Source organism: Streptomyces sp. NPDC028305, assembly GCF_055569495.1.
The window spans coordinates 112,446-167,245 of record NZ_JBVHTN010000001.1 but is presented as its reverse complement, the minus strand read 5'-3'; the positions used below and the strand labels follow the sequence as shown (position 1 = coordinate 167,245).

54 protein-coding genes (2 of these 54 cut by a window edge) are annotated in these 54,800 nt (G+C 70.5%); 36 read left to right on the top strand and 18 right to left on the bottom strand.

What is annotated here, in order from left to right:
• The 5 genes from sufU to dapD form a co-directional block, all read left to right on the top strand.
• Positions 1-213 carry the 3' end of a Fe-S cluster assembly sulfur transfer protein SufU gene (gene sufU / locus ACZ4WQ_RS00775; RefSeq protein WP_311724917.1) on the top strand. It extends 252 nt beyond the left edge of the window, so 213 of the gene's 465 nt are visible here — the last part of the coding sequence; its start codon lies beyond the left edge, outside the window; it ends in the stop codon at positions 211-213.
• Positions 210-548: a metal-sulfur cluster assembly factor gene (locus tag ACZ4WQ_RS00770; RefSeq protein WP_311724918.1), complete on the top strand. Its 339-nt coding sequence runs from the start codon at positions 210-212 to the stop codon at positions 546-548. Before sufU ends, ACZ4WQ_RS00770 begins: the two co-directional genes overlap by 4 nt.
• A 117-nt stretch (positions 549-665) precedes the next feature.
• On the top strand, positions 666-986 hold the full coding sequence (locus tag ACZ4WQ_RS00765; RefSeq protein WP_311724919.1) for a DMT family transporter: 321 nt from the start codon (positions 666-668) through the stop codon (positions 984-986).
• Positions 986-1,561: a TetR/AcrR family transcriptional regulator gene (locus tag ACZ4WQ_RS00760; protein ID WP_398370292.1), complete on the top strand. Its 576-nt coding sequence runs from the start codon at positions 986-988 to the stop codon at positions 1,559-1,561. The genes ACZ4WQ_RS00765 and ACZ4WQ_RS00760 overlap by 1 nt, the downstream gene beginning before the upstream one ends.
• Positions 1,562-1,605: 44 nt before the next feature.
• Positions 1,606-2,604, top strand: a complete 999-nt coding sequence (dapD, locus tag ACZ4WQ_RS00755; RefSeq protein WP_398370294.1) for a 2,3,4,5-tetrahydropyridine-2,6-dicarboxylate N-succinyltransferase — start codon at positions 1,606-1,608, stop codon at positions 2,602-2,604.
• A gap of 23 nt (positions 2,605-2,627) precedes the next feature.
• Here the strand turns inward: dapD and dapA are convergent, their stop codons facing one another.
• Entirely contained in the window at positions 2,628-3,521 is an 894-nt protein-coding gene (gene dapA, locus ACZ4WQ_RS00750) for a 4-hydroxy-tetrahydrodipicolinate synthase (RefSeq protein WP_398370296.1), read from the bottom strand.
• Positions 3,522-3,628: 107 nt separating this feature from the next.
• Positions 3,629-5,473 carry an endonuclease/exonuclease/phosphatase family protein gene (locus ACZ4WQ_RS00745; protein WP_398370298.1) on the bottom strand — a complete coding sequence of 615 codons (1,845 nt, stop codon included), beginning with the start codon at positions 5,471-5,473 and terminating at the stop codon, positions 3,629-3,631.
• A gap of 404 nt (positions 5,474-5,877) precedes the next feature.
• Between ACZ4WQ_RS00745 and ACZ4WQ_RS00740 the strand changes: the two genes are divergently transcribed.
• The 3 genes from ACZ4WQ_RS00740 (at position 5,878) to ACZ4WQ_RS00730 (ending at position 10,551) form a co-directional block, all read left to right on the top strand.
• Complete coding sequence (locus ACZ4WQ_RS00740) at positions 5,878-7,386, top strand: hypothetical protein (RefSeq protein WP_311724924.1); 1,509 nt, start codon at positions 5,878-5,880, stop codon at positions 7,384-7,386.
• 189 nt (positions 7,387-7,575) lie between these two features.
• Positions 7,576-9,054: an alkaline phosphatase PhoX gene (locus ACZ4WQ_RS00735; RefSeq protein ID WP_385339515.1), complete on the top strand. Its 1,479-nt coding sequence runs from the start codon at positions 7,576-7,578 to the stop codon at positions 9,052-9,054.
• Between the two features lie 201 nt (positions 9,055-9,255).
• The gene (locus ACZ4WQ_RS00730; RefSeq protein WP_385339518.1) at positions 9,256-10,551 is read left to right on the top strand and encodes an MFS transporter; all 1,296 of its coding nucleotides are present in this window, start codon (positions 9,256-9,258) and stop codon (positions 10,549-10,551) included.
• 49 nt (positions 10,552-10,600) lie between these two features.
• On the opposite strand, the gene ACZ4WQ_RS00725 is transcribed toward ACZ4WQ_RS00730, so the two are convergent.
• The 3 genes from ACZ4WQ_RS00725 to ACZ4WQ_RS00715 all read right to left on the bottom strand — a co-directional run bounded on the left by ACZ4WQ_RS00725 (position 10,601) and on the right by ACZ4WQ_RS00715 (position 12,957).
• Positions 10,601-11,827: a TerD family protein gene (locus ACZ4WQ_RS00725; protein ID WP_311724927.1), complete on the bottom strand. Its 1,227-nt coding sequence runs from the start codon at positions 11,825-11,827 to the stop codon at positions 10,601-10,603.
• A 25-nt stretch (positions 11,828-11,852) separates the two neighbouring features.
• A complete protein-coding gene (locus tag ACZ4WQ_RS00720) occupies positions 11,853-12,428 on the bottom strand; it encodes a SigE family RNA polymerase sigma factor (RefSeq protein WP_398370301.1) in 576 nt (191 codons plus the stop codon).
• Positions 12,429-12,513: 85 nt separating this feature from the next.
• Positions 12,514-12,957: a hypothetical protein gene (locus tag ACZ4WQ_RS00715; protein ID WP_398370303.1), complete on the bottom strand. Its 444-nt coding sequence runs from the start codon at positions 12,955-12,957 to the stop codon at positions 12,514-12,516.
• A 232-nt stretch (positions 12,958-13,189) separates the two neighbouring features.
• Between ACZ4WQ_RS00715 and ACZ4WQ_RS00710 the strand changes: the two genes are divergently transcribed.
• Positions 13,190-14,020 carry a YwqG family protein gene (locus ACZ4WQ_RS00710; protein WP_398370305.1) on the top strand — a complete coding sequence of 277 codons (831 nt, stop codon included), beginning with the start codon at positions 13,190-13,192 and terminating at the stop codon, positions 14,018-14,020.
• 59 nt (positions 14,021-14,079) lie between these two features.
• On the top strand, positions 14,080-15,570 hold the full coding sequence (locus tag ACZ4WQ_RS00705) for an endonuclease/exonuclease/phosphatase family protein (RefSeq protein WP_398370307.1): 1,491 nt from the start codon (positions 14,080-14,082) through the stop codon (positions 15,568-15,570).
• On the opposite strand, the gene ACZ4WQ_RS00700 is transcribed toward ACZ4WQ_RS00705, so the two are convergent.
• Positions 15,567-16,010: a hypothetical protein gene (locus ACZ4WQ_RS00700; protein WP_311724932.1), complete on the bottom strand. Its 444-nt coding sequence runs from the start codon at positions 16,008-16,010 to the stop codon at positions 15,567-15,569. The two genes, ACZ4WQ_RS00705 and ACZ4WQ_RS00700, sit on opposite strands and share 4 nt — an antisense overlap.
• A gap of 120 nt (positions 16,011-16,130) precedes the next feature.
• Positions 16,131-17,165, bottom strand: a complete 1,035-nt coding sequence (locus tag ACZ4WQ_RS00695) for an aldo/keto reductase (RefSeq protein ID WP_311724933.1) — start codon at positions 17,163-17,165, stop codon at positions 16,131-16,133.
• An 89-nt stretch (positions 17,166-17,254) separates the two neighbouring features.
• On the opposite strand from ACZ4WQ_RS00695, the gene ACZ4WQ_RS00690 reads away from it, so the two are divergent.
• From ACZ4WQ_RS00690 to ACZ4WQ_RS00675, 4 genes are all read left to right on the top strand, one after another.
• On the top strand, positions 17,255-18,130 hold the full coding sequence (locus ACZ4WQ_RS00690) for an AraC family transcriptional regulator (RefSeq protein WP_398370310.1): 876 nt from the start codon (positions 17,255-17,257) through the stop codon (positions 18,128-18,130).
• Between the two features lie 26 nt (positions 18,131-18,156).
• On the top strand, positions 18,157-19,029 hold the full coding sequence (locus ACZ4WQ_RS00685) for a hypothetical protein (RefSeq protein ID WP_398370314.1): 873 nt from the start codon (positions 18,157-18,159) through the stop codon (positions 19,027-19,029).
• Positions 19,030-19,124: 95 nt separating this feature from the next.
• Complete coding sequence (locus ACZ4WQ_RS00680; RefSeq protein WP_398370550.1) at positions 19,125-19,790, top strand: ArsR/SmtB family transcription factor; 666 nt, start codon at positions 19,125-19,127, stop codon at positions 19,788-19,790.
• Between the two features lie 68 nt (positions 19,791-19,858).
• Positions 19,859-20,818: a DMT family transporter gene (locus tag ACZ4WQ_RS00675; protein ID WP_398370316.1), complete on the top strand. Its 960-nt coding sequence runs from the start codon at positions 19,859-19,861 to the stop codon at positions 20,816-20,818.
• A 76-nt stretch (positions 20,819-20,894) separates the two neighbouring features.
• On the opposite strand, the gene ACZ4WQ_RS00670 is transcribed toward ACZ4WQ_RS00675, so the two are convergent.
• Positions 20,895-21,314, bottom strand: a complete 420-nt coding sequence (locus ACZ4WQ_RS00670) for an ATP-binding protein (RefSeq protein WP_361183648.1) — start codon at positions 21,312-21,314, stop codon at positions 20,895-20,897.
• Positions 21,315-21,486: 172 nt separating this feature from the next.
• On the opposite strand from ACZ4WQ_RS00670, the gene ACZ4WQ_RS00665 reads away from it, so the two are divergent.
• Positions 21,487-22,296 (top strand): helix-turn-helix domain-containing protein, encoded by an 810-nt coding sequence (locus ACZ4WQ_RS00665; protein ID WP_385339537.1) that lies wholly within the window; start codon positions 21,487-21,489, stop codon positions 22,294-22,296.
• The gene (locus ACZ4WQ_RS00660) at positions 22,293-22,484 is read left to right on the top strand and encodes a DUF397 domain-containing protein (protein ID WP_385339540.1); all 192 of its coding nucleotides are present in this window, start codon (positions 22,293-22,295) and stop codon (positions 22,482-22,484) included. Before ACZ4WQ_RS00665 ends, ACZ4WQ_RS00660 begins: the two co-directional genes overlap by 4 nt.
• 75 nt (positions 22,485-22,559) lie before the next feature.
• Here the strand turns inward: ACZ4WQ_RS00660 and ACZ4WQ_RS00655 are convergent, their stop codons facing one another.
• Complete coding sequence (locus tag ACZ4WQ_RS00655) at positions 22,560-23,219, bottom strand: hypothetical protein (RefSeq protein WP_398370319.1); 660 nt, start codon at positions 23,217-23,219, stop codon at positions 22,560-22,562.
• A 465-nt stretch (positions 23,220-23,684) separates the two neighbouring features.
• Between ACZ4WQ_RS00655 and ACZ4WQ_RS00650 the strand changes: the two genes are divergently transcribed.
• A complete protein-coding gene (locus ACZ4WQ_RS00650) occupies positions 23,685-27,287 on the top strand; it encodes a CHAT domain-containing protein (protein WP_398370321.1) in 3,603 nt (1,200 codons plus the stop codon).
• A 60-nt stretch (positions 27,288-27,347) separates the two neighbouring features.
• Here the strand turns inward: ACZ4WQ_RS00650 and ACZ4WQ_RS00645 are convergent, their stop codons facing one another.
• On the bottom strand, positions 27,348-28,031 hold the full coding sequence (locus ACZ4WQ_RS00645; RefSeq protein ID WP_398370323.1) for a maleylpyruvate isomerase N-terminal domain-containing protein: 684 nt from the start codon (positions 28,029-28,031) through the stop codon (positions 27,348-27,350).
• A 151-nt stretch (positions 28,032-28,182) separates the two neighbouring features.
• Here ACZ4WQ_RS00645 and rox point away from each other — a divergent pair, with 151 nt between their 5' ends.
• The 4 genes from rox (at position 28,183) to ACZ4WQ_RS00625 (ending at position 32,148) form a co-directional block, all read left to right on the top strand.
• Entirely contained in the window at positions 28,183-29,616 is a 1,434-nt protein-coding gene (gene rox, locus ACZ4WQ_RS00640; protein WP_398370325.1) for a rifampin monooxygenase, read from the top strand.
• Between the two features lie 68 nt (positions 29,617-29,684).
• Positions 29,685-30,134 carry a MarR family winged helix-turn-helix transcriptional regulator gene (locus ACZ4WQ_RS00635; RefSeq protein WP_398370327.1) on the top strand — a complete coding sequence of 150 codons (450 nt, stop codon included), beginning with the start codon at positions 29,685-29,687 and terminating at the stop codon, positions 30,132-30,134.
• Positions 30,131-31,561, top strand: coding sequence for an MFS transporter (locus ACZ4WQ_RS00630; RefSeq protein WP_398370329.1), 1,431 nt, complete (start codon positions 30,131-30,133; stop codon positions 31,559-31,561). The genes ACZ4WQ_RS00635 and ACZ4WQ_RS00630 overlap by 4 nt, the downstream gene beginning before the upstream one ends.
• A 23-nt stretch (positions 31,562-31,584) precedes the next feature.
• Positions 31,585-32,148, top strand: coding sequence for a cysteine hydrolase family protein (locus ACZ4WQ_RS00625; RefSeq protein WP_311725058.1), 564 nt, complete (start codon positions 31,585-31,587; stop codon positions 32,146-32,148).
• 16 nt (positions 32,149-32,164) lie between these two features.
• Here ACZ4WQ_RS00625 and ACZ4WQ_RS00620 read toward each other — a convergent pair whose 3' ends face one another.
• The 4 genes from ACZ4WQ_RS00620 to ACZ4WQ_RS00605 all read right to left on the bottom strand — a co-directional run bounded on the left by ACZ4WQ_RS00620 (position 32,165) and on the right by ACZ4WQ_RS00605 (position 35,098).
• Positions 32,165-32,557 carry a hypothetical protein gene (locus ACZ4WQ_RS00620; RefSeq protein WP_311724948.1) on the bottom strand — a complete coding sequence of 131 codons (393 nt, stop codon included), beginning with the start codon at positions 32,555-32,557 and terminating at the stop codon, positions 32,165-32,167.
• Between the two features lie 58 nt (positions 32,558-32,615).
• A complete protein-coding gene (locus tag ACZ4WQ_RS00615) occupies positions 32,616-33,611 on the bottom strand; it encodes an alpha/beta hydrolase family protein (protein WP_398370331.1) in 996 nt (331 codons plus the stop codon).
• The gene (locus ACZ4WQ_RS00610; RefSeq protein WP_398370333.1) at positions 33,608-34,543 is read right to left on the bottom strand and encodes a zinc-binding dehydrogenase; all 936 of its coding nucleotides are present in this window, start codon (positions 34,541-34,543) and stop codon (positions 33,608-33,610) included. Before ACZ4WQ_RS00610 ends, ACZ4WQ_RS00615 begins: the two co-directional genes overlap by 4 nt.
• A 114-nt stretch (positions 34,544-34,657) precedes the next feature.
• Positions 34,658-35,098, bottom strand: a complete 441-nt coding sequence (locus ACZ4WQ_RS00605; RefSeq protein ID WP_385339561.1) for a MarR family winged helix-turn-helix transcriptional regulator — start codon at positions 35,096-35,098, stop codon at positions 34,658-34,660.
• Between the two features lie 133 nt (positions 35,099-35,231).
• Here ACZ4WQ_RS00605 and ACZ4WQ_RS00600 point away from each other — a divergent pair, with 133 nt between their 5' ends.
• Positions 35,232-35,888: an NAD(P)-dependent oxidoreductase gene (locus ACZ4WQ_RS00600; protein WP_398370336.1), complete on the top strand. Its 657-nt coding sequence runs from the start codon at positions 35,232-35,234 to the stop codon at positions 35,886-35,888.
• A gap of 7 nt (positions 35,889-35,895) precedes the next feature.
• The gene (locus ACZ4WQ_RS00595; protein WP_398370338.1) at positions 35,896-36,705 is read left to right on the top strand and encodes an SDR family NAD(P)-dependent oxidoreductase; all 810 of its coding nucleotides are present in this window, start codon (positions 35,896-35,898) and stop codon (positions 36,703-36,705) included.
• A gap of 61 nt (positions 36,706-36,766) precedes the next feature.
• Here ACZ4WQ_RS00595 and ACZ4WQ_RS00590 read toward each other — a convergent pair whose 3' ends face one another.
• Complete coding sequence (locus tag ACZ4WQ_RS00590) at positions 36,767-37,729, bottom strand: alpha/beta hydrolase (RefSeq protein ID WP_398370340.1); 963 nt, start codon at positions 37,727-37,729, stop codon at positions 36,767-36,769.
• Positions 37,730-37,855: 126 nt separating this feature from the next.
• Between ACZ4WQ_RS00590 and ACZ4WQ_RS00585 the strand changes: the two genes are divergently transcribed.
• The 3 genes from ACZ4WQ_RS00585 (at position 37,856) to ACZ4WQ_RS00575 (ending at position 40,717) form a co-directional block, all read left to right on the top strand.
• Positions 37,856-38,923 (top strand): alpha/beta hydrolase, encoded by a 1,068-nt coding sequence (locus ACZ4WQ_RS00585; RefSeq protein WP_398370342.1) that lies wholly within the window; start codon positions 37,856-37,858, stop codon positions 38,921-38,923.
• Between the two features lie 74 nt (positions 38,924-38,997).
• Positions 38,998-39,648 carry a DJ-1/PfpI family protein gene (locus tag ACZ4WQ_RS00580; protein WP_361183676.1) on the top strand — a complete coding sequence of 217 codons (651 nt, stop codon included), beginning with the start codon at positions 38,998-39,000 and terminating at the stop codon, positions 39,646-39,648.
• 79 nt (positions 39,649-39,727) lie between these two features.
• Positions 39,728-40,717: a threonine/serine dehydratase gene (locus tag ACZ4WQ_RS00575; RefSeq protein WP_398370344.1), complete on the top strand. Its 990-nt coding sequence runs from the start codon at positions 39,728-39,730 to the stop codon at positions 40,715-40,717.
• 102 nt (positions 40,718-40,819) lie between these two features.
• Here the strand turns inward: ACZ4WQ_RS00575 and ACZ4WQ_RS00570 are convergent, their stop codons facing one another.
• Positions 40,820-41,596: an SDR family NAD(P)-dependent oxidoreductase gene (locus ACZ4WQ_RS00570; RefSeq protein ID WP_398370346.1), complete on the bottom strand. Its 777-nt coding sequence runs from the start codon at positions 41,594-41,596 to the stop codon at positions 40,820-40,822.
• A gap of 182 nt (positions 41,597-41,778) precedes the next feature.
• On the opposite strand from ACZ4WQ_RS00570, the gene ACZ4WQ_RS00565 reads away from it, so the two are divergent.
• Both ACZ4WQ_RS00565 and ACZ4WQ_RS00560 read left to right on the top strand, forming a co-directional pair.
• Positions 41,779-42,726: a LysR family transcriptional regulator gene (locus ACZ4WQ_RS00565; protein ID WP_468021894.1), complete on the top strand. Its 948-nt coding sequence runs from the start codon at positions 41,779-41,781 to the stop codon at positions 42,724-42,726.
• A 174-nt stretch (positions 42,727-42,900) separates the two neighbouring features.
• Positions 42,901-44,139, top strand: a complete 1,239-nt coding sequence (locus ACZ4WQ_RS00560; protein ID WP_468022089.1) for an MFS transporter — start codon at positions 42,901-42,903, stop codon at positions 44,137-44,139.
• A gap of 29 nt (positions 44,140-44,168) precedes the next feature.
• On the opposite strand, the gene ACZ4WQ_RS00555 is transcribed toward ACZ4WQ_RS00560, so the two are convergent.
• Together ACZ4WQ_RS00555 and ACZ4WQ_RS00550 are read right to left on the bottom strand one after the other, a co-directional pair.
• A complete protein-coding gene (locus tag ACZ4WQ_RS00555) occupies positions 44,169-44,390 on the bottom strand; it encodes a hypothetical protein (RefSeq protein ID WP_311724960.1) in 222 nt (73 codons plus the stop codon).
• Between the two features lie 351 nt (positions 44,391-44,741).
• Positions 44,742-45,566, bottom strand: coding sequence for an NAD-dependent epimerase/dehydratase family protein (locus tag ACZ4WQ_RS00550; RefSeq protein WP_311724962.1), 825 nt, complete (start codon positions 45,564-45,566; stop codon positions 44,742-44,744).
• A 234-nt stretch (positions 45,567-45,800) separates the two neighbouring features.
• Here ACZ4WQ_RS00550 and ACZ4WQ_RS00545 point away from each other — a divergent pair, with 234 nt between their 5' ends.
• The 8 genes from ACZ4WQ_RS00545 to ACZ4WQ_RS00510 form a co-directional block, all read left to right on the top strand.
• The gene (locus ACZ4WQ_RS00545; protein WP_468021893.1) at positions 45,801-46,802 is read left to right on the top strand and encodes a 5-dehydro-4-deoxyglucarate dehydratase; all 1,002 of its coding nucleotides are present in this window, start codon (positions 45,801-45,803) and stop codon (positions 46,800-46,802) included.
• Between the two features lie 22 nt (positions 46,803-46,824).
• Positions 46,825-48,093, top strand: a complete 1,269-nt coding sequence (locus ACZ4WQ_RS00540) for a hypothetical protein (protein ID WP_385339619.1) — start codon at positions 46,825-46,827, stop codon at positions 48,091-48,093.
• A gap of 135 nt (positions 48,094-48,228) precedes the next feature.
• Complete coding sequence (locus ACZ4WQ_RS00535; protein WP_468021892.1) at positions 48,229-48,960, top strand: GntR family transcriptional regulator; 732 nt, start codon at positions 48,229-48,231, stop codon at positions 48,958-48,960.
• A 145-nt stretch (positions 48,961-49,105) separates the two neighbouring features.
• The gene (locus ACZ4WQ_RS00530) at positions 49,106-50,008 is read left to right on the top strand and encodes a dihydrodipicolinate synthase family protein (protein WP_468021891.1); all 903 of its coding nucleotides are present in this window, start codon (positions 49,106-49,108) and stop codon (positions 50,006-50,008) included.
• Entirely contained in the window at positions 50,005-51,810 is a 1,806-nt protein-coding gene (araD, locus tag ACZ4WQ_RS00525) for an L-arabinonate dehydratase (protein WP_468021890.1), read from the top strand. Before ACZ4WQ_RS00530 ends, araD begins: the two co-directional genes overlap by 4 nt.
• 101 nt (positions 51,811-51,911) lie before the next feature.
• Positions 51,912-52,838 carry a carbohydrate ABC transporter permease gene (locus ACZ4WQ_RS00520; protein ID WP_468021889.1) on the top strand — a complete coding sequence of 309 codons (927 nt, stop codon included), beginning with the start codon at positions 51,912-51,914 and terminating at the stop codon, positions 52,836-52,838.
• Positions 52,835-53,734, top strand: a complete 900-nt coding sequence (locus tag ACZ4WQ_RS00515) for a carbohydrate ABC transporter permease (RefSeq protein ID WP_385339630.1) — start codon at positions 52,835-52,837, stop codon at positions 53,732-53,734. Before ACZ4WQ_RS00520 ends, ACZ4WQ_RS00515 begins: the two co-directional genes overlap by 4 nt.
• Positions 53,735-53,805: 71 nt before the next feature.
• Positions 53,806-54,800: the 5' portion of a pectate lyase family protein gene (locus ACZ4WQ_RS00510; RefSeq protein WP_385339633.1), read on the top strand. 391 nt of this gene lie beyond the right edge of the window; only the first 995 of its 1,386 coding nucleotides appear in the window; the start codon lies at positions 53,806-53,808; its stop codon lies beyond the right edge, outside the window.

Sequence of the window (54,800 nt, the reverse complement as noted above, 5' to 3'; positions counted from 1 at the left end):
CGCAAGATCCAGGAAACGTTTCTGGAGCTGATGCAGTCCAAGGGCAAGACCGAGCCGGACGACGCGATGGAGGAGGTGCTGGAGGACGCGGTGGCGTTCGCCGGCGTCTCGAAGTACCCGGCCCGGGTGAAGTGTGCCCTGCTGAGCTGGATGGCGTGGAAGGATGCGACCGCCCAGGCGCTGGGCGAGCGCGCCGAAGGGAAGATCGCATGAGTGACAACGTGGAAACGGCCGTCAAGCCGGCCAGCGAGGAAGAGGTCCGCGAGGCCCTGTACGACGTCGTGGACCCCGAGCTGGGCATCGACGTGGTCAACCTGGGCCTCGTCTACGGCATCCACATCGACGATGCCAACATCGCCACCCTCGACATGACGCTGACGTCGGCGGCCTGCCCGCTGACCGATGTCATCGAGGACCAGGCGAAGTCGGCCACCGAGGGCATCGTCAACGAGCTGCGGATCAACTGGGTCTGGATGCCGCCGTGGGGCCCCGACAAGATCACCGACGACGGTCGCGAGCAGCTTCGCGCGCTCGGCTTCAACGTCTGAGCCACACCGTCCGAGCCACACCCCGAAAGGCCCCCGCGCACCCCGCGCGGGGGCCTTTCGCGTATTCCGGTGATCCGTTGCGTACGGTCGTACGCATCGTTGTGTACACTCGTACGCATGGGATATCTGACACTCGCGGGGGCGATCGCCGCCGAGATCCTGGCCACCACCTCGATGAAGTACAGCGAAGGCTTCAGCAAGCTCTGGCCCTCGCTGGTCACCGTGGTCGGGTATGTGGTCGCCTTCGCCCTGCTCGCGCAGACGCTCAAGACCATCTCGGTCGGCACCGCATACGCCATATGGGCCGGGGCCGGGACCGCCGTCATCGCGGCGATCGGCATGGTCTTCCTCGGCGAGGCCGCGACCGCCGCCAAGGTGATCGGGGTGCTGCTGGTGATCGCCGGGGTGATCGTGCTCAACCTGGGCGGGGCCCACTGATGGCCCGCCGCTACGACCCCGAGCGGAGCCGGCGCATCATCGACGCCGCGGTCGCCGTGGTCCGCGAGCGCGGCATCGCGGGGCTCAGCCACCGCGCCGTGGCGGCCGCGGCCGATGTGCCGCTGGGCTCGACCACGTACCACTTCGCCACCCTCGACGATCTGCTGGTCGCGGCGCTCCGGAAGGTCAACGAGGAGTGGCTGGCGGATGTGGAGCGCTGGGCGGAGCGCTACGACCCGGCCGTGGGACCGGCCGGGCAGCTGGCGCGCTGGGTCGAGGAGCTGTTCGCCGGGGACCGGGAGCGGCTGGTGCTGGAGTACGACCTGTGTCTCTCCGCGCTGCGCCACGAGGCGGTGCGGCCGGTCGCCGCGGAGTGGGTGGACGGCATGGTCCGGGTGCTGAGTCGGCTCGTGCCCGACCCCGCCGCGGCGCGCGCGGTGGTGGCCCTGATCGATGGGATGGCCCTCCAGGCCCTGCTGACGGGCCGCCCCTACGACCGCGAGGGCACCCGCGCGGCGCTGGCGCGGATCATGGGCGAGGACGGCGACGGCGTGCCGTCCGGGACCGCTCGCTGAGACCGGTTCGCCTCCCGGGCCCGCCTCCGGTTAGCGTTCTGACCATGACCGACGCTCCCATCACCGCCAGCACCACCCACACCGGCGCAGCCGCCGCCGGTCTCGCCACCCTCGCCGAGGACGGCACCGTCCTCGACACCTGGTTCCCGGCCCCCGAGCTGGTCGCCGAGCCCGGCCCGGCCGGCACCGAGCGGCTGAGCGACGAGCGCGCCGCCGAGCTGCTCGGCGACACCGCCCGGGGGGCCCTCGGGCCGGACGCGCGCCGCGGGGTCGAGGTCGTGGCCGTGCGTACGGTCATCGGCTCCCTCGACGACAAGCCGCTCGACGCGCACGACGCCTATCTGCGGCTGCACCTGCTCAGCCACCGCCTGGTCAAGCCGCACGGCCTCAGCCTGGACGGCATCTTCGGCCTGCTGGCCAACGTGGCCTGGACCTCGCTCGGCCCCGTCGCCGTCGACCAGGTCGAGCGGGCCCGCCTGGCGGCCCGCGCCGAGGGGCTCCAGCTGGCGGTGACCGGCGTGGACAAGTTCCCGCGGATGACCGACTACGTGATCCCCGCCGGGGTGCGCATCGGCGACGCCGACCGCGTCCGGCTCGGCGCCCACCTGGCCTCCGGGACCACCGTCATGCACGAGGGCTTCGTCAACTTCAACGCCGGCACGCTGGGCACCTCCATGGTCGAGGGCCGGATCAGCGCGGGCGTCGTGGTCGGCGACGGCTCGGACATCGGCGGCGGCGCGTCGATCATGGGCACGCTGTCGGGCGGCGGCAAGCAGACGATCTCCCTCGGCGAGCGCTGCCTGCTGGGCGCCGAGGCGGGCATCGGCATCTCGCTCGGCGACGACTGCATCGTCGAGGCGGGCCTGTATGTGACCGCCGGTACCCGGGTCACCGTGCCGGACGGCACGATCATCAAGGCGCTGGAGCTGTCCGGCGTCGACAACATGCTCTTCCGCCGCAACTCCGTCAGCGGCGCGGTCGAGGCGCTGCCGCGCAGCGGCTCGTGGGGCGGCCTCAACGAGGCGCTGCACAGCCACAACTGAGCAGGGCGGGCGGGCGGTCCTCGTCAGAGGCCGCCCGCCACCTTGTCGTACACGACCCGCAGCCCGTCGGTCAGCTCTCCGTCGGCGGGGAGCAGCGGGGCCCGCACCGGGCCCGCGGGCAGCCCGAGGGCGCCGAGCAGCGCCTTGGAGGTCACCGTGCCCGGGGCGCCGGCGGACATCATCCGCTCGACGAGCGGCGCGAGGGCCAGATGGCGCCGGGCCGCCTCGCCCGTGTCCCCGGCGTCGTACGCGTCCAGCACCGAACGCACCTGCGGCCCGGCGACGTTGGCCACGACGCTGACGTATCCGGCCGCGCCGATAGCCAGCAGCGGCAGGTTCAGCTCGTCGCAGCCGGAGAAGTAGGCGAGATCCGTGGCCGCCATCACCTTCGCCGCCTTCGACAGGTCGTAGGCGCTGTCCTTGACGGCCGTGATGCGCGGATGCTCGGCGAGCCGCAGCAGTGTGTCGGCGGCGAGTTCGGTGCCGGTCCGGGCGGGGACGTCGTACAGCATCACCGGCAGGCCGACGGTGTCGGCGACGGTGCGGAAGTGCTCCGCCACGGCGTCCTGCGGCGGGCGGTTGTAGTACGGGGTGACGACCAACAGGCCGTGCGCGCCCGCCCGTTCGGCCGCTCGGGCCAGCTCCACGGTGTGCCGGGTGTCATTGCTGCCCACCCCGGCGGTGACCCGGGCCCGGTCGCCGACGGCCGCCACGACGGCCCGCAGCAGCGCCTCCTTCTCGGCGTCGGAGGTGGTCGGGGACTCGCCGGTGGTGCCGCTGACCACGATTCCGTCGCAGCCGCCCCGGTCCACCAGATGGGTGGCCAGGCGCTGTGCGCCGTCGAGGTCGAGGGCGCCGTCCGCGCCGAACGGGGTGATCATGGCGACGGCGGTACGGCCGAAGGGGCCCAGGGGCATGGTGTGCACACTCCGTGTGGCAGGGGTCGGTGGCTTCCTGCGCTGGATTCTGGGCCCCTTCGCCGTACAGGTCTATTTAATTATGCTGGCCGGACACTTCAGCAGCGCTACGGCTTCACTCGGGCGATCTGCGGGTCGTGGTCGCTGGACTGGTCCGCGAACTCCGCGTTGATGTGCACGATGTCGTAGTCGGGGCGGCGCACGGCGCGGCTGGTGAGGATGTGGTCCAGCACCTGCGAGTTGCCGTTGTAGACATAGCCGTAGCGCTCGTTCTCCGGCAGCGCGGTGACCAGGTCGGTGAGCACCCCGCCGGCGGTGAGATCGGCCAGCGCGGGCGAGAACTGGTAGTCGTTGAGGTCGCCCACGACCACGACCCGGGCGCTCGGGTCCACGGCCAGCAGCTTGTTGACGAAGGCGTTGACCACCCCGGCCTGGCCGGTGCGCTGGGTCTCCGAGCGGCGGGCCGGGGGCTGGAACCGGCTGTCCAGGCCCTGGTCGCCGCCCTTGGAGTTGAAGTGGTTGGCGATGACGAGGACCGGGCGGCCGCGGAAGGAGAACTGCCCGGCCAGCGGCTTGCGGCTGCCCTTCCAGACCGGGTTCGCCGGGTCGATGCGGCCCGGGGAGGCCGACAGCCCCGCCTTGCCGTGGTCGTCCGTCACCCGCACGGGGGTGGTGGCGTCGCCGCCCGCGACATCGGTGAAGGAGACCCGCGCGGGGTTGAAGAGGAAGGCCACCCGGATGTTGCCGCCCGGCTGCCCGCCGTCCTGGTCATCGACCGGGTCGATCTGCCGCCACTCGTACGCCGGGCCGCCGGCCGCCGCGATCGCGTCGGTGAGCTTCTTCAGCGTCTGCCCGGCGCTGGTGACCGCGTCGTTCGTCGGGCCGTTGTCGTCCTGCACCTCCTCCAGGGCGACGATGTCGGGCGTGGCGAGATTGCGCACCAGGCCCGAGGCGAGCCGGTCGAACTTCGTCTGCGCGGTCTTGGGGGAGAGGTTCTCCACGTTGTAGGTGGCGATGGACAGCTCGTCGGCCTGCTGCTTGCGGGTGGTCTCCCGCGCCAGGTTTCCGTCCGCGAGCTGCCCGAGCGCGGTGGCCTGGATCTCGTATCCGCCGAAGCTGTCGTAGTCCAGCGGCCCCTCGGTGGTGCCGGTCAGCTTGTCGCCCACATCGGCGACGGGGAAGGGGCGCTGGGTGAACGGAATGAGGGAGCCGACCTTGACCCGGCCGGAGTTCGGGTCGCCGTACGAGCTGTAGAGCGCGCCGCCGCGCGCGGTGCGCGAGTGGCCGGGCTCGGCGGTGACCCACAGATCGTGGTACGCGGAGGTGGGACCCACGACCGGGGCGTCCTTGACCGAGACGCGCATGCCTTCCAGCGACTCGTAGCGGTCCAGGGCATACGAGTTCGGGCGCAGCCGCAGCCCTTCAATATTGCCGCTGTTGCCGCTGCCGCCGCCCGGCGCGGCGGGCGCGTAGCGGTCGGGGACGGCGGAGGGGGTGAGCGCGAAGGCCGCGGGCAGGGCGTTGCCCGAGGACTCGACCGTCCAAGTCGCCCGGGTGAGCTCGGTGACCGACTGAAGCCCCGCGCCGGTGCCGCCCGGGTAGTGCTCGCCGACCGTCCCGGAGACCCGCACCGCGTCCCCGACGGCGACCGACGGGGTGGTCGAACCGGTGTGGACGAAGATCCCTTCGCTGGTGGCCCGGTCCCGGTCGGGGTGCGGGTCCTGGAGCCAGAAGCCGCGGGCCGAGCCGAAGGCGCGGATCGCCGTGACCGTGCCGGGCACCCCGGACACCTGCTGGTCCGCGAACGGGGAGATCCGGGTGGAGCCCTGGATGTCGTGGATCCGTACCTCGGCGGCGGACGCGGACTGCGGGGCGATGAGCAGCCCGGCCGCGAGGGCGGCGGCCACGACGGCGGTGACGGTGGCGGGTCCGCGCGGGGCGCGTGGGGACATGGCGGTGCCTCCGATGAGGAAAGTGCGGAGCTGAACACAGGCGTTGTGGTGGCGACGGAACAATCCTCTACGCGCGTCAATGTCTGTCGTCGCCCGTGCGGTTGTCAAGGAACGGCTGGTGTACGGCCAGGTCAGGAGTGAACCGGCGCACGGCGCGGCGCCCGTCGCGCTCCGGCGCCCGGGGCCGTGGCCGTCCAAGTCCGACGGCGGATGGTTGGCCGAATTCACGGGCTGCCGCCCCCGCGGTGGCACATCGGGACGAAACCGCCCCACCTTCCGTCTAGGCTGGGACCGGTCGCGCCCGCAGCGCCGGGCCCCTCCCGAGCAAGACCCTTCCCACTCGTTCCACTATTCGTTCATCCGTTTCGTCTGCTTCATCCGCTCCCGAGGAGATGACTCCGCCGATGCCCGGAGACCGCCCCACCATGCCGCCCGTGCGGCTTCGCTCCGAGGCCGAACTCGCCAGGGACGCCCTCGCCGCCCCGCTGCTGGCTCGCGCGGTGCGGCTCGCCCGCTGGGCCGGACCGCGCAGGGCGGTCGCGGCGGGCGGCGTACTCACCGAGCCCGACCTGCGGGCGGCGGCCGAGCACCTGGGGCTCGGCGCCGACGAGGAGGGGCCGGGTTACGCGGCGGAGGCCTGGCAGCTGGCCGTCGACACCGGGTTGATCGAGGTCCAGGAGCCCGCGGCGGAGACCGGGGACGCGGACGCGGACGCCGGCCCGGAGCCGGGCGAGGACGGGGTCACGGGGATCGCCACCCCCGGCGAGGACCTGCGGTTGATCACCGAGGGCAGCCCGCGGGACATCCTGGACATCTGGCTCGGCGGCTTCGAGACCGTGCTCGCCGACGCCGCGGCCCCCGACCTCGCCGAGATCGTCGAGCAGATCGGCGACGACGGCGAGCTCGACCTCGACGCGATCGACTGGGACCCCGAGGAGGAGGCCGACTTCCTGGACGGGGTGCTGGGCAATCTGTATCTGCTGACCGCCCTGGACGAGGAGGACTCCGGCCGCGCCGTGCCGCTGCCCGCGCTCGCCGCCGCCATGATCGTCCCCGATGACATGGAGGAGCCCACCGACGACATCCTCGAGGAGATCTCCGAGGCGATGGTGCGCCTCGACGACCAGTTCCGGATGCTGGAGCCGACCGGCCTGGTCGAGTACCAGCCCGTGGACGAGGCGCTGATCGAAGAGGTCGACGGCGAGGGCCGCTTCCCCGAGACCACCGAGTCGCGGCTCGACCCCGACGAGGACGACGTCTCCCGCTACGGCATGGTGAGGCTCACCCCGCTCGGCGTCTTCGGCGTGCGCAGCCGCATGCTCGACGCCGGTATCGGCGCCCCGGTCGTCGGCGACCTCGCCGACAAGGGCGCGGAGATCCTGCTGGACGCCCTCCCCGGGCACCCGGAAACGGCCGCGCGCGCCGAGGCCGAGCAGTGGCTGGCGCGCCGTACGCCCGACCAGGCCGCGGGCGAGCTGCTGGCCGCGGCGCGCGGCGACGACGAGGGCGCGCCGCTGCGCCGGCTGGCCTGCCAGCAGACGCTCTCGCTGGTCGGGCCCGCGGCCGAGCCCGCGCTGCGCGAGGTGCTCGACGACCGCCACCTGGGCGGCCTGGCCCGGGTGTGGCTGGCCGAGCGCGCGATGCCGGAGATCCCGGAGCCGTCCGAGGAGATGGTGTTCTGGCTGACGGTGGACACCATCGCGGCGCAGCTCGCCGCGGATGGCGACTCCGCCGAACTGCGGGATCTGGTGCGCGGCCTGGTCGAGCAGTCGGAGACCTTCTTCGACTCGGTGTGGCGGGTGGACCACCCGGCGACGGCTGAGGTGCTGGAGGCGATGGGGCGGCTGCACCCGGACAAGCAGGCCGCCAAGCAGGCGCGTAAGGCGGCCTTCAAGGCGCGTTCGCGCGCCTGACAGGTGGCCGGCGGCGCCGGCCGGGGTGTGGGATCGGGCGTCGGAGGGGTCCGCGAGCGGTGGTGAGCGGTTCAACCCGCCGGCGCCAATCCGTCCGTCGATGTCGCGTCCAGTTCAACTGTTGTTCGACCGGGGGCGGGAGCGTATGCGCGCAGTCGGTGGACAGATCTGGCCAATCAGGAGACGAAGATGCCGCTCAGCCGCAGAGACTTCGCGAAGAGTTCCGCCTATACCGGGGCCGGGGTCGCCCTCGTCGGCAGCGCCGGCGTGCTCGCCACCGCCCCCGGCGCGCTCGCCGCCGAGCCCACCGAGACCGCCGACGCGGCGGCCGAGCGGGGCGGCTCCCGGCTCGGCTACGGTCCGCTCATCGCCGACCCGAAGGGCCTCCTCGCCCTGCCCGCCGGCTTCAGCTACCGGGTCATCACCCGCACCGGCCAGACCAAGCTGGAGTCCGGCGAGTCCACCCCCTCCAACCACGACGGCACCGCCACCTTCGAGGGCACCCGCGGCGCCACGCTGCTCGTCAACAACCATGAGCTGAAGGGCCCGCGCGCCGACTGGCCGCACCCGGTCCCGCTGATCGAGGGCCTGGTCTACGACCCGGCGGCCTCCGGCGGCTGCACCGTCGTCGAGGTCTCCAAGCACGGCGACCACGTCACCGAGTGGGTCGGCATCGCGGGCACGTCCACCAACTGCGCGGGCGGCAGCACCCCGTGGGGCACCTGGCTCACCTGCGAGGAGACCGAGGACAAGGCCGGCAAGAACGGCATGACCAAGGACCACGGCTATGTCTTCGAGGTCGACCCGCGGGATCGCCGGGCCAACCGCGACCCCAAGCCGATCAAGGCGCTGGGCCGCTACGCCCACGAGGCGGTCGTCGTCGACTCCAAGCGCGGCCACCTCTACCTGACCGAGGACGCCTCCGGCCCCAACGGCCTCTTCTACCGCTGGGTCCCGCCGCGCGGCTTCGAGCACGGGCGCGGCAAGCTGGGCACCCTCGCCGACGACGCGGGCGTGCTCCAGGCCCCCAAGTGCTTCGACTCCGGCGGCAACTTCGTCGACGACCTGTCGCGCGCGACCCAGACCGGCACGGTCTACGGCGTCGACTGGGTGGATGTGCCCGACCGCGACGCGAAGTCGGTCTCGGTGCGCAAGCAGTTCGACACCGGCCAGGTCACCCGGGCGCGCAAGCTGGAGGGCATGTGGTGGGGCGACGGCGGCGCGTACATCGTCTCCTCGTACGCCCGTGAGGAGAGCCCGGTCGCGCACGACGGCCAGGTGTGGTTCTACGACCCGAAGCGGCGCACCCTCACCCTGAAGGTGCTGCTCGGCGTCAACCCCGACCCGTCCAAGGACGGCGCGTTCGACGGCCCCGACAACATCACCGTCTCGCCGTACGGCGGCCTGGTCATCGCCGAGGACGGCGAGGGCGTCCAGCACCTCTTCGGCGCCACGGACGACGGCCGCACGTACCCGATCGCGCGCAACGAACTCGCGCTGACACCAGCCGCTGACGCGGCGGGCGGCACCGCCGAGGAGCCTGCGTACAGCGAGTTCACCGGCGTCTGCTTCTCGCCCGACGGCGACACCCTCTTCGCCAACATCCAGGAGCCGGGCATCATGCTGGCCATCACCGGCCCCTGGCGCCGCCAGCGCTCCCGCGGCTGATCTTTCCCTCTCCGCGGCTCTGCATCGCTCTTCCTTCCGCCCCCGTTCCCGCCGCCCGGCGGTAGCGGGGGCGGTTCGCGTATGCGCGTATGCGCGTGTGCGCGAGTTGCAGAGAATATTTTGCATAGGACCCTTTGCAAAGGAAGCTCTGCAACATAGGTTGTCTCGGTACGTCGAGCGACGAAGTGGGCGGGGAAACGGATGAGTGATGAGAGACGGGTCGGCCTTCTGCGCCGGCACCGGGACTTCCGGCTGCTGTGGTGCGGGGAGACCGCGGGGAAGTTCGGCTCCTCCGTCACCTCCGTGGCGATGCCGCTGATCGCTGTCTCCACCCTGGATGCCACCACGCTGGAAGTCGGGGTGCTGAGCGCCTCCGCCTGGCTGCCGTGGCTGGTCATCGGGCTCCCCGCCGGGGCCTGGGTGGACCGGATGCGCCGCAGACCGGTCATGCTGACCGCCGCCGCGGTGTCCTTCCTGCTGTTCTCGGTGATTCCGGTCGCGGCGTGGACCGGCCGGCTGAGCGTCGGCCTGCTGGTGGTCATCGCGCTGCTGACGGGCACCGCCGCGGTGTTCTTCCAGACCGCCTACAGCGCCTATCTGCCCAGCATTCTCGCCCCCGAGGACCAGGCGGAGGGCAACGCGAAGCTGCACGGCAGCGCGTCAGCCGCGCAGCTCGCCGGTCTCGGTTCCGCCGGTCTGATCGGGCAGGTGGCGGGCGCGGTGAACGCGATGTTCGCCAACGCGGGGACGTTTCTCGTCTCCCTCGTCTGCCTGTTGGGCATCCGGCATCGCGAGCCACGCCGCGACCGGGCGGCCGTCCGCCCCAAAGCCCTGCTCGGCGAGGTCGGCGAAGGGCTGCGGCTGGTCGCCCGGGACCCCTGGATCCGCACCCTGACGCTGTTCGCAGCCACCTCGAACCTGGCGCTCATGGGCTATCAGTCGATCCAGGTCGTCTTTCTCGTCGACACCGTGGGCCTGGCGCCCGGAGCGGTCGGCGGAATCATCGCGGCCGCCGGCGCGGGGGGCATCGCCGGGGCGTTCATCGCACGCAGGGCAGCCGGCCGGATCGGGACCGCCCGCGCCACGCTGCTGTTCGAGCTGGGGTTCGCGATCTTCGCACTGCTCATCCCGACCGCCTCCGCCGGAGCCGGGCTCCTTCTCTTCGCCATCGGCGGATTCTTCGTGTCGGCGGGTGTGGTGGCCGGAAACGTCATCAAGGCGAGCTTCCAGCAGCGCTACTGCCCGCCGGAGCTCCTCGGGCGCCTCACGGCGAGCACATCCTTCCTCAACTACGGAACGATCCCGCTGGGCGCGCTGCTCGGCGGATGGCTGGGCACCGTCTTCGACCTCCGCACAGCCATGTGGATCACGACGGCCGGAGTACCGCTGGCCGCGCTCATCCTCGTCTTCTCCCCCATCGGGCGCGCGCGCGACCTGCCGACGGCCCCCGCATCAAGGCCCGGCAGGACGGTCCGGTCGGCCGCGGAAGCCGTCTGAAGACACGGCCGCGGCGGGGCAGCGGCACGGCTCGCTGCCCCGCGGAGGTTCAGAGCGCCCGGCCGGCGGGCTTGACCATGCCGCGCACGGTCCGGGAGTCCACGTACTCGCCCATCGCGGTCATCTCCCACTCGCCCGAGAACTGCTTGATGAACTTGGCCATCATCACGCCCGTGCGCGGCTCGGACTGGGTCAGATCGAAGCGGACCAGCTCCTCGCCTGTGCCCGCGTCAAGCAGCCGGCAGTAGGCCTTGGCGACATCGGTGAACTTCTGGCCGGAGAAGGAGTTCACCGTGAAGACCAGGCCGGTGACCTCCGCGGGCAGCCCGCCGAGGTGGACCGTGATGGTCTCGTCGTCGCCTCCGCCCTCGCCCGTGAGGTTGTCGCCGGAGTGCTGGATCGCGCCGTTCAGAATCGCGAGCTTGCCGAAGAAGCAGGCGTCGATCTTCTTGCGGTCCACGCCGAAGGCGATCACGGACGCGTCGAGGTCGATGTCCTTGCCGCGGTAGGCGGGCTCCCAGCCCAGGCCCATTTTGACCGAACTCAGCAGCGGCCGGCCGCCCTTGACCAGCGACACCGTCTGGTTCTTCTGGAGGTTGACGCGGCCCTTGTCGAGGTTGATCTTCCCCGCGCCGGGCGCCGGAGCCGCGGCGGCCGGGGGAGCGGCCGGGGGAGCGGGCGGCGGCGCGGTGGGCATCGGCGGGGGCTGGAAACCGGCGGGCGGGCCGGACGGCGGCGGCGCCTGTACGGGAGCGGGGGCCGGGGCCGCGGCGGGCTCCTCCACCGTCACACCGAAGTCGGTGGCGATGCCCGCCAGCCCGTTGGCATACCCCTGCCCGACCGCGCGGACCTTCCACACCCCATTGCGCCGGTACACCTCGACGACCACGAGCGCGGTCTCGGCGCCCAGCTGGGGCGGGGTGAAGGTGGCGATCACGGCCCCGTCGTCCGCGCCGCGCACGGTGGCCGTCGGCTCGGTGCCCGAGAACGTCGCCCCGGGCGCGTCCAGGCTCGCGGTCACCACGATCTTCTCGATGTCGCCCGGCACGGCGGCGGTGTCGACGGTGATCGTGTCACCCGCCCCGCCCGCGCCGGCGCGGTGGGTCACGCCGGGGCCGGCGGGCTGGTTGTAGAAGATGAAGTCGTCGTCGGAGCGCACCTTGCCGTTGGCGGTGAGCAGCAGGCCCGACACGTCCAGCCGCACCGGGGCGGTGACGTCCACCGCCACGCGCGCGACGGGCAGGGGGAGGTTCGAGCCGGAGGTCATAGCGGTCATGCCCGAGGTAACGAACGTCCCCGCTTTACGGTTCCTTGACCTGCGTCTCGATCCCGATCGCGGAGCAGCCCGTCGGCGGGTGTGGAGGTGCGGTCTCGTGGTCGCGGCGCTCCAGCTCCTCGCGGAGCCGGGCGAGCGAGCGGTGCAGCGTGCTTTTGACCGTTCCGATCGACGTGCCCAGGGCGACGGCCGTCTCCTCGGTGGACATCTGCTCCCAGTGCCGCAGCACGACGACAGTGCGCTGCTTCGGGGTGAGCACCTTCATGACGTCCATCAGCAGGGCTCGGTCGGCGTGCTGCTCGGTGAAGTCCCCGGTACTCGCGTCCGGTAACTGCTCGGTGGGGGACTCCTCCAGCCTCCTGGCCCGCCACCATTCCGTGCGAGTGTTGATCATGACGCGGCGCAGATAGGCGTCGGCGAGCTGCTTGTCCGCTATGCCGTCCCAGCGGTCGTACGTCCGGGCAAGCGCCGTCTGGAGAAGGTCCTGAGCGTCGAGCGGGTCGGGGACCAGGCGCCGGGCGGTGCGCAGCAGAGCGTTGTGCCGCCTTCGTACGTAATCCTCGAATTCCAGCGTCTCGCCAAGGTGCTCGCGCACATTCATGTCGGGTTCCTTTCGAGCGTGCGCGCGGGCGCCCGGCTGTGCCGAGCGCCCGCGTTGGTTCAGGACCGGTGCACGTCAGCTGTGGTCAGATGCCCTTGCCGCAGTGCCAGGAGGTGTCGTGCCAGTTGAGGTTGGCGATGCACACCCGGGACTTGTAGCCCGTGTGGTCCCAGTAGTAGCCGGTGGAGTCCTTGCGGTCCTTGACGATGTGCTGGCCGGAGATCATCTTGTAGGCCCCGCCGTTGTGCTTGCGCTGAAGGATCATGGCGCAGTCGGTGCCGCTCCAGGACTGGACGACGCCCTGGGCGAACCAGTGACCGTTGGTCTTCTTGGTGTTCATCCAGCCCTTGCAGGCGCCCCGCGTGACAACCGAGTCGGGCTCGTATCCGTCGATGTGGACGCCGTGCTGGGCCGACGCGGCGGCCGTCGGCCGGACTGTGCTCACTGCCTGGGCCGGAGCCGCCAGCGCGAGTCCGCCGGCCAGGGCCGCGGTCGCCATCGCCAAGGTGATGCTCTTCTGTGCGTTCACGATCTTGTCCTCTTTCTGTGGGCCAGGCCCCGATGGCTGCTGTCGTGCGAATGCGGTCGTCGTCCACCCCCGTGGGCTGCGTTCGTGATTCGCACGGTGTCGCTGTGGGGCGTTGCGTCTCCGAGTTCACCGGGGTCGGAATTGTTCGGCACCCCTGTTCCGCCACACCGAAAAATGAGGCCAGGGCCTTGGCCGCCACATCCCTGTCGGTCCCGCCCGCGATGATGGCCGCATGACCACCGCACCTGACGCGCTGCACGCCCTGGCCCGCACCCACCTGTCCGCCGAACTCGCCGACCGCTGGATCGCGTTGTCCCGCCCCGCCGCCCACCTCCGGAAGGCCGAGGCCGACGATCCGGTCGTCGGGCGGCTCGGCGGACTGCCCCGGCTGCCCGAGGGGGTGGACTGGCCGGTGTGGGAGGGGTGCGGGCCGCTGGCGTTCGTGGCGGAGGTCGACTGCGCCGCGCTGCCGAGGGAGCAGCTGGACATAGCGCTGCCCGCGGACGGCCGGCTCGCCTTCTTCTACTACGGCGACGAGGACGACGACGCACTTGTCGACACCGCCGATCCGGACACCTGGGTCGGGGCCCGGCTCCTCCACCTCCCGCCCGAGTCCGCCGACGCGCCCGAGCGGCCCGCTCCGGCGGGCCTCACCCCGTATCCGGAGGTGCCGCTGACCGTCCGCGTCGGCCCGAGCGCCCCCGACTTCGACTCGCTCGCGCTGACCGCGGCCTTCGGCGAGGACGAGCTTCCGGACGCGTTCAAGAGGGCGGTGTGGAATGACGAGAGCGGTGTCGCGCATCAGATCGGCGGCCACGCCCAGTCCGTCCAGACCGCCGTGGAGATCGTGGTGGCCCATGGCGCGCTGGGTGGCGAGGTGTCCTGGGAGGACCCGCGGATCGAGAAGGAGGCGGAGGGGTGGGTGCTGCTCGCGCAGCTCGACTCCGACGAGGACGCGGACATGATGTGGGGCGACAGCGGTGCGCTGTACTGGCTGATCCGCCCCGATGACCTCGCCGCGGGCCGTTTCGACAAGGCCATCTTCACCTGGCAGTGCTGTTGAGCTTCGTGGAGTCCGCGGCTGCCGCGTAGTGTCTGTCATGTCTGGGTAATGGGGGAGACATGCGGCGCTTCATCTATGTCTTCCTGGCGTTGTGCGGCCTGATTGCGGGCCTGGGCGTCCAGTCCATGACGCCCGCATTCGCCACGGATGTGTCAGGGGACGCCGGGCCGATCGCCAAGTCGGCCGGTCAGAAGTGGGCGCTCAAGTCGCTGGCGAACGGCAAATATGTCAGCGTTGAGATGAGTGACACCGGCGCGAACGAATGGCGGATGCGCGCGCGAAGCAGCACGGTCGGTTCGTGGGAGCGCTTCACTCTCCATACCAATCACTTCGCGAAGACGATCAGCCTCCGCTCCGAGGCCACCGGCTATTTCGCCACGGCTGAGTTCACCGATGCCGGCGAGCGCGAGGGAATGCTGCGCGCCAGGGGCGCCAATCTCGGGAGCTGGCAGCAGTACGAACCCAGCTGGTCCGCGCCGCCCGCGGGCGCACCGGCGGGTTCGTACGGGGTCACCCTCAAGAGCGTGGCCGACGGCTACGCCGACCGGTATTGGGCCGCGGGCGACGACGGCACCCTGCGCGCCACCGCCGCGAGCCCCGGCACCTGGGGCCGCTTCGTACTGGAGCCGGTCCCCGGCGGGGCCACCCTGCCGTCGGCGGGACCGACGGCCGCGCACAGTCTCAACGTCATGACCTGGAATGTCTGCGCCGACCATAACGCAAACTGCGGATGGTCCGCCGACCGCCCCGGATATGCCGAGTTCAACGAGCAGATCCGGGCCCGGCTCGCGGACCCGGTCGCTCATGAGATGCCGGATGTCATCTTCTTCCAGGAATTCTGCGAAAAATACGCGAAACACGTGGAGGAGATGCTGGAAGAGGCCACCCAGCGCGGATGGGACGTTCGGTTCGCTCCCATCCACAACCGTTTGAACGGGCCGCTCCTCCAGAAGCAGTGCGCCATGGGCCCTGCACCCGACAATGTGGACCGGGGATCCTTCGGCGTCGCCATCGCGGTGCCCGATGAGAACACCTTTTATGAACGCTACGACTTCACTTCCCCGCCCGGTAAGGAACAGCGCACCGCCCTGTGCGCGGCCATCCCCTCACGCGCGGTGATGGCCTGCACCGCCCACCTCAGCGCGGGCAAGGGATATGACGACAACACCGGCGAATGGCGCACCAAGCAGGCGAAAGAGCTGCGGAATCTGGCTGACAAATGGGAGGCGAAAGGATATCGGCCGGTGTTCGGCGGCGACCTGAATGTGGTGCCGCCGGTGCCCGAGGCCACGGAGGGCGAGGGAGGGCCCAGCACGGTGCTGATACCGGTGTACGACCGCTATCTGGAATGCAGCCAGCTGGGCGACCCCGATGCCCCGCGGTCCGGGGCACCGACCTCCAACGCCAACGCCCAGGGCAAGCCCATGCACAAGATCGACTACATCTTCGCGCCCAAGACGGCACGGTTCACCAGGTGCGCGGTGTCCGCGACCTCGGGCAAGTCCGATCACTGGACGCTCTACGGCACGGTGGCGCTCCCGGCCGCTTAGGCAGTGACCACGGCTTCGGTGCACTTCTCGGCGTCTCCCCTGACCACGCACACGCGCATGAGGTAGTTCCGGTCTTCGTCCAGGTCCCCCGTCGCCCAGGGGCTGGTGTAAGGCGAGTTGTGACCCCGAGTCGTGGCCTTGCGCCCGTCGTACGTGAGGACGGCCTCGATTCCGTACCCGTCCGCGTTGTCGTCGTGCACACGCATGGCGTCACCGGGGGCCCCGTTCCGCGGGTCCTGGCGCCACTCCGCGTATCCCGCGCTTACGCCTCCGGACAGATTGACCATGACGTTGCGCCCGTTGTCCAGCCATGTGGGGGTGAAAGAGAACTCGCCCAGGGAGGGGATGGCCGCCGCCGGCTCGGCACTGACGAGCGCGGTGCCGGCGAACACGGCGGCCGTACCGAGGACGACGCCGAGCCTCTTCCTCATGCGGTTCATGCTGCTCCTCCGTCTGCGGTGATTTGAGCGACGCGCTCAATGCTGACGTGAGAAGGCACTGGTGTCCTTAACGCTGCGTCTCCTCTTGCTTGGCGCAGCGTCCACACCCGCCGCACGGGCTCACCAGTTCGGCATCATCTCCTCGGGGTAGCGGGAGCCGGCCGCGCCGCGCGGCAGGATCTCCCGGATGCGGGCCAGGTCCTCGGGCGTGAGGGTGACCTGCGCGGCCGCCACGTTCTCCGCCAGGCGGTGCGGGCTGCGGGTGCCCGGGATCGGCACGATGTCCTCGCCCTGGGCCAGCAGCCAGGCCAGCGCCAGCTGGGTGACCGCGATGCCCTTGGCGTCGGCGAGGGCGGTGAGTTCCCGGACGGCGGCCAGGTTCTTCTCGTAGTTGCCGGGCTGCCAGCGATCGTCCCAGCTGCGCATGTCGTCCGCGGGGTACTCGGCGGCGGGCTTCACCGCGCTGGTGAGGAAGCCACGGCCCAGCGGCGAGTACGGCACGAAGCCGATCCCCAGCTCGCGCACCACCGGCAGCACCTCGACCTCCACGGCCCGCTCGAACACCGAGTACTCGGTCTGGAGCACCGACACCGGGTGCACGGCGTGGGCGCGCCGGATGATGTCGGGGCCCGCCTCGCTCAGCCCGAAGTAGCGCACCTTGCCTTCGGCGATCAGCTCGCCCACCGTCCCGGCCACGTCCTCGACGGGTACGTTCGGGTCGACCCGGTGCTGGTACAGCACGTCGATGCGGTCGGTGTCCAGGTAGCGCAGGCTGTTCTCGGTGACCGTGCGGATGCGTTCCGGGCGGCTGTCCATGGCGTGCCCGACCCTGCTGGGGTCGCTCAGGTCGAAGCCGAACTTGGTGGCGATGACGACCTCGTCGCGGAACCCCTTCACGGCCCGGCCGAGCAGCTGTTCGTTGCTGCCGGTGCCCATGCCGTAAAGCTCGGCGGTGTCGAAGAGGGTGACGCCGAGTTCATGGGCGCGGTGGATGGTGGCGATGCCGCCCTGCTCGTCCCCGGCGCCGTACGCCATCGTCATGCCCATGGTGCCCAGGCCGATCGCCCCGACCTCCAGGCCCTGGGTGCCGAGCCTGCGGTGCGGGAGGGCGGCGGGGTCGGTGGGGTCCGTGGGGTTGCTGTCGTGCTGTGTCATGCCGTCCACGGTAGGAACGCGGCCGCCGGGCGTCATGGGCCACAGATCGCATAGGATTGCCTGATCCTCTCACGAGAAGGGTGTGTCCCATGCTGGACGAGCTCGCCGCGGCCATCGACCGCCACGGGCGGGGCCTGTGGTCCGAGACTCCGGTGCCCCGGCTCCTGGTGGTCGCGGTCGACGAGCCGATCGACCCCGTCGACGTGCGGTACGACCCGATGATCTGCTTCATCGCCGACGGTGCCAAGCGCACTGTCGTGGGAGACCGCAGCTGGGTGACCCCGCCCGGGGAGATGCTCCTGAACACGCTCGACCTGCCCGTCACCGCCGTCTTCGAGAAGCTGCCGTACCGGTCCGTGATCATGCGGCTCGACGGCGCGGTCCTCGCCGAGCTGCTGCTGGAGCTCGACGGGTCAGGGCCGGAATCGCCCTCACCGGCGACCGTCGGCGGGCAGCTCAGCGCGCCGATGTCACCGGAACTCATCGACGCGGTCACCCGCTGGGTCCGGCTCCTCGAAACCCCCGACGACATCCGCCCCCTGGCCGCCCGTATCGAGAGCGAGATCCTCTACCGGCTGCTGCGCAGCCCGCTCGGCCCCGTCCTGCGCCAGTGGTCACTGGCCGACTCCGCCGCGTCCCGAGTGCGCGCGGCGGCCGCATGGATCTTCGCCCACTACGCCGAACCGCTCAGCATCGACCGGATCGCCGCCGTGGCCCACATGAGCCCCGCGACCCTGCACCGGCACTTCAAAGCCGCCACCGGCATGAGCCCGCTCAAGTTCCAGAAACACCTGCGGCTGCGGGAGGCGCGGCGGCGCCTGGTCGCGGGCAACACGACGGCGGCTCAGGCCGCCGAGGCGGTCGGGTACGTCAGCGCGACCCAGTTCAACCGCGAATACCGAAGCGTCTACGGACTGCCCCCCGGCCAGGACGCGGCCCGGCTACGCGCCTCGGTCCGGTCCTAGCCCGCCACCTCGTTGAAGGAAGATGCATGGACCTGCCACCGGTTCCCGCCAGTGTCACCAGCATGGTCATCTCCGGAAAGCTGCCGTCGGAGTTCGGTGCGTTCTTCACCCCTGCCGGAGAGCTGACCGACGAGGCGGACTGGTCCCATGTCGCGTCGGCCGTGGAGGCATATCTGGCGACCGCAGGCGAGGACGAGAACCTGCGAGGTGCCCTGGCGCTCGCCGGGGCGTACGGCTGGCTGGACTCCCTGGACGACGGCGCGGACCCGGACCAGATGGACGAGGACAGCGACCGGGCCATTGCACTGCTGCGGGAAGCCGAAGCCCACGGCATCGACGAGGACGAGACCGATGAGCTGTGGCGGTATGCCGAACACATAGGGAGCCTCGCGGCCGAGCTCAGCGACTACCTCGCGGAAATGGACGCCTATGTGGCCAAGCACGGGGCGACGCCGCAGGGGCGGCTGGACGCGAAGTTGAGGCAGGCGCACGAGCTCTACTCCGCCGGTGAGCGGGCCGCGGCAGTCGCGTTGTTCCGTGAGGTCGCCGAAATCGATCCCTGGGTCAGTGAGTTCAGTGGCTGTTTCGACCGCATCGACATCGGCTGGTGCCGTCTGCTGTACGACGCGGCCCAGGTCGAGGGCCCGGAGGCGGCACGGAAGATCTGGCAGGAAGCCAGGGTGCATCACCGGGCCGCGAGGTTTCCCATCACGATGCACGCCTGGCCATTGGTCGAGATGCTGTTGGGCACGGGGGTGCCGGACATCATCGAGGTGATCATTCACGAGTGGCTGGACGCCGCGATCGAGGACGGAAGGGGGGAAGTGCCGGTGACCGAGGATGAGCACCGCATCTACGAGCTCGCCCTGGCCGAACTCGAAGGATCACCTGGCCGCTAGCGAACGGTTCGGCAGGTGCCGAAGTGTTGGGGCATGATGGAGGCGTGACCGATTCCCCTCCGCCCGCCGCCCGCCTCGCTGCCCTTGCCGCCGCCATGGCTGACGAGACCAGAGCCGCCATGTGTATGGCTCTGCTCGAAGGGCGGGCATGGAGCGCGGGAGAGCTGTCCCGGATCACCGGGGTGACCCCCTCCACCGCGAGCGGGCACCTGACCCGCCTGCTGGACGCCGGTATCTGCGTGACCGAGCGGCAGGGCCGCCACACGTACGTACGGATCGCCGACGCGGAAACCGCGCGCCTCGTCGACTCCCTCGCCTCACACGCCATCCCCGGCCGGGACGCGCCGTACACGGTGCCGGTCGTCGCCGCGTCCGACCCGCTGGCCCGCGCGCGGACCTGCTACGACCACTTCGCGGGGCGGCTCGGCATGGCGATCACCGACGCCATGGCCGAGCGCGGGCTGCTGTACACGGAGGGGGCGTTCGAGCTGACCGACGCGGGGCGGGAGTGGTGTGCCCGCGCGGGCGTCGACCTGGAGTCGGAGTACCGGGGCCGCCGGCCGATCGCCAGCTCCTGCCTGGACTGGACCGAGCGCCGCCGCCATCTGGGTGGAGTGGTCGGCGCCCGGCTGTGCGGCGTGGCGTTGCGCCGGGAGTGGGTGGCGAGGACGGAAGACGGCGGGCGGGCGCTGCGAGTGACGGACGACGGGGAGGCGGCCTTCGGTGAGCTGCTGGGGCTCGCGCCGGACGCCTGGCAGTGATCCGGCGCAACTTTTCACCGTCGAATATTTCGGTGGACACCAAAATGTTCGGCCCTTAGGCTGCGCACATGAGTTCCCGCCTCGCCTCTCCCGGCGTCCTCACGGCCGGCGCCGCCACCTTCTCCGTGCTCGCCTGGGCGTCCGCCTTCGTCTCCATCCGCAGCGCGGGCGCCGCGTACTCCCCGGGCGCGCTCGCACTCGGCCGGTTGCTCGCCGCCTCGCTGGTGCTGTTCGCCCTGGTGGCGATACGCCGCGAGGGGCTGCCGCCCCGGGGCGCCTGGCGCGGCATCCTCGTCTCCGGAGTGGTCTGGTTCGGCGGCTACATGGTCGCCCTGAACTGGGGCGAGCGACTGGTCGACGCCGGTACGGCGGCCCTCCTGGTCAACATCGGACCGATCCTGATGGCCCTCCTCGCGGCCCGGCTGCTCGGCGAAGCGCTGCCGCCACGGCTGCTCGCCGGAATGGCGGTCTCCTTCGGTGGTGCGGTGGTGGTCGGCCTGTCGACCTCGTCCGGCCACGAGGGCGGCACCTCGGTGCTCGGCGTGGCGCTGTGCCTCCTCGCGGCCATGGCGTACGCGACCGGCGTGGTCGCCCAGAAGCCCGCGCTCGGGTACGGGACTCCGCTCCAGATCACGGCGTACGGCTGCCTCGTCGGTACGGTGGCCTGCCTCCCCTTCGCCGGGCAACTGGCCACCGAACTGCCGGACGCCCCCACCTCCGCGACGCTCAACATGCTCTACCTCGGCGTGGTGCCCACCGCCCTCGCCTTCACCACCTGGACCTACGCCCTCGCCCGCATGCCCGCCAGCCGACTGGGCGCGACGACCTACGCCGTCCCGGCCATCGTGGTCCTGCTGAGCTGGGCGTTCCTCGACGAGGTGCCCGCGTGGCTGACCCTCCTCGGTGGCGCGCTGTGCCTGACCGGCGTGGCCGTCTCCCGCTCCCGCCCCCGTCCGTCCCGCGCGTCTGCTCCTGCTCCGCAGGCCACCGAGTCCGGGCCCGAGCCCGCCCCCGCCGACGTGCAGTGACTTTGTGGTGAGTATGAGACACCGACACGCCGTGGCATCGGCGTGTCGTCGTCTCATACTCACCACAAACCCGGTATCAGCAGGAGTCCGGCGGCTTGGTGCCGGTCGAGACCTCGGCCCACACGGTCTTCCCGGGCGCGTCGCCTGGCCGGGGCTCGACGGCCCAGCGCTCGGCGAGCTGCGAGACGAGGTACAGGCCACGGCCGGTTTCCGCGTCCAGGGCGGCGGTTCCGAGCGCAGGCTGCTTCTCGGCGCGGGTGTCCGACACCTCGATCCGGATCACGGGCTTGGGGCTGGTGGGCGGCACGGTCACGCGTACGTGGAAGTCGCGCCCGGGGACGCGGCCGTGGCGTACGGCGTTGGCGGCCAGCTCGCTCGTGATGAGGGTGGCGGTCTCGTTGGGGCCGGAATCGTACGGGTAGCCCCACGCGGCGAGCCGGTGCGATACGAGCCGCCGGGCGAGGCGCGCGCCGCGTGGAGTCGCGGTGAAGCGCATGGCGAACTCGCCTGGTGCCGGAGGGAACTGTTCCGGGCGTGTACCTCGTGAGGGGGCATTTTCGGTCGTCATGGGAGCCAGCCTTGTGCGCTTGTGCCTAGCCTGACCAGGAAGCGCGCGTGTACGGACAGTGCCTGTACGAACACGCGAAGTGTGATGGGAGGGGTGTGACATGGCAGGTACGGAGCGGTCCGCGTTCCTGAGGGGCTTCGGTAAGCAGCTGAAGCTGTTCCGGGAACGCGCCGGGCTCACTCGGGCGGAATTGGGGTCGCTTATCGGGTACAGCGTGGACCAGGTGGCGTCGGTCGAGTGCGGGCGGCGTATCCCCAAGCCGGAGCTGGTCGACAAGGCCGATGAGGTGCTGGACGCCGGAGGCGTGCTGACGGCGATGAAGGAGGAGCTGGCGCAGGCGCGGTATCCGGCGTTCTTCCGCGATGCGGCGCGGTTGGAGGCGGTGGCGGCTGAGGTGCAGATTTACGCACATCTGGCCGTGCCCGGGTTGTTGCAGACGGAGGACTACGCGCGAGCCGTACTCGGGATGCGGCGTCCACTGCTGGATGAAGAGATCGTCGAACAGCGTGTAGCCGCGAGGATGGAGCGGCAGGCGATTTTCGGCGCACGACCGGCGCCCCTCTTGGGCTTCGTTGTCGAGGAGTCCGTTCTGCGGCGGCCGATTGGCGGTGTGCAGGTACTGCGTGGGCAGTTGGAACACCTGCTCCTGGTCGGGGAGAGGCGCAACGTGGAAGTCCAGGTGATGCCTCTGGGGCGGGAAGACAGCGCTGGCCTGGACGGGCCGTTCACCCTGATGACTCCCAGGGGCGGCGAGCAACTTGCGTATCTTGAGGGTCAGGGGCGCAGCGCTCTGCTCACTGACCGGGAAGATGTCCACATCATCGCCGCCCGATATGGGATCATCCGGGCCCAGGCTCTCAACCCACGAGAGTCGTCCATCTTCATCGAGAAGTTGCTGGGGGAGCTATGAGCGGAGACATACGCGAGTTGGTCTGGTTCAAGAGCAGCTACAGCGGCAGCGAGGGCGGCGAGTGCGTCGAGGTCGCCACCCGCCCCGACACCGTCCACGTCCGGGACAGCAAGAACACCACCGGCCCGATCCTGGCCGTCACCCCCGACGCGTGGACCCAGTTCGTAGGGTTCGCCGCACACCGCTAAAACTCGTCCGAGAGACGGCGCGGGCCACCGCTGACGCGGGGCCCGCGCCGACGGGTTCTGAAGGTGCTGCCCGGCTCATTTACAGGACTTGACCATTCGCATATTGGTGATCTTGACCAGCGGAATCACAGCCAGTTCATGGCTTCCGGGGCTCTTGAGCCTGAGGTAGCCGCCATCCGCCGACCGCAGCGTTCCGCAACTGGACCGTCCCTGGTGACGCACCTTCAGGTAGGCAGGCTTCTGTTCTTTGGCGTCGGCGGCGGGCGCCCACCAGGTGACCACGATGCCGGCGAGTAGGAGGGCCAGCGCGACGGCAACGAGGTACTGCGCGCGCCGGACGCGGGTGGCGGCCGCGTTGGCCAGGGCGACCTGGTATGCGGCGACGGAACTGTATGCGCGATGAATGGCAGCCAGCGTGGTCGCTCTGGGCCGAGTACCGGCCTGAGCCGCGAGCGCCTGCCACAGCCCGAGGATCGCGGCGAGCAGCCCGCCGCCGATGAGCAGGGTGACAGCCATCCGCCATCCTGTGGACAAGACACCTGTCGTATCGCGCCCCTTGATCACGATGCCCGTGGTAACCAGGGTGACGAAGGCTGAGAGCCCGTTTCTCCAGGTCTCGGCGCTTGCGCGGACCACGTCCAGGGACGTGGCCGACATGGCGGCAAAGGCGTCCCGCTCGGCGAGGTCGGAGGCTGATGGGCTGCTTGTCGGCCGCCTGGGCCGGTACGCGGTCATGTCTGTCCCTGATGAGCGGCTGGGTCGCTTTCGGCTTCCAGCTCCACCCGGAAGCTGACTCCGCAACCCATCGACCCCTCAGGGGCGTTGGGGTGCTGCACACCGCAGTGACACGTGACATCGACGACCACAAAGGGCGGTTCCCCGCCCGAAGACTCCTCGGCGGCCGTGCCGCGGGACGTGATGAAGTCGCTGACCGCTGTCAGGACTTGCCTGTCGTCCAGCAGCCCCGCGCACCGAGGACAACTTCCCCAAACCCGGGAGCTCAGCACGCCTCCGGCGAAACTGATCTCGGCGTGGAGGAGGTCCTGCTGCAACAGGTCGTAGGCCTTGTCGGTCCATACGAAGTCCGAGGATCGTTCCCAAGGTTCACTGCTCTTGTGCTCAGACGTCGGCATCCTGTGATCGCCCCCAACTGACTTGCCGTCCGTTCGTGTGCAACCTGGCACCGGTAGAGTAGATGCCGTGCGCGAGCGGCTCATTACGGCGCTTCTCTCCCGGGCGGCGCAGTTCAGGGATCGGGGGGATACGTCGGCGCTGTTCGATGATGCGGCGCTGGACGAGGCGAATGAGCTCGAGGCGCTCATGATCCGGGACGGTGGCTCAGGCCAACGCATCGTCTCCTTCGAGGCGCTTGACGCGCTCGTGGAGTTCTATATGACGCGGCACGCTTCCCGTTCGGACAGCGATTCGTACGCCGACCTCGGCCATGGGGTGAGGCTACTTCTGCTCAGGGCTGAGCTGGATCCGGCTGGCGCGCCGGCGGAATTCTACGAGGCCGTCGCCACCCTCGACCGACGGGCCGCCGAGACACGCGACAAGGCAAGGCGGCTGTACCAGGAGTACGAGCGAACGCGGGACATCAAGACCCTCGACGAGACCGTGACGTGTTTCCGCCGTGCCCTCGAACTCTCGATCAGTGGACTCGATGTGCCGGGCCTGCCGCTGGCCCAGCTTGCCGGCGTTCTGTGGACCCGGTTCCGACACACCGGGCAGTCGCACGATCTTGACGAGGCCATTGAGCTCCGTCAGCTTTCGCTCGAGTCCACGGCCAAGGAGAATCCGGAGCTGTCTCGCCGTCTGACGTTGCTGTGCGAGTCGCTGTTGTCCCGCTACGAACATGGCGGTGCGCTGACCGATCTGGAGCAGGCCGTGCTCGCCGGACGCCAGGCGGTGGTCGAAACGCAGCCCGGACATCGTCACCGGGCGTCCCGGATGAATCGTCTGGCGTCGGCATTGTTCCTTCGCTACGAGCGCACGGACACCCTGTCCGACCTTGATGAGGCAATAGAGCTGGGCCTGACTGCCTTCGAAGCAGCGAGTCCCGAGGACCCTGACCTCGGCCGCTACACGACCACACTGAGAGAGTGCTTACTGACGCGCTACGACCTGCTGGGAGACACCGCCGATCTGGACACTTCCGTTGAGATCATGGAGAGGGTGCTTGCCGAAGCCCCCGACACCCGCCGAGCGCGGTTTCTGACCCAGCTCGGGGCGGCCCTGTACTTCCGATACGAGCGGACTGGGGATCCGTCGGATATCGACAGGGCCATCCGTGTCGAGGAGGAGGCCTTGGCCGCGATTGCGGAGCGCGACGACGATCGGGGACGCATTTTGGGAAATCTCGCAGCCTCATACCGAGTCAGGTACGAACTGCGCAGGTCACCTGAGGATCTCGAAGCAGCCATTCGACTTGGCACCGAGGCGGTCTCCGCCCCAGAGGACAACCCATTCGCCTTGTCCGGCCTCAGCCTGGCCCTCATTTTGAGGTTCGAGCACACTTGGGAACCGGCGGACCTGGACCGTGCCATCCGACTGGCGACCGAGGCGGTCGCGGCGTACCCGCCTGGCTCACCGGGGCCCTACCGTGCCATGGCCATATCTCACCTCATCCAGGCCCTGCTGACTCGTCTGCGGCAGGGCTTCGGTACGGAGGGCCTCGACGAGGTGATCACGTGGGCGCGTGAGGCCGTGGCGGCGGCGCCGCGCAACCACCCCGACGTGGGGCTCCATCAATCAATGCTCGCTGATCTGCTGCTGAGCCGCTTCCGACGCGAGGAATCACCAGCAGACCTCAAGGAAGCCATCGACGCCGCCGAACAGGCCGTAGCCGTCACGTCCAAGACGCATCGTTGGTACTGGGAACTTCTGGGGCGTCTCGCCGAGGTGCTCGGCGTCGGTGTCGATGTCCTCGAGCGGGAAGAGAGTTCGGACCTTGATCGTGCCGTGGCCCTCACCCGGGAGGCTGTCGCAGCGGCGCGCGGCGACGACATCGGGCTTTCAAGGGCTTGGCAGAGCCTCGGTGAAGCCCTGAGGCATCGATACCAGCACGAGCGCGACCCCGCCGATCTACGCGAGGCCATCAGGTGCTGCCGCCACGCTGCGGACATTACCGTCGCCACGCTGCCGGACCGCATCAAAAGCTGCGCTACCTGGGGACGGGCCGCTGTCGCACTCGGCGACTACGTTCTCGCGGCAGAGGGGTATGGCCGGGCCGTGCTTCTCCTGCCACAACTGGCGTGGCACGGACTCAGCGGCAGGGCACGAGAGAATCATTTGACCGAATGGTCTGGGCTCGCTTCCGCTGCGGCTGCCTGCTGCATACTGGCCGGCGAGCCGGAGCGTGCCGTCGAGATTCTCGAACAGGGCCGGACGATCATCCAGAACCAGTCGCTCCACACCCGGGGTGACCTGACGGATCTGGAGAAGAAGGCTCCAACGCTGGCAGCCGACCTGATGCGCGTACGCCAGCTGTTGGACGCCCGACAGCCTTTTGCGAGTACCAACTCGGCCCAAACACACAAGGACAGCGCACTGTCTCCGTTACCACACGAACTATTGGCGCAGGAGCGTGCCGAGCTGTGTCGTGAATGGGATGATCTCGTCGCTCAAGTTCGCCGTCTGGAAGGGTTCGAGCGTTTTCTGGCCCCGGTGCCGTTCGACGAACTGAGACGTGCGGCTACCCGGGGGGCGGTCGTTATCATCAACGTGAGCGAGATCGCCTGCCACGCTCTCTTGCTCAGAGACGCTACCGCGCCGGTCGAGGTCATCGACCTGCCGGACCTTGCTCAGGCCGATGTGGCGGGGCAGGTGGTGGCGTTCCTCAACGTACTGCTCTCACGACGTGAGCAGCGCAGGCGTCCCTTTCTGCGCCGGGAAGCCGACCGTCATGCTGTGCACGACGTGCTGGACTGGTTGTGGGATCGGATAGCGGGGCCGGTGCTGGACCACCTCGGCCCCTCGGACACCGCGGACGGGCTGCCGCCGCGCGTGTGGTGGTGTCCCACTGGCCGGCTTGCTCTGCTGCCGCTGCACGCCGCCGGACACCACCCTCGGCATCGTTCCGCCTCCGCCGAGGCAGCCCGGGTGGCCGGGGTTCGTGCTGTGCCCGATCTTGTCGTCTCCTCGTATACGCCGACACTCACGGCCCTGCGTCGCGCCCACGATGATCAGCAGGAAAGCCCGCCATTCGACGGGTTGTTGGCCATTGGCATGCCGGAAACTCCGGGTCAGCCGTCGCTGCCGGGAGTGGAGCGTGAACTGGGTGAACTCCACGCCCGCCTCCCGAAGGTCTCGATCACGCCCCCACTGATTGGGCGGAGGGCCACACGCGAGGCGGTACTGCAAGCTCTGGGCCAGAGTCCGTGGGTCCACTTTGCCTGCCATGCCGAGCAGAACCTCATGGACGCGTCGCAGAGTTCTTTCCTGCTGTACGACGGGCGGCTCACTCTGGCTGAACTCCACGGGCTGCATCTACCGCACGCCGAACTGGCGTATTTGTCAGCGTGTGACACAGCCGCCGGAGGTGTGAACGTGCCCGACGAGGCGATGCACCTGGCCGCGACGATGCAGTTGGCCGGGTACCGGCATGTGATCGCGACGATGTGGAGCATCTACGACAGCTCGGCCCCGGATGTGGCTACCGCCGTCTATGCCGCTCTCCACCGCGACGGTCGCCCGGATGCCCGCAACGCCGCTCGCGCACTTCATAATTCTGTGGCCGCGCTTCGTCTGAACGACCCGACAGATCCGTTGCGATGGGCCGCGTATGTGCACGTAGGCCCATGATCTTGGGGATTTCACAGGCCAGTGCGGGTTGTGCGGGGCGTGTGCGGCAACTGGTCGGCGTCAGCCGAGCGTGAGCCACTGGATACCGAGCCGCTCGACCCGCGCGGTCTCCGCCGCGTCGAGCGCCGCGCGACCCGTGGCCTTGCGCAGGAAGGTGGGCTCGTCCCAGCCCAGTGCACGTACGGCGTCCAACTGGCCGGGCCCGAGCAGAAGGTGCCGCACAACCATCCCGGCCTCCGCAGTCAGCCACGGTTCGCATCCCAGCGCATCCGCCACGTCCAGGCCGTGAACCGCGACCTCCACCACCCGGGTGATCAGGAACTCCGAGAGCAGCATCGCGTCGCCGTGGCGCGTCCGCACGACACGGTTTTCCGGTTGGTCCCGGCACAACCGGTCCACCCGCTGCCACGTTGCGGCGAAGTCGTCGGCGAGAGCGGCGCCGTTGGCGTGCTCTGCCGCGTGGTTGCGGGCCAGGTCGATGCGGGTGGCGTTCGTCTGCGGGCTGAACCGATCGTCCGGCCTGTAATACCCCACCGCAGTGACCTCGGCGCTGTCCGGAGCCGGGCTGTCCAGCATCTGCGGAAGCCAGGCGATCACGATCCGCACATGCCCCAGCAACTCGCGAACGGACCAGGGCTCACACCGTGTTGGGCGATCCCACTCGGCCTCCGACAGACCGGCAACAGCCTTCGTGAGTTCCCCGGCTTCGAGGCGGAACGCTTCCAGCACCTGGTTCTGATCCATGCCGGTCAAGCTCACGACAAAAGGCAAGGAGAACACTCTCCCCGCCACTATCAACCTATAGCTCATGGGGGGCCTTGCGGCAAGGCCCCGGTCGTGGCGCAGAATCCTCGGCCGAGGCCAGAACGTTCCATCTCATGGCATGGGGAATTTCGTGATTGACGTGATCATCGCTGGCGGCGGGCCGACCGGTTTGATGCTGGCCGGGGAGTTGCGGCTGCACGGCGTGCACGTGCTCGTACTGGAGAAGGAGGCGGAGCCGACCGCGTATGTCCGTTCGCTCGGGCTGCACGTGCGCAGCATTGAGGTGATGGACCAGCGCGGCCTGCTGGAGCGGTTCCTCGCTCATGGTCGGCAGCACCCGGTCGGCGGCTTCTTCGCCGCCATCACCAAGCCCTCGCCCGGCGGGCTGGACACCACGCATCCCTACGTCCTGGGCATCCCGCAACCCACCACCGATCGCCTGCTGGCCGAGCGCGCCACCGAGCTGGGCGCCGAGATCCGGCGCGGCTGTGAGCTGGTCGGGCTGAGCCAGGACGAGCAGGGGGTGACCGTCGAGCTGGCCGATGGCGCGCGACTGCGGTCGCGCTACCTCGTCGGCTGCGACGGCGGCCGCAGTACCGTACGGAAGCTGCTCGGCGTCGGCTTCCCCGGCGAGCCCTCCAGGCACGACACGCTGCTGGGCGAGATGGAGGTGGCGGTGGAGCAGACCACGGTGGCCGCCGTGGTGGCCGAAGTCCGCAAGACCCATCTGAGGTTCGGCCTCGGGCCCTTCGGGGGCGGTGTGTACCGCGTCGTCGTGCCCGCCGAGCGGGTGGCCGAGGACCGCTCGGTGCCGCCGACCCTGGAGGAGTTCAAGCAACAGCTGCGGGTGTTCGCCGGCACCGACTTCGGCGTGCACTCACCGCGCTGGCTGTCCCGCTTCGGCGACGCCACCCGGCTGGCCGAGCGCTACCGGACCGGCCGGGTGCTGCTGGCCGGCGACGCGGCGCACGTCCACCCGCCGACGGGCGGGCAGGGCCTCAATCTCGGCCTCCAGGACGCGTTCAACCTCGGCTGGAAGCTGGCCGCCGAGGTCAACGGCTGGGCGCCGGAGGGGCTGCTGGACAGCTACCACACCGAACGGCACGCGGTGGCCGCCGACGTGCTGGACAGCACCCGCGCGCAGATGGAGCTGATGTCCCCCGAGCCGGGTCCGCAGGCGGTGCGTCGGCTGCTGTCGGAACTGATGAACTTCGAGGACGTGAACCGCCACCTGATCGAGAAGATCATCGCGATCGGGGTCCGCTACGACTTCGGCTTCGGCGAGGGGCATGAGCTGCTCGGCCGGCGGATGCGGGACGTGACGTTGAAGCGCGGTCGCCTCTACGAGCTGATGCACGGCGGCCGGGGACTGCTGCTCGACCAGACCGGCCGGCTCTCGGTGGCGGGCTGGGCGGATCGCGTCGACCACGTCGTCGATGTCGGTGAGGAGCTGGACGTGCCCGCCGTGCTGCTGCGGCCGGACGGCCACGTGGCGTGGGTGGGCGAAGACCAGCAGGATCTGCTCGGCCATCTGCCCACGTGGTTCGGCGCTGCTCTCAGTTGAGCAGTTATGCAGTCCAGACTGTTCAGTTTCAGCTGGACAGGCTGGACTGAAGGGTTTACCGTGAAGGCATGGCAGAGACCCCTCACGACATGTCCGCCTCCGCCGTGCGCGCCGCGCATGAGATCCGGGTCGTGGTCGGGCGGCTGCGTCGACGGCTCAAGGAGACGTACGACAACGAAGAGCTCACCCCCACGCAGACGGCCGTGCTCAGCAGGCTGAGCAAGGACGGCCCGGCCTCGACCAGCGATCTGGCGGTGGCCGAGCGCGTACGGCCGCAGTCGATGGCGGCCACGCTCGGTGTGCTCGACGAGCGCGGACTGATCCAGCGGCGGCCCGATCCCGACGACGGGCGGCGGCAGCTCATCTCGCTGAGCGAGAGCGGTAGCGCGTACGTGGACGACAAGCGGCGGGCAGGCGAGGAATGGCTCGCCCAGGCGCTCGAATCCGGCTACACGGAAGACGAGCGGCAGGACATCATCAAGGCGCTGGCCCTGCTGGACCGGCTCAGCCGCGCATGATCGCGCGGCTCGTGCGACGGAGGGCCAGGAAACGGACGGGCGACGCCTTCGACCGGAGGCTGCTCGCGCCGATGATCCTGGGTTCGGTGCTGAACCCGATCAACTCCACCATCGTCGCGGTGGCGTTGGTGCCGATCGGCGTCGCGCTCGGGGCGCCGCCCGCGCAGACGGCGTGGCTGGTGTCCGCGCTCTATCTGGCCACCTCGATAGGCCAGCCCGTGGTGGGTCGGCTGATCGACCTCTACGGGCCGCGCCGACTGTTCCTCGCCGGGATGTCGCTGGGCGGGATCGCGGGGCTGATGGGGGTGTTGGCCCCGAATCTGGGGGTGCTGATCGCCGCGCGGGTGGTGCTCGGGTTCGGTACGTGCGCGGGCTATCCGGCGGCGATGTACCTGATCCGGGGCGAGGCCCGGCGGACGGGGCGGGAGAGCCCCGCCGGGGTGCTGACCACGCTCGCGGTCGCCAACCAGACCGTCGCCGTCATCGGGCCGTCCCTGGGCGGGCTGCTGATCGGCGTGGGCGGCTGGCGCACCACGTTCGCCGTCAACATCCCGCTGGCGGTGGCCGGTCTGATCCTCGGCGCCCGGCGGCTGCCCAAGGCGCCCCCGTCGGACCCGTCGGACCCCTCGGAACGCGGCGGCGAGCGGATCAGGCTGGACCTGGCCGGGATGGCGCTGTTCGCCGCGATGCTCGTCTCACTGCTGCTGTTCCTGATGCAGCCGCGGGCCGACCGCTGGTATCTGCCGGTGCTCGTGGCTCTGGCGGCGACCGGGTTCACGGTGCGGGAGCTGCGGGTGGCGGAGCCGTTCATCGATCTGCGGGTGCTCGGCGGCAACCGGCCGCTGGTCCTCACATACGGGCGTACCGTCCTCGCCGCCGTCGTGTCGTACGTCTTTCTGTACGGCTACCCGCAGTGGCTGGAGGAGGGGCGGGGGCTGAGCGCATCGCAGGCGGGTCTTGCGCAGCTGCCGGTGTTCCTGGTCGGGATCGCCGTGTCCACCGCCACCGGCCGCCGCCCCGAGGTGCGCGGCAAGCTCGTCGTCGGCGCTCTGGGGCAGATCGCCGCGTGCGCCACGATGCTCCTGCTGCGGCCGGACAGCCCGGTGTGGCTGCTGATCGCTGTCGCGCTGCTCTTCGGCATACCGCAGGGGCTGAACAACCTGGCGCTCCAGAACGCGGTGTACCACCAGGCCGACCCGGAGCGGATCGGGTCCTCGGCGGGGCTGATGCGTACCTTCTTCTACCTCGGCGCGATCGTCGCCTCCAGCGCGTACGGCGCCTTCTACGGCACCCGCGCCGACACCGGCGGGCTGCACGGTCTGGCCTGGTTCATGCTCGCCGTCGCCGCCGTGTTCCTGGCGGTCACGGTCGTGGACCGCTCGCTGGGCCGGATCGGGGCCGACGACCGGTCTTCTACTACTACCTAAATGCATGGAAAGGTTCAGTGAACGTGAACGTGCCCGACAACACCGCGCTGCTCGTGATGGACATCCAGGAGGGCATCGTGGCCCGCGTCCAGGACGACCCCGACTACCTGCCCCGCCTGGGCCGCGCCATCGACGCCGCCCGCCGGGCCGACATCCCGGTCGTGTACGTGGTCATCGGCTTCCGCTCCGGCCACCCCGAAGTGTCCGGCCGTAATGCGATGTTCAGCGCCCTGCCGCCTGGCGCCTTCGCCGAAGGCGACCCCCACGCGGCCATCCACCCCGACGTCGCGCCCAGGCCCGGGGAGGTCGTGGTCACCAAGAAGCGGGTCAGCGCCTTCACCGGCAGCGATCTGGAGCTGGTCCTGCGGTCCGCCGGAATCACCCGGCTCGTCCTGACCGGCCTGGCGACCAGCGGCGTCGTCCTGTCCACGCTGCGCCAGGCCGCCGACCTCGACTACGGGCTCACCGTGCTGGCCGACGGCTGTGCCGACCGTGACCCGGAGGTTCACCGGCTGCTGATCGAGAAGGTGTTCCCGGGACAGGCCGAGGTCAGCACCGTCGACCAGTGGGCGGCGGCGGTGGGGTGAGTGCGCTCGGCGCGCGTTACGTCTCCGAAGTGCCGTCCGGCGTCGGCGTCCCGGACGTCCCGGACGGCAGGATCCACACGGCGGCCCAGCAGCACCCCCGCACCACGAAGGCCCCGGCCAGCGCCCACCACACGCTGTCCACACGGACCTCGGACAGCCAGGCGATGAGGTACCACACCAGCGTGTCCTGGATGAGGCCGATGACTGCCAGGATCGGCAACAGGAGCCCTTGGTACGGATCCTTGGGCGTGGCCCAGAGCGCGGTGCTGATGCCCGCGAAGAGGATGTACGCGAAGAAGTAACCGAACAGCGGGGACTCGCCGGTCTCGTCGAGCGTGATCCCCGGCAGCGCGGCGGCCAGCGCGACTCCGGGGAACAGCCCCAGCTGCTGTCTTCGAATGTCTTTCATGATCGGGACTCTGCCAGGCCGTGCCTCGGCCGGGAATACTCCGACGACCGGGAGATCGTCACATCCCGAGCGCCTCGGACATCCAGTCGGCGACCGCGGGCAGCCAGTCCGCGTGGGCGTTGCCCAGCAGATGGTCGCCGTACGGGACGAGCAGGTACTCGCCGCGCGGTGCCAGGCGGGCCAGCGGCTCCCCGCAGATCACTCCTGAGATGTCGTCCTGGCCACCGTCGACCACCAGGAGCGGGCAGGCGATGCGGGGCGCCGGCGCGGACAGGTCGACCCGGTCGGCGAAGTCACGGGCCGCCCGGGTTCCTCCGGCGCGCCGGGTGAGGATGTTCCGGAGCGGGGGCGGAAAGGTGTCCCAGTCGAGGCGGAAAGGACCGCTCACGGTGGTGGCGGCGGCCACGCGGGGGTCGTGGGCGGCGCTCTGCGCGACGTAGTAACCGCCCAGGCTGAGACCGACGAGCCCGACCCGGTCGACGCCGAGCGCGTCCACGACCTGCCCGATCACCTGGTGATAGTCGGGCCGGACCGTGGTGGTGGCCGCGAGTGAGCCCTGCCCGGGGCCGTCCATCGTGAACACGGCCAGGCCCCTGCGCAGCAGCGCCGAGGTGACCGCGTGGAACTCCTCCTTGCCGGAGTCAAGGCCGGGCACGACGACGACGGTGGCGGGCGCGTCGGCCGGGCCGCGGAGCCAGCCGGCGAAGGCGGGTCCGTCGACTCGGCGGGCGCCGGGTTCCAGAATCTCCAGCGCACGGCGCATCGCGGCGTCGGCCTCGGCGGCGGCTTGGGTCTCGGCCGGAGCCCGGTCCGTGTACGGGCCCAGGGTGGCGATGTGGAACCAGCGCGCGGCCGCTTGGTAGTGCTCGCCGGCCGATATGGGGGAGGCGGCCTGTTCCGCGCGTACGAGGTGGCGGCGAGCGGCCCTCGTAAACGCCTGTCCCCAGCCGTCGGCCGAGGTCAATTCGGTGGTGACACGCTGGTATTCATGCGGGTCGAGACCGGCGGCGGTGGCGCGCGTCAGATTCTCCGCGGCGAGGTCGGCGACGTTCACGACGCCACCCCCGTGGTGAGGACCGCCTTGCCGCGGATCCGGCGCTCCCGCAGGTCGACCAGGGTCTCGGCGGTCTTCGCCCAGTCCGCGGTGCGGTCGATCTCGGGATGGAGCCGTCCGTCGTGCACCAGGCGCACCAGGGTGGCCAGGTCGTGGCCGTAGGGCGGGCCCGCGTTGGGGCCCGCGTAGTGGAAGTGGCGGATGACGGCGCCTTCCGGGCCGTTGAGGAGATCGAAGAAGTCCAGCGTCGCCGGGGTGCGGCTGGCCTGGCCGAACCAGATCAGCGTGCCGCCCGCGGCCAGCTTGGAAAGCGCGACTGGCAGGTCGGCGCCGCCGGTGGACTCCAGCACCACGTCGAACGGTCCCCGCGCCTCGGCCACCGCGTGCACGGCCGCCGCGGCGCCCAGAGCGCGCAGCCGCTCGGCGCGCGACGGGGTGGCGGTCACCACGGTGACCTCCGCGCCCGCGGCGGCGGCCAGCTCGGTGACGTAGTGGCCGACGCCGCCCGAGGCGCCGGTCACCAGCATCCGCCTGCCCGTCATGCTGCCGGCAGTGCGCAGCAGCCGCAGGGCGGTGATGCCGGCCAGCGGCAGGGCCGCGGCCTCGACGGCGCTGAGGGAGTCGGGCAGTTCGGCGAGCGAGTGGGTGGGCACGGCCGCGTACTCGGCCCACCCTCCCCGGGGCGGGTGGCCCACCACGCGGGTGCCGACCCGTGGGCCGGAGCCGTCGGCGGCTGCCTGCACCACCAGGCCGGTGACGTCCTTGCCGGGCAGCAGGCCCGGCTCCGGCCGTTCGAGGAGGAATGTCTCGCCTCGGTTCGGCGTGAACGCCTCGACGCGGATCAGCGCCTCGTCCGGCGCCGGGACGGGCTGGGCGTCCTCGGTGAACTCCACCGGGCGCGCCGGATCTCCCGTGGGGATCAGTCTCTGCATGCGGATCATGTAATCGGCGGTGGCACCGGACGGGCCAACAACCTGCTGGGCGAGCCGACAACCAAGGGTTGTCACCCATGGGGTCCCTGGCCGGCCCGGCGAGCGGGCCTGGTCTCAGTCCTTCCTGGAAGAGACTCCGGACAACGCCGACAGGAGGAGCCCGGTGAGGTCCTGGCGCCGTTGCTTCCCGAGCACGCGTTCCAGGGCGGCATCCACTTCGGCGTAGGCATCGCGCCCCGCCCGCAGGAGCTCCTGGCCGGTTTCCGTGACGTGGAGTTCCGCGGTGCGGCCTCGCCCGGGGTCGGTGCGGCGCTCGACGGCACCGCGCTCTTCCAGTTGCCGAACGGTGGCTTGGGCGCTCTGTGCGGTGATCCCTGCCCTGCGGCCCAGTTCGCTGTAGGACATTCCCGGTTCCCCCATCAGGTGACCGAGGGCCGAGAGATGGCGCAGCGTGTAACCGGTCGGCTTGAGTGCCCGTTCGACGTCCTCGCGTGCTCGCCGTCCCAGGGCGGCGAGCAGGAAGGCGGTGCTGTTGGGCGGGGGCTGGGCGGTCACGACTCCTCGTTCCTCCTCGGAAAGTTTCAGTTTGACTTTAACTGGAGTTCCGGGCAGTCTCCAGTTTCAGTGGGCGCGAAACAGGACTGGGCCCTGAGTTTCAGGCCAGCTGAAATATGAGTGATGAAGTGAGATGACGGAGATGAAGCTCCTCGTGGTCGGCGCCAACGGCGGCCTGGGCAGGCAGGTGGTCACCCACTCCCTGGAGCGCGGACACCAGGTGACCGCACTCGTACGGCGGGGTGCGGATCAGGCCGAGGCGCCGGGGCTGCGCATCGTGGAGGGTGCTGTGGGCGATGACCTGGCCGCCGTACGCCGCGCCGTCGACGGGCAGGACGCGATCGTCAGCGCACTGGGCAATCCGCTCTGGCTCAAGGCGCGTACCGGCTCCGCGGTGATGGCCCGGGCCACAGCGAATCTGGTGGCCGCCATGCATCTGCATCGGGTACGGCGTATCGCCATGCCGCTGGCCTGGGGAAGCGGCGCCTCACGACAGCACACCGCGTGGCCGCTCAAGGCGCTGACCCGGCTGCTCATCCGCCGCGACTACCAGGACTTCGACACCGCGGAGGCGATCCTCGCCGCCTCGGGGCTCGACTTCACCGTCGCCTATTTCGGCTCGCTGACCGACCGGCCCGCCTCACCTGCCTGGTCCGCCCATCCCGACATCAAAACCCCCTCGCCCCTGGCGATCAGCCGCGCCGACCTGGCCCAGTGCCTGCTGGGCGCCGTCGAATCCCCCAGCCCCGCCGCCGACCGCCTCTCGGTCAGCGGCGCGCCGAAAGGATGACGCTCGAATGAACCTCACGGGCAAGATCATTGTGCTGACGGGGGCGAGCTCGGGTGCGGGTGCCGAGGCCGCCCGCCTCCTCAGCGCCCGAGGCGCCGCACTGCACCTCGTGGGCCGCGACGAGAAACGCACAAGGGCCATCGGTGAGGAACTGCGCGCGCCCGCCTACACGGCCGACTTCACCAGCCTGTCCCAGACCCGCAGTCTGGCCGCGCGGTTGGCCCACGCCGTCCCGAACATCGACGTGCTGGCCCTCAACGCCGGAGGCGTCATGCCCCCGCGCCTCACCGACGACGGGATCGATGCCTCCTTCCAGGCCAACGCCCTGGCGCCGTGGCTGCTGATGACACAGTTGGCCGGGAGGCTCGGCACCGGCCGCGTCCTTCTGACCAACTCCCGGTCCCACACCAATGCCGTCCTTTCTCCGCACAACCTCGCCGCCGCCCTCGTGGGAGAGCCGCGTGTGTCGGGCCACCGGACCTACGCCCGGGCCAAGCTCGCCGCTGGAGTGCTGCTCCGCGAGTTCCACCGCCGCAACCCGGGCGTGGACGTCGGCGACTTCCATCCCGGCATCATGGCCTCGGACTTCGGCCGGTACATGGGACGGACCGGCAGCCTCCTGAAGACCGCCGCCCGCCCGTTCATCGGCACCCCTCGCCAAGGCGCCGAACGGCTGATTGAGCTGGCTACCCGCCAACAGGCCCTTGATGGCTCCTACTTCGTCCACACCCGCCCCGCCAGGGGTTCCGTCCAGCTCCACAGCGAGGAGCTCGGCACGGCCCTGTGGGAAGCCGCCAACCGCGCGACCGCCGCGTAGCGGCACACCGCAAGCGGCTGCCTGGCTCAGTGCCTGTACGCCGAGTGCCGGTGGCCGGCGCTCACAGGGCGCCCAATGCCCGTACACGATTGTCGACCGCGCGGCGGCTGACGGCTGCCGCGGGATCGAAGGTGTCGAAGGCATGGGGTACGGCGGGGTACTGGATGAGCTCGACCGGTACCCCGGCGCGGCTGAGCCGTTGTGCGTAGGCGATGTTCTCGTCCCGGAATAGGTCGAGCTGGCCTGTTTCGATGTAAGCGGGTGGAAGCGCGCGCAGGTTGTCGGCGCGGGCGGGGGCGGCATAGGCAGGGGTGTCAGGGCCGCCTGCCGCATCACCCAACAGGCAGCGCCAGCCGGTGAGGTTGTCCTCCGCGCTCCAGGTTGCTGTGTCGGCGAGGTCGGGCTGGGCGACGACGGTCCGGTCGTCGAGCATGGGGTAGATCAGGATCTGGGCTGCCAGGGCGGGGCCACGGCGGTCCCGGGAGAGAAGAGCCACGGCGGCCGCGAGGCCACCACCGGCGCTGTCTCCCATGATCGCGATGCGAGCGGGGTCGATGCCGAGGTCGGAGGCGTTCGCCTCGGCCCAGCGCAGAGCGGCGTAGCAGTCCTCTACGGGGACCGGGTGCGGATGCTCGGGGGCGAGGCGGTAGCCGACCGAAAGCAACGCGACGCCGGAGAGATGTGTATAGATGCGGCATTGTGTGTCGTGGGTGTCAAGGCTGCCGAGGAACATCCCGCCGCCGTGAAGGTAGACGGCCAGTGGCGCCCTCTGTGACGTCCCCTGGGCATCCTGCCGCTGGTACAGGCGCAAGGGGATCGTGGCCCCGTCGCCGGCCGTGGCCGAGCAGGGCGTCACCCTGACGCAGGGAGGGGCGTGGAGCTCTGCGGCCTGAGCGGCTATTGCCGTGCCGAACACCTCCCGCCGGGTCTGCCAGTCACCGGGTGCCAGCGGGGGAGCAGCCTCCGCCGCCGCGATGATCGGGGACAGCGCGGCCGCGATTTCAGTGTCCATGGGTACCGTCATCAGTTCCTCTCCTCCTTCTTCCTGTCACTGCGTAAGGGCCGCACTCACTGGCGTGACCCTCTGCGCTGAGTTACAGTCTGCCTGAAACGTCATTTCAGTCAAGCTGTAACTTGATGGGGGGTCGACATGGCCAGGGATACCTCGGTGCCGATGGGGGTGCGGGCACAGGAGGTGATGGTCGGGCTGCTGGGCCGCCTGCCGGATCGGGTGCGGTCGGCGCTGGCGGGCCCGGAGATCACCGTGGATGGTGAAGCACTGGCCGTCGACGCCCGCTTGCTGATCCGCTCCCTCGGCGACAAGGAGTCGGCTCTGGTGGTCGAGGACTCACCGGAGGTGTCCCGCGCGGCGCTGGAGCGCAACGCGCCGATGCTCCGTGCCGGCCGGCGGCCGACGCAGGCGGTGACGGTGTCCGAGGTGTGCCTGAAGGGCGGGCAGAACGCTCTGGAGGCAACCTTGTACGAACCCGCGTCCTGCCCCGGAACGTCGGGTGCGCTGGTGTTCTTCCACGGCGGAGGCTGGGTGCTCGGCAGCCGCGCCGGATACGACCACGTGGGATGCTTTCTCGCCGAACACTCAGGCCACCGAGTGCTGTCGGTGGACTACCGGCTCGCCCCCGAGGACCCGTTCCCCGCCGCGGTGGACGATGCACTGGCGGCATTCGACGACACCGTTTCGCGGGCCGAGGAATTCGGCATCGACCCGAACCGGATCGTGGTCGGTGGGGACAGCGCGGGGGCCACGCTCGCCGCGGTGGCCGCCCGTCGTGCCGCCGGGCGGGGGCACGGCCCCGTCCCGGCGGGGCAGTGGTTGCTGTATCCCGCCACCGACCTGGCCACTCGTCACCCGTCCCGGGACACGTACGGCAAGGGATTCCTGCTGACCGACGACGACATCCGCTGGTTCCAGGACCACTACCTTCGCCCCGGAGTGGACCGTACGGATCCGCGGGTGTCGGTCGTCTACGGCGAGGTCGCCCCGGACACGCCGCCGGCGCACCTCGTCACGGCGGGATTCGATCCGCTGCGTGATGAAGGTGAGTCCTACGCCGGCAAGCTTCGCTCCGCGGGTGTCCCGGTCACAGCCGTCCGCGAAGCGGACCTGCCGCACGGCTTCCTGCCATTCGTCCATCTCGGCCCCCGGTTCAACCAGGCCGTCACCGCAAGCGCTCATGCGCTGCGCCGGATGCTGCGCTGACCGGTTCCCCTTTACCTCCGGCGCTGTTTCACCGACTGCTCTTCCTGACCATGACGAGACAAAGGACTTGTGTCATGCACGTACAGATCGCGCTCTTCGACGGCTTCGACCCCCTCGATGTCCTTGGGCCCTTCGAAGTCTTCCACTCCGCAGGCGAGTTCTCCGGCGGAGGGGTGTCCACCGAGTTCGTCAGTGCCGAAGGCGCACGGGACGTGGTCAGTGGATTCCCGTCGATCAAGCTCACCGCGACCTCCGCCGTGGACGTGAACAAGAAAAGCGTGATCGTCGTCCCCGGCGCCGCGGGAAGCCTCTCGATGGATCCCGGCGTCGCCGGCAGCATCGGCTGGATTCTCGGCCAGGCGGGGTCCACGGATCTGCCGGACCGGCTGCGCGAGGCGCTGGCCCGCCCGGACATGACCGTTGCCACCGTCTGCGGGGGTTCCCTCCTCCTCGCCCACGCGGGCCTGGCGGACGGCCGGCCGCTGGTCACTCACGAGCGGGGCCAGGACCTCGCCGGAACGAAGGCTGTCCCGGTGGAGGCCCGTATGGTCGACGACGGCAACCTGCTCAGCTCCGGCAACGTCACCTCCGGCATCGACCTCGCGCTGTACCTGGTCGAACGCGAGGTCGGACCCCGCGTTGCCCATGCCGTCTCGGAACTCATCCGGCACGAACGGCGCGGCACGGTCTGGAGTGCCACCGGTGCCCCGGTTTCCCTGACGTAACGGCGCGGCCCCGGACGGCCAGCGGCGCCACGTGTGGGACCACGCCTCCGGCTCGCCGAGTGCCGGCCTAGGACGAGTCATGACCGTAACGAGTTTGTCTCCTGACGGCATCGACGAGGCCGCCCGTCTCATCGCCCCCGCCTTCCTCCACACTCCCCAGTTCTCGGACCCCTCGCTCTCCCGCGCACTCGGCCGGGACATCGTGGTCAAGGTGGAGACACTGAACCCGCTCCGGTCCTTCAAGGGCCGCGGAGCGGACCTCTTTCTGCGGCAAGTGGCGGTCGCGGGGCATGTCGTCTGCGCCTCGGCCGGCAACTTCGGCCAGGCCATGGCGTATGTCGGGCGGGCTCGCGGTATCCCGGTGACGGTGTTCGCCGCCCACGACGCCAACCCCAACAAGGTGGCGCGCATGCGGGAACTGGGCGCCGAAGTCGTGCTGTCGGGCGCCGACTTCGACGCCGCCAAGGACGCGGCACGGGCGTACGCCGGCACCCGCCCGGAGAGCGTCTTCGTGGAGGACGGCGACGAGCCGCTCATCGCGGAGGGAGCCGGCACCATCGCCGTGGAACTGGCCCCGCTCGGTCTCGACGCGATCGTGGTCCCGGTCGGCAACGGCGCACTCATCAGCGGCATCGGTTGCTGGACGAAGGCCCGCTCACCTCGTACCCGGATCATCGGGGTGTGCGCGGCGGGCGCCCCCGCCATGGCGACGAGCTGGCGCACCGGCATGCCCGAGGCCACGGGACCGGTGCGCACCATGGCGGACGGCATCGCCGTACGGGTGCCGGTGCCCGCGGCGGTGGCCTGGATGCGCGAGGTCGTCGACGAGGTCCTCCTCGTCGAGGAGGAGGACATCCGGCGGGCGCTGCGGTTGGTGCGGGACACCCTGGGCCTGATCCTGGAACCCTCGGGCGCGGTCGGCATCGCCGCCGTACTGCGCCACGACCTCGGTGTCGCTTCGCTGGCCACGATCCTCACCGGCGGCAATTTCTCCCCCGGCCTCCTGCGAGAGCTGGCCCCGGACCCGGCACGCACGGACCACACGGCTTCCCCGGCGGCGGCCCGCTAGCGGCGCCCATCGAGGAACGTCAACGACCACGAGACGTCGGCTGCTCCGGCGCCGCCGGTCCGGCACCGTCGCAGGAGTACATGCCGCGGTATGCCGACGGGGTCAGTCCGCAGTGTTGGGTGAAGAGCGTGCGGAAGTTGGCCGCCGTGCCGAGACGACCGACGAGCGGGCGGCCTGCGCCGGTGTCCCGGACGTGGTGCGCTGGAAGGCCTTGTGGACCAGCGGCCAGAAGGGCCGCAGCCAGGGGGCGACAACTCGGGACGAGGACATGGTCCCGGTGGTCATGGTGGTGACCGCGCCGCCGGGATCGGCGGCGAACACGGAGATGCCGTCGCCCTTCAGGCGCTGCGCCAGGTCCAGGGTGTAGGCGAGGTTGGCGAGCTTTGCGCGGCCGTACGCGTGGAGGCCGTAGTACCCGCCCTGCTGCTCGGCGGTGTCGATGCGGCCGGTGGGGATGCGGACCGAGCCGGAGGTGACGTTCACGACGCGGCTGGGAGCGCCGGCGCGCAGGGCGGGGAGCAGCAACTCCGTCAGCAGGTAGGGGCTGAGATGGTTGAGCGCGAAGCTCGCCTCGATGCCGTCGGGTGTCACGCGCCGGTCGTCGAACATCGCTCCGACATTGTTGACCAGCACGCTCAGGGCACCGTCCGCCGTCACGCGGTCGGCGAGATCCCGTACCTCCGACAGGGATGCGAGATCGGCGGTGACGAACCGGGCCTCCGTGGCGGTGCCGACGGCGTTGATGCGCTCGACGGCGCTGCCGCCCCGCGCCGCATCGCGGCCGACCACGGTCACCGCGTATCCGGCCGCGGCGAGGCCCACCGCGGTCTCCAGACCGATTCCACCAGTTCCCGCTGTGACGAGCGCGCGCCGGTTCATTGTTCCTCTTTCTCCCTGTCGCTACGACGGGGGGAGCCTCGCCGGAAAGCGACGTGGTTGCGCATGTGCCGACGTGGTCGTCTCCTGACGAGTTACAGTCTGCATGAAACCTGGTTGCAGTCAAACTTAAACTTCGGAGAAGAGGCGCGCACCTCCCGGGAGGGACATCTAGGGTGAGAGCCATGGACCTCGATCTGGCGCAGGTGCACGCCTTCCTTCGCGCCGCCGAGGAGTCGCACTTCGGACGGGCGGCCGCGGGGCTGTCGATCTCACAACAGGCGCTGTCCAAGCGGATCGCCCGCCTGGAGTCCGTGCTGGGCACCGCGCTGTTCCTGCGCACCGGCCAGGGGGTGGAGCTGACCCGCGCCGGCCACCGCTTCCTGGAACCGGCCCGGCAGACGCTGGCCGCCGCGGACCGGGCCGTGGCCGCGGCCCGGGACGAACACCGGCCGCTGCGGGTCGATGTGTGGGGCCACCTCTACGCACCGATGCGGACGCTGGCACAGGTGGCGGCGGGAAGCGACGCACCACCGCTGGAGCTCGGACACGGCCGTGATCTGCCGTCGGTGGCGGCGGCGCTGCTGCGCGGCGACATCGACGCCGCGTTCGGCCGCGTCCATCCACCGCTGCCCGCAGGGCTGACACACCGTCTGGTACGACTGGAGCCGGTGGACGCCGTTCTCAGCGCCGACCATCCACGGGCAGACGCGTCCGCACTGCGGCCCGAGCAACTGCGCGGCAGCCTGCTGTGGGCCCCCGCGACGCTGGACCGGCTCGACTTCCTGCACCGTTTCGCCGAGCGGTTCGGCATCCGCGACCACGCCGAGGGCACCAACCTGGGGCTGGACGGTTTCCTCGCCGGCCTGGCCGCGGACCCGCGCCGCTTCTCGCTGATACCGGCCGACGTGCCGCTTCCGCACATTCCGGGGATCCGGTCCGTTCCGCTGGTCGACCCCACGCCGCTGTACGCCTGGTCGCTGCTGTGGTGCGGCAGCGGACCCCCTCACCTGCCCGCGCTGCTGAGCGCCCTCGCGGCGGAGGCGGGGCGCAGCCGGTGGCTGGAGTACGACCCGGCCCGGGACTGGCTGCCCGAACCTCAGGCCGCATCGGGGGGCCGCCCTGACCGTTGACCTCTATGCGGCTCCAACCCGCGCGGCTCCGCGGACAGCTCGCGCAAAGTGGCCCACTGTCCTGGGCCGTGATTGTCCCTGATGCCTGGGGCGTCTGCTGCCTACCGTGGCGTGGTCAGCGATGGTGAGCGCTTCTGAGCGGCTCCTGCCTCAAGGATCGATGTGTCGACACGAATGATCCCGCCCCCAGGGGGGCCACGGATTCTCGCTGCCGCCCAGTTGAGCAACTCCATCGGCGACGGCGTGTACTACACCTGTTCGGCACTGTACTTCACCGAGGTCGCCGGCCTGTCGCCTGCTCGGCTCGGCCTCGGCCTGACCATCGCCTGGGCTGTCGGCTCCCTGGCCGGGGTGCCGCTCGGCCATCTCGCCGACCGGCGCGGACCGCGCACCATGGCGGTGCTGCTCGCTCTCGCCACCGCGGTGATGGTCGCTTCTTTCCTGGTCATCCGCTCGTTCGTGCCGTTCCTGCTCGTGGCCAGCCTGTACGCAACCGCCCAGTCGGGACTCGCGGCGGCCCGGCAGGCGCTGCTGGCGGGCCTCGTCGATCCGGCCGAACGCACCGGAGTGCTCGCACACATGCAGTCGACCCTCAACGCGGGGCTGGCCATTGGCGCGGCCCTCGGCGGTCTGGTCCTGAACAACGGAACCCGCACGGCCTTCCTCGCCGTCTTCGTCGTCGACGCGCTCAGCTTCCTCGTCTGCGCCCTGATCCTGCTGCGGTTGCCCGCCGTTAAGGACACTCACCGGCGCATGAACGACGAGCCCCGACTCGCGGTGCTGCGCGACCGGCCGTACGCCGTCATCACGCTCATCAATACGGTGCTGTTGCTACGGCTGCCCCTGCTCAGCCTCGCGATCCCACTGTGGATCGCCGCCCGCACTCCCCACCTGACCTGGCTGGCTTCGGCGCTCTTCGTCCTCAACACCCTTGCCGTGATGCTCTTCCAGGTCCGCACGGCACGTGCGGTCACCGATCTGCGCTCGGCGTCGCGAGCCGTGCGCGGCGCGGGCGTCATCCTGCTCGCCTCATGCGCGGTCTTCGCCGTGTCGGCTGCCAGGCTCCCGGCGTGGGCCACCGCGGCGGTCCTCGTCACCGCCGCGCTGCTCCAGGTCTTCGGCGAGATGAAGCAGTCCGCCGGCTCCTGGCAGATCGGCTTCGATCTGGCTCCGTCCGACCAGGTGGGCCAGTATCAAGGCTTCTTCGGCACCGGTGTGGCCGTGGCGCGCACCCTCGGACCGCTGCTGGTCACCACGCTCCTCATGACCTGGGGGTTGCCCGGCTGGCTGCTGCTCGGCGGGCTCTTTCTCGGCGCCGGTTACGCGATGGGCCCGGCGGTACGGTGGGCCGAACGCGACCGCCCTCGCCCCGCGGTGGAGACCACCGTCCCGCGCAGCGACAGCCGGGTATGACGCCGGACAACGCACCCTGCGCGCGCCGGTCAGTGGCGGTTGCGCGGGTGGTCGCGGGCGGTGCGCTCGTTGCCCCTGCGGTAGTTGCCGGTCCAGCGCGCCATCACCTCCTGCGGATCGCCCGCCTCGGCCTCGCCGATGAACTGCGCCGCGCGGGCGCCGCGCAGGGTGGCCGCCGCCCGGCCGTTGTGGGTGATGACCACGCTGCCGTCGCCGCGCTGTCGGTAGGCGAAGCCGGACGGTGCGGGCATCGGGGCGCGCTCCTTTCGGCCGACGGAGGGGCTTCGACCGTACCGCCGGGGAGCCGGCGGGCGCGCGTGGATTGCCGCTCATTTTGGCGGGCCGTTCCGGGCCGGGTATCTCCGCGCGGTGGCGGCCACCGGGATCCCCATGGAACACACGATCAGTGGTCCCAACGCCATGGAGGGCGCGGCCTCGCCATCCCGGTCACGCGAGATCTGTCAGTTCTTCCGCGAACACCTGCGACAGAGGCTGCGGTCCCACGTACTGCTGGCAGTTGCACTGACCAGCCTCGTAACGCAGCGGCTTCTGCCTTGTCATGCATGCCTCAGACGCAGGCTCTCAGTCCCAAAGCAACATCCTCAGTGCGGCCAAATAGGCGGGTTGGTGCAGAAGTGGCCGCCAAGGTAAGCGTGGTCGGGGTTGTCGGGGTCGAGTTCGCCCTGCTCGGCGATGAGCTTCGCCGCGTACGGCTCCGAGTCGTCCTGCGGCTCGTAGCCGAGCGCGCGGGCTGAGGTGAGGTCCCACCACAGGCGGGTGTTGGCCGAGCTGCCGTAGACCACCGTGTAGCCGACGTCCTCCGCCGTGAGGGCCGCGTGGAGGAGGCGGGCGCCGTCGGCCGGGCTCATCCAGACCGACAGCATGCGCACGGACGTCGGCTCGGGGAAGCAGGAGCCGATGCGGATGGCGACCGTCTCGATGCCGTGCTTGTCCCAGTAGAAGGACGCCAGGTCCTCGCCGAAGGACTTCGACAGGCCGTAGAAGGTGTCCGGGCGGCGCGGGGTGTCGATGGGGATGAGGGATTCGGCGGGGACGGGGGTGGTGGCCGGGCGGGGGGTGAAGCCGACGGCGTGGTTGCTGGAGGCGAAGACGATGCGGCGGATGCCCGCCTCGCGTGCCGCCTCGTAGAGGTTGTAGGTGCCCTCGATGTTGGCCCGCAGGATCTTCTCGAACGGGGCTTCCAGGGAGATGCCCGCGAGATGGACGATCGCGTCGACCCCCTGCACGGCCTCCCGCAGCGCTTCCTTGTCGGCGAGGTCCGCGGTGATGGCGTCCGGCTCGCCCTCGATGGGCATCACATCGAAGAGGCGCAGTCGGTATCCGTAGGTCGCGGGCAGCAGCTCGCGCATCAGGGTGCCCATGCCGCCGGCGGCGCCGGTGAGGAGAACGGTGCGGGGAGCGGGCATGAGGGGAACTCCTCCGTTAAGGGCGGGAATTCATACATAGATGCCGTTCATGAACATGGACACGCTAGGGAGGGTGGCGGGGGTGCGTCAAGGGTCGCGGGAGAGGGGTGGGGGCGTGTTCCGGGCGACTCTCCGTGCGTGCAGCTGCCTTGACCGGCGCGGGCGGGCTGTCCTACCGTGGCTGCGTTCATGAATATAGATGACGATCAGAAACATGTACGCGCCGATGAGGTGATGGCACGTCGGCGCACAGGACAGGGAGAGCCCGTGACCTCAGCCTCAGCCTCACTCGCCGAGCGCCTCGACGGACTGCTGTTCTTCCCCGTGACCGCCTACGGGCCCGACGGCGGCCTGGACCTCGACGCGTATCGCGCGCATGTGCGCGGCGGGATCGAGGCGGGGGCGGCCGCCGTCTTCGCGTGCTGTGGCACCGGTGAGTTCCACGCGCTCACCCCCGAGGAGTACCGCGTCGCCGTCGCCGCCGCCGTCGAGGTGGCCGACGGGCGGGTGCCGGTGGTCGCCGGGGCGGGGTACGGCACCGCCCTCGCCATCCAGTACGCCAAGCTCGCCGAGGAGGCCGGGGCGGACGGGCTGCTGGCCATGCCGCCGTATCTGGTCGTCGCCTCCCAGGAGGGGCTGCTGCGGCACTACACCGCGCTCGCGGGCGCCACCGGCCTGGACGTCATCGTCTACCAGCGGGACAACGTCGTCTTCACCCCGCAGACCGTGGTCGAGCTGTCCAAGGTCCCCGGCGTCATCGGGCTCAAGGACGGCCTCGGCGACCTGGACCTGCTCCAGCGCATCGTCAGCGCGGTGCGCGCCGACGACCCCGAGGGGAAGTTCCTCTACTTCAACGGGCTGCCCACCGCCGAACTCACCGGCCTCGCCTACCGCGGCATCGGCGTGCTGCTCTACTCCTCCGCGGTCTTCTGCTTCGCCCCCGAGATCGCCCTCGCCTACCACAAGGCCCTGCTCACGGGCGATGACGCGACGGCGAACGCCCTGGTGGACGGCTTCTACCGGCCGCTGGTCGAGCTGCGCAACCAGGGGCGCGGCTACGCCGTCTCGCTGGTCAAGGCGGGTGTGCGGATGCGCGGGCTGGACGTCGGTGAGGTACGTTCGCCGCTGTGCGAGCCCAGCCCCGAGCACCTCAAGGAGCTGGCCGAGCTGATCGAGCGCGGACTGGCCCTGGTTCCCGGGGATGCCGCCACCACCGTCACCGTCACCGAAGCCTGACGACCCCGAGGGGGAAACCGCGTTGAAAGCCTCCGCCTTCGTCTACCCCTGGGACGTCGTCGGCGACCCCGACGCCGCCCGCCGCATCGCCGACCTCGGGGTCCAGCAGGTCACCCTCGCCTCGGCGTACCACTCCACCCGCGCGCTGACCCCGCGCCACCCGCGCCACCGCATCGTCACCGCCCGCCACGCCGCCGTCCTCTACCCGCCGGACCCGGGGCGCTGGGCGGGCCGCCCGCTGCGCCCGTACGAGCAGTCCTGGGTGGACGGCGCCGACCCGTACGGCGAGGCGGCCGGCGCCCTCGCGGACGCCGGGCTCGAGGTGCACTCCTGGGTGGTCCTCGCGCACAACTCCCGCATGGGCGACGAGCTGCCGCACACCTCCGTGCGCAACGCCTACGGCGACCGCTACCCCTGGGCGCCCTGTATCGCGCGCCCCGAGGTGCGCTCGTACGTGGTCGACCTGGCCGCCGAGGCGGCGGCGCGGCCCGGCACCCGCGGCACCGAGCTGGAGTCCTGCGGCTGGTACGGGGTCACCCACCTGCACGCGCACGACAAGATCGGCGGGGTGCCGCTCGGCGGCGCCGCCCAATACCTGATGTCGCTGTGCTTCTGCGACAGCTGCCGCGCGGGCTACGCCTCGCTCGGCGCCGACCCGGACGAGCTGCGGCAGGCGGTGCTGCGCGCCCTGCGACCGGTGTGGTCAGGCCAAAGGGCCGAGCACGGTCGACCGTCGACAGGGGCTGAGGCGCCCCGGAGGCCGGCGGAGGAGCACGAGGAGGCGGCCCAGGGCGGCGGCGACCGGGCCGCCGAGTGGGCCGAGGTCGAGAAGCTGCTCGGCGCCGACCACGCGGCCACGTTCGCCACCTGGCGCGACCGGGTCGCGGCCGAGATCCAGCGGGACGCCGTCGCGGCCGTACGGGACGCGGCCGACGGGGCGTTCCGGGTGCTGCTGCACGCCGACCCGGCGCCCCACCGCTTCGGCGCCAACGTCGGGGTGGACCCGGCCGGCATCCTCAGCCACGCCGACGGCGTCGTGCTGCCCTGCACCGGGAACGACGCGGCGCGGGCCGATGTGCTGACCCCCTTCGCCCCGCACGCGACCGAGCGCACCACCCTGGCGGCGAACTTCACCGTCGTCACCGGCATGGGCGGCAGCCCCGCCACGCTCGAATCCGACGCCACGCACGCGATCGGGCTCGGCGCGAACGAAATCCGTCTCTACCACGCAGGACTGGCCTCCGACGCGGATCTCGCGGCGGTGCGCGCCGCCCTCGCACGGCTGCCCTGACGCTCGGTCAAATCTCAAGGGCCGCCCCGGGTTTTCTGTCAGAAGCATTGACGAAGCTTTGGAGCGGTCCTAATTTCATCGCGTCGTACTTCGTACGTCATATATGAGACGCGATATGTGAGATCTGAGAGCCCCATGGACATTGCGCCGAGCCCGATCCCCTCCCGTACGCAATATGTGCTGGAGGCGGTCAAGCACGCCATCCTCACCGGACAGCTGCGGCCCGGCCAGCCCCTCGTCGAGACCGAGCTGGCCGCGCAGTTCGGCGTGTCCAAGACCCCGGTCCGCGAGGCCCTCAAGACCCTTGCCGGCCGCGGGCTCGTCGTGATGAGCGAGTACAAGGGCGCGACCGTACGTACCGTCGACACCGCCATGGCCCACGCCGTCTACGACGTGCGCCTGCTGCTGGAGCCCGAGGCGCTGCGCCGCACCGTCACCACCCGCGCCGACCTGGCCGGCGCGAGCGCGGCCCTGGAGCGCTCCGCCGCCGCGGCCGACCCGGCCGGGCGGTCGCTGGCCAACCGCGACTTCCACCGCGCGCTGTATCTGCCCTGCGGCAACCCGCTGCTGGCCGGGATGCTCGACGAGCTGCGCGACCAGGCCGCCCTCGTCTCCGCCATCGCCTGGCAGGCCGTCCCGTCCTGGGAGCGGGAGGCGGACGAGCACCGCGAGATCCTGGCCCGCGCGCTCGACGGCGACGCGGACGGCGCGGCCGCCGCCCTGCACGACCACATCGCCTCCTTCGTCCGGCGCGCGTTCCCGGGAGTCCCGGAAACGCCGAGAGTCCCGGAAACGCCGGGAGTCCAGGAAGCTCCGGGAACCCCGGCGGCCCCGGGCGCCACCCGGGCCGCCGAGGCGGCCCCCTAGACCGCGTGGGCGCGTGCGATGAGGGGACGGTCCCGCACGCGCCCACGCGCCTCACCCCCACCCGCCACCGTCCCCAGCCCAGCAGGCCCAACCGGCCACCGGCCCGACCAGCCGTACCGGCTCGACCAGAAGGGATAGGCACCGTATGGACTACTCACCACTGAGGGCGGCGCTCGCAGACGTCGTGGCGATCCCGGTGACTCCGTACGACGCCGAGGGCGCCGTGGAGCAGGACACCTACCGCGCACTGCTGCGCAGGCTCCTGGACGGCGGGGTCAAGGCCGTCACTCCCAACGGCAACACCGGCGAGTTCTACGCCCTCACCCTCGCCGAGCGCCGCTTAGTCACCGAGCTGACGGTGGAGGAGAGCGGCGACCGGGCCGCCGTCCTCGTCGGCGTCGGCCACGACGTGGCCACCGCGGTCGAGGCCGCCCGGCACGCCCGCGAGGCGGGCGCCGGGATGGTGATGGTGCACCAGCCCGTGCACCCGTACGTCTCCCAGGACGGCTGGGTCGACTACCACCGCGCCATCGCCGAGGCCGTCCCCGAGCTGGGCGTGGTGCCGTATCTGCGCAACCCGCTGATCGAGGGCGCCGCCGTCGCCCGGCTCGGCGAGGCCTGCCCCAACGTCATCGGCGTCAAGTACGCGGTGCCGGACGCCGCCCGCTTCGCCGCCGTCGCCCGCGACGCGGGGCTCGACCGGTTCGTGTGGGTGGCCGGGCTCGCCGAGCTGTACGCGCCCTCGTACTGGGCCGTCGGCGCCACCGGCTTCACCTCCGGTCTGGTCAACGTCGCCCCGAAGGTCTCGCTCGACATGCTGGGCGCGCTGCGCGCCGGGGACTACGCGGGCGCGATGAAGGTGTGGGAGCAGATCCGGCCGTTCGAAGACCTGCGCGCCGCCCATCAGTCGGCGAACAACGTCAGCGTCGTCAAGGAAGCGCTTGCCGCGCTCGGCCTGTGCCGCCGCGACATCCGCCCGCCCAGCAGCCCGCTGCCCGAGCCGCAGCGCGCCGAGGTCGCCGCGCTCGTCCAGGGGTGGGGGATATGACGCCCTCCGCGACCCCACAGACTCCCGAGGCCCCGCAGACTCCCGAGGCCCCCGCGAGCCCCGGGACTCCCCGGAGAAAGACGCCCGAGGAGCTGCGCAGCCACCAGTGGTACGGCACCGGCGGCCTGCGCTCCTTCAGCCACCGCGCCCGCACCCGCCAGCTCGGCTTCCTCCCCGAGGAGCACCTGGGCAAGCCGGTCATCGCGATCCTCAACACCTGGAGCGACATCAACCCCTGCCACGTCCATCTGCGCGACCGCGCGCAGGCGGTCAAGCGCGGGGTGTGGCAGGCCGGCGGCTTCCCGCTGGAGTTCCCGGTGTCGACGCTCTCGGAGACCTTCCAGAAGCCGACCCCCATGCTCTACCGCAACCTCCTCGCCATGGAGACCGAGGAGCTGCTGCGCTCCTACCCGGTGGACGGCGCGGTCCTCATGGGCGGCTGCGACAAGAGCACCCCCGCGCTGCTGATGGGGGCCGCCACCGCCGACCTGCCGACCGTCTTCGTGCCGGCCGGGCCCATGCTGCCGGGCCACTGGCGCAACGAGGTGCTGGGCTCGGGCACCGACATGTGGAAGTACTGGGACGACAAGCGGGCCGGGCTCATCGGCGACTGCGAGATGTCCGAGCTGGAGAGCGGACTGGCCCGCTCGCCCGGCCACTGCATGACGATGGGCACCGCCTCGACGCTGACGGCCGCCGCCGAGGTGCTGGGCGTGACCGTCCCCGGCGCCTCCTCCATCCCGGCCGTCGACTCCGGGCACGAACGGATGGCCGCGGCCTCGGGGCTGCGCGTCGTCGAACTGGTCTGGCAGGACCTCAGGCTCTCCAGGATCCTCACCCCTGAGGCGTACGAGGACGCGGTCGCCACCGTCCTCGCCCTCGGCGGCTCCACCAACGCCGTGATCCACCTGATCGCCATGGCCGGGCGGTCCGGGGTGCGGCTCACGCTCGACGACTTCGACCGGATCGCCCGCACCGTCCCGGTGCTCGCGGACCTCCGCCCCGGCGGCCGCTTCCTGATGGAGGACTTCCACTTCGCGGGCGGCCTGCCCGGCTTCCTCGGCCGGTTGACCGAGATGAAGGACGTCCTGCACCTGGACCGCCCGACCGTCGCCCACACCAGCCTGCGCGAACAGCTCGACGGCGCCCTCGTGCACAACCCCGAGGTCATCCGGCCGCTGGACAACCCGCGGGCGAACGAGGGCGGGGTGGCGGTGCTGCGCGGCAATCTGTGCCCGGACGGCGCGGTCATCAAGCACATCGCCTGCGAGCAGCACCTGCTCAAGCACACCGGCCCCGCCGTCGTCTTCGATGACTACAAGACGATGCAGGCCACCATCAACGACCCCGAACTCGGCATCACCGAGGACAGCGTGCTGGTGCTGCGCAACGCCGGCCCGCTCGGCGGCCCCGGCATGCCCGAGTACGGCATGCTGCCGATCCCCGACCACCTCCTCAAGAAGGGGGTGCGGGACATGGTCCGCATCTCCGACGCGCGGATGAGCGGGACCAGTTACGGCGCCTGTGTGCTGCACATCGCGCCCGAGTCGTACGTCGGCGGGCCGCTCGCCCTCGTCCGCACGGGCGACCTGATCACCCTCGACGTCGGGGCGCGCACGCTGCGCCTGGAGGTCGACGACGCCGAGCTGGAGCGGCGCCGGGCGGCCTGGACACCGCCGCCGCCCCGGTACACCCGCGGCTACGGCGCGCTGTACCAGGAACAGATGACCCAGGCCGACACCGGCTGCGACTTCCGCTTCCTCGCCGCCCCCGGCGCGGACCCCGAGCCATACGCAGGCTGACACCCCTTCTGAACAGCTGTTTTTTTGCACGACATACCGAACGACATTCGGTAAGCGCTTCACCCGCCCGACCGTGCACCCCTGAGAACGGAGAAGCAGTCATGGCCGACGCCGTGGCGAAACCGCCCCGGGTCACCCGGCGCCGAACCGGAGGCTCCACCCGCCGCCTCCCGTATCTGCTGATCGCCCCCGCCGGGCTGTTGATGCTGGGCTTCATCGCCTACCCGATGTTCAGCGTCCTCTACTACAGCCTTCAGAACTACAACGTCACCAAGCCCTGGCGGAACGGCTACGCGGGCCTGGACAACTTCACCAAGATCTTCACCGACGACCCGCAGTTCTGGGACGCCCTCGCCTTCAGCGGCAAATGGGTCGTCACCGAGGTGCTGTTGCAGCTGGTCCTCGGCCTCGCGCTCGCCCTGCTGGTCAACCAGACCTTCATCGGCCGCGGCATCGCCCGCGCCCTGGTCTTCTCGCCCTGGGCCGTCTCCGGGGTGCTGACCACCACCATCTGGATGCTGCTCTACAACCCGTCCACCGGCATCAGCCGCTACCTCGCGGACGCGGGGATCGGCAGCTACGGCACCTCGGTGCTCTCCGACACCGGCACCGTCTTCTGGGCGGCCGTCCTCGCCGAACTGTGGCGCGGCGTGCCGTTCTTCGCCATCCTCATCCTGGCCGACCTCCAGTCCATCCCGAAGGACCTGTACGAGGCGGCCTCGGTCGACGGCGCGGGGCGGGCACGGCAGTTCCTGCACATCACCCTGCCGCATCTGAAGGACGCGATCATCCTCTCCACGCTGCTGCGCGGGGTGTGGGAGTTCAACAACGTCGACCTGCTCTACACCCTCACCGGCGGCGGCCCGGCCGGGCAGACCACCACCCTCCCGCTGTACGTCGCCAACACCGGTATCGAGGGGCACGACTTCGGCTACGCCTCCGCGCTGACCACCGTCGCCTTCGTGATCCTTCTCTTCTGCTCGATCCTCTATCTGCGCCTGAGCAAGTTCGGAGGCGACAACAAGTGACCACCGCACTCGCGGAGAAGGGCCTCGCCCCCGCCCCCGAAGCCCTTCCGGACACGGGCAAGGGCAGGAAGCGCGGGCGCGGGATCGACCAGGGCGTGCCGCGCTGGCAGATCTATCTGCCGCTGGCCCTGTATCTGCTCTTCACCCTGATCCCGTTCTACTGGATGCTGCTGTTCGCCCTGCGCCCGGCGGGCTCCACCTCGCTGGTGCCGTGGCCGATGACGGGCGAGCACTTCGCCAAGGTCTGGAACGAGCGAAGCTTCGGCATCTTCTTCCAGAACAGCATGATCGTCGGAGTCTGCTCGCTGGTGATGACCACGGCGGTCGCCCTGGCCGGCGGCTACGCGCTGGCGCGCTTCGAGTTCAAGATCAAAAAGGCGTTCATGCTGGCGCTGCTGGCCTCGCAGTTCATTCCTGGCGCGCTGATGCTGGTCCCGCTCTTCGAGATCTTCAAGAACCTTCAGATGATCAACTCACTGGGGAGTGTGGTCATCGCGGAGACGGTCTTCCAACTGCCGCTGTCCATGATCCTCATCAGCGGCTTCATCAGGAATGTGCCGGTGTCCCTGGAGGAACAGGCATGGGTGGACGGCTGCGGCCGCTTCCGCGCCTTCTGCGCGGTGGTGCTGCCGCTGCTGCGGCCCGGGCTGATCGCGGTGGGCTCCTTCGCCTTCGTCCACAGCTGGAACCACTTCCTGTTCGCCCTGATGTTCCTCAGCTCCCAGGACAAGCAGACCATCCCGGTCGGCCTCAACACGCTCATCGGGGCGGACAGCGTCGACCTGGGCGCCCTGGCGGCGGGCGGTGTGATCGCGGCCGTCCCGGTCGTCATCGTGTTCGCCTTCATCCAGAAGTGGCTGATCACCGGCTTCAGCGCGGGCGCGGTCAAGGGCTAGGCCGAAACTCCGCCGCCCAGCCGGGCCGCGGCCGATCGGAGTACGACTCTCGCGGACAAGGAGGTCCGAAGATGGGCATGGCGCACCCCCAGGGACGGGGGGTTCCAGCGATATCGCGCGCGGCGCGCTCGGGGTGGACCCGGCTCGGCATCGCGGCCCTGGCGGCCGTCGGGCTGGTCGGGTTGGCCCTGCCGGCCGGCGCACAGGCCGAGCCGCCCGCCCCCGGCCGCGACCTCGGCCGTGACCTCGGGCGCGAGGTGCTCGGGGCGGACGACGGCTGGGCGGCGGAGGGCGCCGGGACCACCGGCGGCGTCGCGGCCGACGACGCGCAGGTGTTCACCGTACGGACCCGGGCGCAGCTCGCCGCCGCGCTCGACGGCGGCAGCCCCGTACCGAAGATCATCTACGTCCGGGGGGTCATCGACGCCAACACCGACGCCCAGGGGCGCCCGCTGAGCTGCGCGGACTACGCCACCGACGGCTACACCACCGAGAAGTACCTCGCCGCCTACGACCCCAGGAGCTGGGGCGGCCAGAAGCCCTCCGGGCCGCAGGAGGAGGCCCGCGCCGCCTCCGCCGCGCGCCAGGCCGAGCGGGTCGAGCTGGCCGTCGGCTCCAACACCACCATCGTCGGCCTCGGCCGGGACGCCGTCCTCAAGGGCGCGAGCCTCCAGGTCAAGGACGCCTCCAACGTCATCATCCGCAATCTCGAACTGCGCGACGCCTACGACTGCTTCCCGGTCTGGCAGCCCAACACCGGCGGCCTCGGAGACTGGAAGACCGCGTACGACACCATCTGGCTGCGCGGCGCGACCCACGTCTGGGTCGACCATGTCACCCTCAGCGACAAGGGACACCCCGACGCCGCCGAGCCCACCTACTTCGGCCGCAACTACCTGCGCCACGACGGACTGCTGGACATCACCAACGGCTCCGACCTGGTGACCGTCTCCTGGAGCCGGTTCGCCGACCACGACAAGGCCATGCTCATCGGCAACGGCGACAACGTCACCACGGACCGCGGCAAGCTGCGCGTGACCCTCCACCACAACAGCTTCAAGGGCGT

Excerpts from the sequence above, each read along its gene's own strand:
- ACZ4WQ_RS00770 (WP_311724918.1), top strand. The coding sequence starts at position 210 with ATGAGTGACAACGTGGAAACGGCCGTCAAGCCGGCCAGCGAGGAAGAG.
- ACZ4WQ_RS00765 (WP_311724919.1), top strand. The coding sequence starts at position 666 with ATGGGATATCTGACACTCGCGGGGGCGATCGCCGCCGAGATCCTGGCC.
- ACZ4WQ_RS00760 (WP_398370292.1), top strand. The coding sequence starts at position 986 with ATGGCCCGCCGCTACGACCCCGAGCGGAGCCGGCGCATCATCGACGCC.
- dapD (WP_398370294.1), top strand. The coding sequence starts at position 1,606 with ATGACCGACGCTCCCATCACCGCCAGCACCACCCACACCGGCGCAGCC.
- dapA (WP_398370296.1), bottom strand. The coding sequence starts at position 3,521 with ATGCCCCTGGGCCCCTTCGGCCGTACCGCCGTCGCCATGATCACCCCG.
- ACZ4WQ_RS00745 (WP_398370298.1), bottom strand. The coding sequence starts at position 5,473 with ATGTCCCCACGCGCCCCGCGCGGACCCGCCACCGTCACCGCCGTCGTG.
- ACZ4WQ_RS00740 (WP_311724924.1), top strand. The coding sequence starts at position 5,878 with ATGCCCGGAGACCGCCCCACCATGCCGCCCGTGCGGCTTCGCTCCGAG.
- ACZ4WQ_RS00735 (WP_385339515.1), top strand. The coding sequence starts at position 7,576 with ATGCCGCTCAGCCGCAGAGACTTCGCGAAGAGTTCCGCCTATACCGGG.
- ACZ4WQ_RS00730 (WP_385339518.1), top strand. The coding sequence starts at position 9,256 with ATGAGTGATGAGAGACGGGTCGGCCTTCTGCGCCGGCACCGGGACTTC.
- ACZ4WQ_RS00725 (WP_311724927.1), bottom strand. The coding sequence starts at position 11,827 with ATGACCGCTATGACCTCCGGCTCGAACCTCCCCCTGCCCGTCGCGCGC.
- ACZ4WQ_RS00720 (WP_398370301.1), bottom strand. The coding sequence starts at position 12,428 with ATGAATGTGCGCGAGCACCTTGGCGAGACGCTGGAATTCGAGGATTAC.
- ACZ4WQ_RS00710 (WP_398370305.1), top strand. The coding sequence starts at position 13,190 with ATGACCACCGCACCTGACGCGCTGCACGCCCTGGCCCGCACCCACCTG.
- ACZ4WQ_RS00705 (WP_398370307.1), top strand. The coding sequence starts at position 14,080 with ATGCGGCGCTTCATCTATGTCTTCCTGGCGTTGTGCGGCCTGATTGCG.
- ACZ4WQ_RS00700 (WP_311724932.1), bottom strand. The coding sequence starts at position 16,010 with ATGAACCGCATGAGGAAGAGGCTCGGCGTCGTCCTCGGTACGGCCGCC.
- ACZ4WQ_RS00695 (WP_311724933.1), bottom strand. The coding sequence starts at position 17,165 with ATGACACAGCACGACAGCAACCCCACGGACCCCACCGACCCCGCCGCC.
- ACZ4WQ_RS00690 (WP_398370310.1), top strand. The coding sequence starts at position 17,255 with ATGCTGGACGAGCTCGCCGCGGCCATCGACCGCCACGGGCGGGGCCTG.
- ACZ4WQ_RS00685 (WP_398370314.1), top strand. The coding sequence starts at position 18,157 with ATGGACCTGCCACCGGTTCCCGCCAGTGTCACCAGCATGGTCATCTCC.
- ACZ4WQ_RS00680 (WP_398370550.1), top strand. The coding sequence starts at position 19,125 with ATGGCTGACGAGACCAGAGCCGCCATGTGTATGGCTCTGCTCGAAGGG.
- ACZ4WQ_RS00675 (WP_398370316.1), top strand. The coding sequence starts at position 19,859 with ATGAGTTCCCGCCTCGCCTCTCCCGGCGTCCTCACGGCCGGCGCCGCC.
- ACZ4WQ_RS00670 (WP_361183648.1), bottom strand. The coding sequence starts at position 21,314 with ATGCGCTTCACCGCGACTCCACGCGGCGCGCGCCTCGCCCGGCGGCTC.
- ACZ4WQ_RS00665 (WP_385339537.1), top strand. The coding sequence starts at position 21,487 with ATGGCAGGTACGGAGCGGTCCGCGTTCCTGAGGGGCTTCGGTAAGCAG.
- ACZ4WQ_RS00660 (WP_385339540.1), top strand. The coding sequence starts at position 22,293 with ATGAGCGGAGACATACGCGAGTTGGTCTGGTTCAAGAGCAGCTACAGC.
- ACZ4WQ_RS00655 (WP_398370319.1), bottom strand. The coding sequence starts at position 23,219 with ATGACCGCGTACCGGCCCAGGCGGCCGACAAGCAGCCCATCAGCCTCC.
- ACZ4WQ_RS00645 (WP_398370323.1), bottom strand. The coding sequence starts at position 28,031 with ATGGATCAGAACCAGGTGCTGGAAGCGTTCCGCCTCGAAGCCGGGGAA.
- ACZ4WQ_RS00635 (WP_398370327.1), top strand. The coding sequence starts at position 29,685 with ATGGCAGAGACCCCTCACGACATGTCCGCCTCCGCCGTGCGCGCCGCG.
- ACZ4WQ_RS00630 (WP_398370329.1), top strand. The coding sequence starts at position 30,131 with ATGATCGCGCGGCTCGTGCGACGGAGGGCCAGGAAACGGACGGGCGAC.
- ACZ4WQ_RS00620 (WP_311724948.1), bottom strand. The coding sequence starts at position 32,557 with ATGAAAGACATTCGAAGACAGCAGCTGGGGCTGTTCCCCGGAGTCGCG.
- ACZ4WQ_RS00610 (WP_398370333.1), bottom strand. The coding sequence starts at position 34,543 with ATGCAGAGACTGATCCCCACGGGAGATCCGGCGCGCCCGGTGGAGTTC.
- ACZ4WQ_RS00600 (WP_398370336.1), top strand. The coding sequence starts at position 35,232 with ATGACGGAGATGAAGCTCCTCGTGGTCGGCGCCAACGGCGGCCTGGGC.
- ACZ4WQ_RS00595 (WP_398370338.1), top strand. The coding sequence starts at position 35,896 with ATGAACCTCACGGGCAAGATCATTGTGCTGACGGGGGCGAGCTCGGGT.
- ACZ4WQ_RS00590 (WP_398370340.1), bottom strand. The coding sequence starts at position 37,729 with ATGACGGTACCCATGGACACTGAAATCGCGGCCGCGCTGTCCCCGATC.
- ACZ4WQ_RS00585 (WP_398370342.1), top strand. The coding sequence starts at position 37,856 with ATGGCCAGGGATACCTCGGTGCCGATGGGGGTGCGGGCACAGGAGGTG.
- ACZ4WQ_RS00580 (WP_361183676.1), top strand. The coding sequence starts at position 38,998 with ATGCACGTACAGATCGCGCTCTTCGACGGCTTCGACCCCCTCGATGTC.
- ACZ4WQ_RS00575 (WP_398370344.1), top strand. The coding sequence starts at position 39,728 with ATGACCGTAACGAGTTTGTCTCCTGACGGCATCGACGAGGCCGCCCGT.
- ACZ4WQ_RS00570 (WP_398370346.1), bottom strand. The coding sequence starts at position 41,596 with ATGAACCGGCGCGCGCTCGTCACAGCGGGAACTGGTGGAATCGGTCTG.
- ACZ4WQ_RS00565 (WP_468021894.1), top strand. The coding sequence starts at position 41,779 with ATGGACCTCGATCTGGCGCAGGTGCACGCCTTCCTTCGCGCCGCCGAG.
- ACZ4WQ_RS00560 (WP_468022089.1), top strand. The coding sequence starts at position 42,901 with ATGATCCCGCCCCCAGGGGGGCCACGGATTCTCGCTGCCGCCCAGTTG.
- ACZ4WQ_RS00555 (WP_311724960.1), bottom strand. The coding sequence starts at position 44,390 with ATGCCCGCACCGTCCGGCTTCGCCTACCGACAGCGCGGCGACGGCAGC.
- ACZ4WQ_RS00550 (WP_311724962.1), bottom strand. The coding sequence starts at position 45,566 with ATGCCCGCTCCCCGCACCGTTCTCCTCACCGGCGCCGCCGGCGGCATG.
- ACZ4WQ_RS00545 (WP_468021893.1), top strand. The coding sequence starts at position 45,801 with ATGGCACGTCGGCGCACAGGACAGGGAGAGCCCGTGACCTCAGCCTCA.
- ACZ4WQ_RS00535 (WP_468021892.1), top strand. The coding sequence starts at position 48,229 with ATGGACATTGCGCCGAGCCCGATCCCCTCCCGTACGCAATATGTGCTG.
- ACZ4WQ_RS00530 (WP_468021891.1), top strand. The coding sequence starts at position 49,106 with ATGGACTACTCACCACTGAGGGCGGCGCTCGCAGACGTCGTGGCGATC.
- araD (WP_468021890.1), top strand. The coding sequence starts at position 50,005 with ATGACGCCCTCCGCGACCCCACAGACTCCCGAGGCCCCGCAGACTCCC.
- ACZ4WQ_RS00520 (WP_468021889.1), top strand. The coding sequence starts at position 51,912 with ATGGCCGACGCCGTGGCGAAACCGCCCCGGGTCACCCGGCGCCGAACC.